Origin of the sequence: Amycolatopsis sp. ATCC 39116 (assembly GCF_000231075.2) — a bacterium.
Taxonomy (GTDB): domain Bacteria; phylum Actinomycetota; class Actinomycetes; order Mycobacteriales; family Pseudonocardiaceae; genus Amycolatopsis_E; species Amycolatopsis_E tucumanensis.
Genome location: NZ_AFWY03000012.1, coordinates 1 through 56,548, shown reverse-complemented (window position 1 = coordinate 56,548; position 56,548 = coordinate 1). Strand labels below are relative to the sequence as shown.

The following is a 56,548-nucleotide window of genomic DNA, read 5'->3' as shown; positions in this document are numbered from 1 at the left end:
CCCCGCCGCCCAGCACAAGGCGGGCACCACCAGGTACACCTCGTCCGCGGTGATGCCGTAGTCCACGACCTGGTGGAAGGAGTTCCACAGCACCGTGGCGTGGGTGTGCATCGCGCCTTTCGGCGCACCGGTGGTCCCGGAGGTGTACTGCAGCAGGAACAGGTCTCCCGAGCCGACCTCGACCTCCGGCGGCGGGCCGGCCCGCGAGATCAGCTCCTCATACGCGAAATCCCCGTCCACGGTGCCCACGCCGACGTACCGGGCGGCCGACCCGCCGGCGCGCAGCTCCTTCACCACCGGTTCCAGCGCCTGCTCGTACACCACCCAGGACGCCGCGCAGTCGTCCAGGATGTAGCGCAGCTCACCGGCCTTGAGCAGGTAGTTGAGCGGCACCACCACCCCGCCGAGCTTGGCGACGGCGAAGAAGAGCTCCACCCATTCGACCCGGTTGTGCAGCAGCACGCCGACCCGGTCGCCCTTGGCGAAACCCTGGGCGTGCAGGGCGGCCGCGAGCCGGTCCGACCGCTCGTCGAGCTCGTCGAAGGTGACCTCACGGCTTTCGAAGACGACCGCCACGCGGCCTTCGTTGACCCGGCCGGCCAGGCGCGGTTTGCGCAGCAGCTCGGCCACCGTGTAACTGTCCATTTTCGCTCCGCTTCAGAAGATCGCGGCGTACATGATCTTTTCCTGGGTGGCCTCTTCCCGGCTGAACTCGGCCACGGTGCGACCGAACCGGGCGACCAGGATCCGGTCCGACACGGCGAGGATCTCCGGCAGGTAGGACGAGATCACGATGACCGCCTTGCCCTCGTCGGCGAGCTGCCGGATCAACTGGTGGATCTCCTCGATCGCGCCGACGTCCACACCGCGGGTCGGCTCGTCGAAGATGATCACCTCCGGGTCCGCCACCAGCGACTTGCCGACGACCACCTTCTGCTGGTTCCCGCCGGAGAGCTCGACGATCTTCGCGTCGGCGTTGATCGCCTTGATCCGCAGCCGGTCGCTCCACTCCTTCGCCACCCGCTTGCGCCGCGCCGAGGACAACCACCACTGCCGCCGCCCCTTGCGCGAGGCGAGCAGGCCGAGGTAGAGGTTCTCGGCGATGGTCATCGTCTCGAAGAACCCGTCCAGTTTGCGGTCCTCGGTGATGTAGACGATCCCGTCGTCGATCGCCTGCTTCGGCACCCGGTAGCGCACGGGTTTGCCGTTGAGCAGCACGCGGCCGCCGTGGATGCGGTTGCGCTTGAGCGCCCCGGCGATGATCTTCGCGGTTTCCGTGCGGCCGCTGCCGATCAGCCCCGCGACGCCGAGCACCTCCCCCGCGTAGGCGGAGAACGACATGTTCTTCACGACGTTGCCCAGGATGAGGTTCTCGACCTCCAGCACGCGGCGCTTGCGAACGTCCGCGGTGCGACGCGGCTCGACCCGCGTGGTGCTGCCCAGTTCACGCCCCACCATGTGCCGGACGATCTCGTCCCGGTCGGTCTTGGCCGCGTCCAGGCACGCCACCCGCTCCCCGTCACGCAGGACGGTGACCCGGTCGGCGATCTTGAGCGACTCCTCCAGGGCGTGCGAGACGTAGATGACGCCCAGGCCCGCCGCGCGGAGATCGTTGATGACGTTGAACAGGTGGAGCGTCTCCTCCGGGGTGAGGCTCGCGGTCGGCTCGTCGAAGATGACGATCCGCGCCCGGGAGCGCAGGGCCCGCGCGATCTCCACCATCTGCTTCTTCGCCGCGCCCAAGGTGGACACGTAGGCCGTCGGATCGACGTGGAAGTTCATCGACTGCAGCAGCTGCTGGGCCCCGATGTTGAGCGAGCGGAAACGGGTCAGCACCTTTTCGTGCCCCAGCTCGATGTTCTGCGCCGCGGTCATCGTCGGCACCAGGCTCGTCTCCTGGTACACCATCGCGATCCCGTGCTCGAGCGCGTCGTGCGGGCGGCGGAAGTTCACCAGCTCGCCACCGATCCGCAGCTCCCCGCTCGAGTGCTGCACCGCGCCGGCGAGGATCTTGCACAGCGTCGACTTGCCCGCGCCGTTCTCGCCGACCAGCGCGTGCACCTCACCGGCGCGCAGGTCGAAGTCGATGTCGTGGATCGCGTGCACGCCGCGGTAGGTCTTGGTCACCTTCGACATCTCGACGAGCAGGGTCTGCCCGGCCGCCGGGTCGATCTCCAGCTGCTCCACGATGGACTGGTTCATCACGCCTCCCCCGCCCCGGTCACCAGCACCTGGTCCCCGCCGTGCACCGCGATGAACAGCCGGCTTCCGCACTGGCGGGCCGAGGTGACACCGTGCCGCCGGCCACCGCCGCGGCTGTGCATGCTCGAGACCACGTAGCCCTCCTCGTCCAGCCGGGCCACCAGGCCGTAGGACCGCGGGGGCGCCCACGGCTTGATCACGCCGAGCTTGCGGATCTGCCCGCCCTGCAACGGTTCCAGGCCGGAGTCGAGGCCGCGCAGCGCGGGCCGGATCCAGTAGTCCGGCTCGATCGTGCGCATCATCTCCTCGACGTAGTCGCGCTGGGTCAGCACGAACTCCACCAGCTGGGTGCGCAGCGCGAACATCGCCAGCCAGTAGCCGCCGGGGGCCGGGTTGATCCGGCCCGGGTAACCGGGCAGGTTCTCCCGCAAGGTGCGACCGGCTCCGCCGGCCAGCGGGTAGCGGCGGAGCCGGTGCGCCCACGCCTCGCAGACGACGAGCGCGTCCTGCCCGGGTGTCAGCGAAACTCCGCTGGCGTAGGCCAGTCCGCCTGCCAGCACGGTGGTGCGACCGGACCGGGGGTCGTGGCGCAGCAGCCGTCCGCGGGCGTTCTGCTCCATCAGGTCCCGGACCCAGTCCCGGCCGTGGTGCCGCGTCGACCCGTCGGTGAGGTAGATCGTGCCGTCGCCGGCGAGCGCGACGTCGGTCGGGCAGTGGATCGGCACACCGGACTCGTCGGCCGCGGTCACCAGCTCCGCCGCCCCGTCACGGCCCACCCGCATCAGGCCGGTCCCCGCCACACCCACCAGCAGGCCGTCGGGACCGGGCTCCAGCGCGCCGGCCGGCCCCGGCAGGGTGGCGAGCACCTCGGAGTGCCGGAAGTCCGGACCGGACACCCGCACCACCCGGTCGGCGGTGCTCACGTACAGGTCGCCGCGCTCGTCCAGGCACACGTCCTCGGGCTCGGTCAGACCGCCGATCGCGGTCGCGACGGCGTCGAGCTCGTCGTTCGGCGTGAGCCCGCCGTCCAGCGGCGGGATGGCCCGGTGCTCGGACCTGCCGGGAAAGAGGAACTCCTTGACCAGTTCCCAGGCTTCGACTCGGGGCATCGGTCCTCCTCCTCAGCCGACGGTGGCGGGACGGCCCGCCCGCTCGGTGGTGGCCATTTCGGGTCGACCGGCGCGGAGCTCGACGCGGCCGATCCGGTTGTTCTCGAGCCCCCCGATGTAGAGGTAGCCGTTGTGCTCGCGCATCGACGTGATGGTGGAGTGCTTCTCCCCGCCCGGATCCCAGTAGGCTTCCAGCACCTCTCCGGCGTCGGACACCTTGACCACGCAGCCGTGGTTCATGCTCGGGTAGAGCCATTCGTCGCGCGGAATGCGCTTCATCATGCGGCGCCGGAAGGTGGGCATGCGCATCGCGAGGTCGTAGGTGGGTGAACGCATCCCGTTGAGCGCCACCCAGTAGGTGCCGTCGGAGGCCCGGTTGATGTTGTCCAGGTAGCCGGGGAAGTTGTCCATGAAGATCTCCAGCCTGCCCTTCTTCGGCCCGCTGTGCCAGTACCGCAGGATGCGGCACAGCCAGGTCTGCGCGATGAGCAGCGACTCGCCGTCGTGGCAGCTGCAGATCCCGTTGGGGAACACCAGATCCCGGATCACCGTCCGGGTCTTCCCGGTGGCGGGGTCGTAGCAGAGCAGCCGCCCGTTGGGCCTGCCCTCGACGCCGTCGAGGATCCAGTCGGCCATGTCGAAGCGGGTGGTGGCCTCGCTGAACCAGACCTTGCCGTCCGGTGTGATGTCGAGGTCGTCGGCCATGCGCAACCGCGAGTCGTCCCGCAGCTGGACCCACGTCCGGTTGGTCTCGTCGGAGAGCTTGCGGTGCTTTCCGTCCGGGGACACGGAATACAGACCCATGCCGCCGACGCACACGATCAGGTTCTCCTCGGCGTCGAACGCCATGCCCAGCGGGTGCCCGCCGATGCGGGCGAAGACCTCGCGCTCGCTGAAATCGGGTCCGGAGAAGCGGAGGATCCAGCCTTGCCGGGTACCGCAGTAGACGCGTCCCCGCGAGTCCACGATCACGTCCTCGGGACCCTCGACCTCGCCGAGCCCGATCGCTTCCGCGTCGCGCAGCCGGTCGTTGATCTCGAACGGGCTGCCCGAGCCCGGCCGGACGTCCGGCAGCGGGCCGTACTCGACCAGGGTCGGGTTGACGTAGGTCTTCTGGATGGCCTTGCCGCGGTTCTTGCCCCACTTGGTGTCCAGACCCACGGCGACGATCAGCACCACCGCGAGCACGGTCTGCAGGACCTCGCCGCCCACGTCCATCAGCAGCAAACCCTTGCCCAGCAGGCTGATCGTCGCCGCGCCGATGAAGGCACGCCAGACGGTGCCCTTGCCGCCGGTGAGGCTGATGCCGCCCAGGATGACCGCGGTCAGCACGTTCAGCTCGAGACCCTCGCCGACGCGCGCGCTGGCGCTGCTCAGCCGCGCCGCGTAGAAGACCCCCGCCAGCGCGCACAGCGCCCCGGCGACCACGTAGCTGATCAGCAGGACCCGCTCCACGCGGATGCCGGCGTGGCGGGCGGCCCGCCGGCTCGCGCCGACCGCGGTGATGTGCCACCCGAGCCGCGACCTGCTGAGCACGATGTGCCCGGCGACGAGCACGACCAGCAAGGTGACGAAGCTGAACGGCAGGCCGGCGACCTTGCCCGTGCCGAACCAGTCCCACACCGGGTCCATGACGAACACCGAAGCGGTCTTGGCCGAGTAGTGCAGGTCGAGCAGGTTCAGCACGCCACGGAAGATGATCAGTGTGACCAACGTGGTCAGGAACGGCCGCGCCTTGAGGTAGGCGACGATCGTGCCGTTGGTGGCGCCCAGCAGGGCACCGGCCACCAGCGTCAGCAGGATCGCCGGCACGACCGGCACCCCGGCGACGGTGATCAGCAGGATCGCGACCATGTTGCACAGCCCGAACATCGAGCCGACGGACAGATCGATGCCCCCGGAGATCATCACCACGGCCATGCCGAGGCAGATCAACGAGATCTCCGCGAGCTCCGCCGCCGTCGACAGCAGGTTCGCGGAGGTGGCGAAACCCGGCGCCGCGACGGAGAAGAACACGATCACCGCGATCAGGATGGCCAGCGGGATGGCCGGCTCCATCCACCTCTTCTCGAACAGCTCGGCGAAGAACTGTTGCGGCGAGGCGCGGTAACGCAGGTGGCGAAGCCGGTCGCGAACGGTTTCGTGCTCTCGGACGTTGCGCTCAGGTGGGCGGCGCCGCGGTGTCGCGGGCCGCACGTCCGCAGTTGCCGTCATGGTTCTCCCTCTCCGGAGCTGGGGCGCCGGGACGCCGCGGGCGGGAGGCGTCCCGGCGGGGATGGGATCAGCGAACGGTCAGCCCGTCGTTCTTGCCGTCGTAGCACATGTTCGGCTGGTTCCAGTTGGACTTGTCGATCTTCACCAGCGGCGTGTAGTCGGCGATCCGGGCCGTGCCGGGGGCCTGTCCGGACTGGACCAGGTACTTCGCGATCGCCACGATGTCCGTGCCCTGCGTGGGCACCGAGTAGCCGTAGGACTGGAAGAACATGCCGTCGCGCACGCCCTCGCAGGCGATGTTGCTGTGGTCGGAGGTGAACACCTTGACCTGGCCGAGCTTGCCCGCCTCCTTGATCGCGGCGGCCGCTCCGTACTGCATCTGGTCCCAGAAACCCCAGCTGGCGCACAGGTTCGGGTGCTGCTGGATCACCGTCGCCGTGATGTCGTGTGCCTTGGTGCGGTCCCAGTTCGCCGCCTGCGTGGAGACGATCTTGATCTCCGGGTGCTGGTCGAAGACCTGCTTCGCACCGGCCATCACGTCGAGCGTGAAGCCGGAGGTCGCGTCGCCCTGCACGATCTGCACCTCGTGCGAGGTGGGGGTGTTCGCACCGCACTGCGCGACGATGTCGGTGGCGATCCGGCGGCCGAGGTCGATGGTGTCGGCGCCGACGAAGGCGTCCGACTTGTAGTTGCTCACCATGTTGATCTGGATGACGTAGATCCCGGCCTGCTGCGCCTGCTGGATGAGCTTGGCGAGGATCTGCACGTCGAAGTTGTGCACCACCAGGACCGCGGGCTTCTCGTTGATGAGCGACTGCACGGCTTCGGCCTGCTTCGCGGTGTCCCAGTTGGGATCGCGCAGGACGTAGTTCATGCCGGCGGCCTTGAAGCCGCGTTCCAGCTGCCGGTTCCACTCCTCCATCAGCGGGGTGCCCATGCCGACCGGCACGAACGCGGCCGTCTTGCCCTGCAAGCTGTTCAGCGCGTGGTCGCGCAACTCGCCCGCGGAAGCCGTCGGCGGCACTTGGTTGTTCCCCGCGGCCGTGGTCTGGGCGCTGCCCCCGGTCGAGCAGCCGGTGACAGCCAGCACGGCGGCCGCGGCGAGCCCGCTGATCCGCAGCATCCGCGATTTGCCGATTCGCATGGCAGGACCTCCTTGTCCTTGTGTCGAAATCCGTTGTCCGGGGTTCAGTCGCCCTGGCGGACGGTCTCCTCGTCACGCGGGTGCAGCCGGTTGTCCAGCACGAGCGCCGCGAGCAGGATCAAGCCCTTGATGATGTCCTGCTCGTGCGTGTTCATGTTGAGGATCGTCATCCCGTTGAGCATCACACCGATCAGCGCGGTGCCCACGACCACGCTCAGCACGCTGCCCCGCCCACCGACCAGGCTGATGCCACCGACCACGACGACGAGCAGCACGTCGTAGATCAGCGAGCTGTCGATCACCTGCGTGTTGAGCCCGCCGACGGAACCGGCGACGATGAGGCCGCCGACGAACCCGATCGCGGCGCTGGCCATGTACTCGAAGATGGTGAGTGGCCGGACGGAAACACCCGACAGGGCCGCCGCGTCCGCGTTGTCGCCGTGTGCGTAGATGAACCGGCCGGTCTTGGTCCGCGACAGCATGACCTGCGCCAGCACCGCGGTCACCACGAACACGATGATGGGGACCGGGATGCCGAACAAGGTGCCCTGACCGAGGGCGACGACGAAGTGCCGGTCGCCGGGAAGTTCAGCGATCAGTCCATCGAGGACGGTCGTGCGCGCCAGGCCGTAGACGAGCAGGCCGGAGGCCAGCGTCGCGAACAGGGCCGGGATCTCGGCGAACGCGATCAGGAATCCGTTGAACAGTCCCATCACGAGCACGATCCCGATGCCCACGATCAGCGCGACGGGCGTGCTGACTTCGGTGCGCATCAACTGGATCGCCACCGCGGTCGCGACGCCCATCGAAGCGATGAGCGAGAGGTCCATACCGCGTGCGATCACCACGACCGCCATCGCCACGCCGAAGATTCCGAGCGACGACACGCTGCGCACCAGGTTGACGAGGTTGTTCAGCTCGAGGAAGCCGTTGAGGGTCAGGCCGAAAACCACGAAGAGCGCCACGACCACCACGAGGACGATTTGCTCCTGGGAGATGTTGGCCGGCAGGCCGGATCGCCGCCGCAAAAGAGTTCCGCTCATCGCCACTCCGTTGTCCGATGGCTCTGTATCGATCGGTCAGTATCAACGTCGGACCGAACGGTACAGGTGATCTGCGGCGAGTCAATCCCTGATCGAGCAGCCATGTCCGGACTTCACCCAGATGAGTGACGGCGCTCACAAAACGCTGGCTACATCGCCTGGCAGACCCGCTGCCGCATTGCTACGCGCGGGTACGTGGACCGTCCCGCCGTCGGCGTCGCGGCCAACCGCTGCCCGTTGCGATCCCTATACTGATCGGTACGCTGACATCGATCGGCGAATCGGGGAGGAACGATGGCACACCGGCGGGACACGTCGGGCGAGTCGACCCACGAGCGCATTCTGCGCGTCGCGGCCGAGATCTTCGCACGCAAGGGGTATCACGCCACCGGCGTCGCCGAGCTCGGCGAGGCGGCCGGTCTGCAGCGCGGCGCTCTCTACTACCACATCCGGTCCAAAGAGGACCTGTTGTACGACCTGTCGAAGCGCCACGTCGAGGAGGCGCTCGAACGGGGCAGGGCCGTGGTGGCGCAAGACATCCCCGCGACGGAGAAGCTGCGCGCGCTCGCCAGGGAACACTTGCGCATCATGGCCGCGCGCTGCGACGAGGTGACTGTGGTGATCCGGGAAATGCACGCGCTGAGCGGCAAGCGCGCAACGCAGCTGACCGCGTTGCGCGACGAGTACGAGAACCTCTTCGCCGAGGTGCTGCGCGCGGGGGTACGCGAGGGAGTCTTCGCCAGCGCGGACCGGGTGGTCGTGCTCGGCGTGCTGGGCATGTTCAACTGGACCCACGTCTGGCTCGACACCGAGCGCGGTCCGCTGTCCCCGGAGGACATCGCCGACCGGCTCACCGACCTCGTGATCCACGGCCAGCTCCGGCCCACCGGGCACGTCGCCCAGCCGACGGCGGCACCCGCCGCGGAACCGGCTCCGGCCACCATCCCCTGACCACCACCGCGGCCGCCGGCCCGGTCACCGGCGCAACCGGCGAGTCCGTCGCGGCCACGATCTCCTGGCCGGCCGCGCTACGCCTTCTCCCGGCCGCGGCTCCCACCGCACCGAACGTCCACCGCACGTCCGCGAGCCACCGGCCGCCGCCGGCGGATCGCGTCATCACCGAACCCGCCCGCAGCCTTCGCGGCCCGGCCGACCGGACCGCCTACTTCTTCTGGCGGCGGCTCCCGCCGTGCCAGTCCTCCTGCCGCCCCACTTCACCCTCCCGCACGCCGAACGACAGCAGCTGGGGACGTTCCCGGAGGCTGCGCTTCAGCTCCGTGAACCCGGGGAACCGCGCCAGCGCCACCACGTGGTCCCAGAGCTCGAGCGCCTCCTCCTCGGTGGGAAGACGGCTGATCACCGGCCCGAAGAGCGCGGTGCCCTCGGGCGGCTCGAAATGCAGGATGGGCGTGCCGACGTCCTTGCCGGTGAGCGCCAGGGCGGTGTCGGTTTCCGCCTGGATCTCCGCGTCCCAGCCGGAGTCCTCCAGCGCGTCCGCGTAGTCCTCAGGCAGCCCGCACTGCCGCAACGCCTCGATCGCGAGCGCCCTGGTGCCCCGGTGCACCGCGGCGGCACTGCCGCCCGGCACCGGTTCACGCTCGAAGGTCTCCGCACCGAGCACCTCGTAGAACGGCCCGATCGGGTCAGGCCCGTGCGCCTGACGGATCCGCGCGGCGACGCGCAGCAGCTTCAGCCCGGCGGTGTGCGACGCCTCGTACTCGGGCGGGAAGTGCGCGGCGTAGTCGATGTGGCTGTTGAGCAGCCGCAACGAAATGAACCGCCACTCGACGTCGTAGCGCTTTTGCCGGGCGACGATCCGGACCCATTTGCTCGCCATCCAGGCGAAGGGGCAGACCGGGTCGAAGTAGAAGTGCAGATCAGCGTCGGCCATGGCCCCACCCTACTCTTCTGGACCACTCGGTCTGCCCGGTCACCGGGTTATGTCAAAGCTCACAGCACGTCCTCGGATCACACCCTTACCCTCCTTTGTACCGATCGATACAGACAGGAGTCGCCCATGCCCGAGCACGTCCAGCTGACGGTGGAGGACGGCGTCGGCGTCGTCCGCCTCGACCGGCCGCCGGTGAACGCGCTGAACCGGACCGTGCGGGAGGAACTGGCCGAGGTCGCCGTGACCCTGACCGTCCGCGAGGACGTCCGGGCCGTCCTGATCCACGGGGGACCCAAGACCTTCGCCGCCGGCGCCGACGTGCGTGAGCTCGCGTCGGCGTCCCACGCCGAGATGGTCGCGCGGTCGCGGCGGATCTCGGCGGGCATCGGTGCGCTGGCGTCCGTGCCGAAGCCGACGGTCAGCGCGATCACCGGGTACGCGCTCGGTGGCGGGCTCGAGATCGCCTTGAGCACCGACCGCCGCATCGCCGCGGACGACGCGAAGCTCGGGTTGCCCGAGATCCTGCTCGGCGTGATCCCGGGAGGCGGCGGAACCCAGCGGCTCGCGCGGCTGGTGGGCGAGGCCGCGGCGAAAGACCTCGTTTACACCGGCCGCTTCGTCGGCGCCCCCGAGGCCCTGGAGATGGGTCTGGTCGATGAGGTCGTGCCCGCCGAGGAGGTCTACGACCGGGCCCACGCCTACGCGGCCCAGTTCGCCGAGGGGCCGGCACTGGCCTACGCGGCGGCGAAGAAGGCGATCGAGGGCGGGCTCGACCGTGACCTGACCGCGGGCCTGGACCTCGAGTCGGAGGTGTTCGCCGAACTGTTCGCCACCGAGGACCGCACGATCGGCATGGAGTCCTTCCTCGAGCACGGCCCGGGCAAGGCCCGGTTCACCGGACGGTGAACGCACGACCGGCGGTACTTGTTTATACCGATCGGTACACGCATAATCAGCATTTGACAGGCAATTCCAGACCGATCAGTACACCAGCTGTTCCGGGCGAGGAGGTTGGGCGACGATGCTCAGCGGAACGACCCAGGTGGGTCAGGGCACGTCCGGGGGCTCCGGCGTGATCGGCCCCGACGGACTGGATCATCGGCAGCGTGCCACCCAGGTCACGGTCGCGGACCTCTACGAGCGGGGGTACCGGCAGTACGGCTCCCGGACCGCCGTACGGCACGGGGACAGTGCGATCACCTACCGCGAGCTGGGCGAGCGCGTCCACCGCATCGTCGGCGGGCTCACCGGCCTGGGCGTCCGGCGGGGCGACCGGGGCGTCCTGCTGCTGGGGAACTGCCCCGAGTTCTTCGAAATCGAGCACGCGTTGTTCCTCGGCGGCTTCGTCCGGACCGCCCTGAGCATCCGGCTGCACCTGCGCGAGGTGGTGCACATCCTCACCGACTGCGCCGCCACGGTGGTGTTCGCCGCGCCGGAGTGGGCCGAGCGGCTGGCCGGGGTGCGTGACCAGCTGCCCGCGCTGCGGCACGTGGTCACCGTGGACGGCGGCCCGGGTGACACGACGCTGGAGGAGTTGCGCGAAGCGGCACCCGCGCCCTACACGCGGCCACTCCCCCACGAGCCGGCCGCGATCCTGTACACGAGCGGGACGACCGGGATGCCCAAGGGCGCGACGCTCAGCCACGCCAACTGGGCGGCGATGGTGCGCAACGAGCTCCTGGAGCTGCCACCGGCCCGCGACGACGACCTCGTGCTGCACGTCGCGCCGTTGAGCCATCTCAGCGGGTACGTCGCTCCGTCGTACTTCGTCCGGGGAGCGACCCACCTGACCTGCGCGAAGTTCGACGCCACCGAAACGCTGGAGCTGGTCGAGCGGCACGGGGTGACGATCCTGCCCATGGTGCCGACGATGCTGAACCTCCTGGTGCTCGCAGCCGAGCAGCGCACCGGGGACTACGGGTCGCTGCACACCGTCGTGTACGCCGGATCGCCGATCGCGCCCGACCGGCTGGCCCGGGCACGCCAGGTGTTCGGGGACGTGTTCATCCAGTTCTACGGCCTGAGCGAACTGCCCATCCCCATCGCCTGCCTGTCCCGGCAGGACCACTCCTTCGACCCGGCGAGCGGGATTCCCGCACGCCTGGCGAGCGCCGGCAGGATCAGCCCGTTCGTCGAGGTCAAGCTGGTCGACGACGCCGGCGCCGAGGTTCCCCACGGCGAGGTCGGCGAGATCACCGTGCGCGGCGACCAGACGATGATGGGTTACTGGCACCTGCCCGGGGCGACGGCGGACATGGTCGACGCCGAGGGCTGGGCGAGCACCGGCGACCTCGGGCGGTTCGACGAGGACGGCTACCTCTACATCGTCGACCGCAAGAAGGACATGGTGGTCACCGGCGGGTTCAACGTGTACCCCACGGAGATCGAGAACGTCGTGTCGACGTTGCCCGCGGTGTCCGAGGTCGCCGTCATCGGCGTCCCGGACCCGGTCTGGGGCGAGGCGCTCAAGGCCGTCGTCGTGGTCCGCGACGGGTACTCGCTGACCCCGGAGGAGGTGGTGGCGGTCTGCTCGGCGAACCTCGCGAGCTACAAGAAACCCCGGTCCGTGGAGTTCGTGACCGAGCTGCCCAAGACGGGGTCGGGCAAGATCATGCGGCGGCAGCTGCGGGACCGGTACTGGACCGCCGGTGACCGCAAGGTCGGCGGTTGAGCGAGCTCCCGGCGGAGCCCGGGCCCGTCGAGGACCTGTTCGAGGTCGTCGACACGGCCGCGCGGCTGCTCGGCGGCCCCGTGGTGGTCGAGGACGCGGACTTCCGCGTCCTGGCCTACTCGGCGGTCGCCGGGCAGCCCAACGACGAGGCGCGGCGGTCGGCGATCCTCAACCGCCGCACCCCCGACCGTTGGTTGCGGTGGATGGAGGAGTCCGGGATCCGCCACCGCCTGCAGCGCGACGACCGGCTCATCCGGCTCGACGCACCCTGGCCGTCGCCGCTGCGGCGCTACATCCGGCCGGTCCGATCGGACGGGCACGTGGTGGGCTACCTCTGGCTCATGAGTGGCGACGCGGAGCCGGCCCCGGACGTCGAACACCTCGCCCGCGACTTCGCCGACATCGTGGCCCCCGAACTCGCCCGCCGACGCCGCGCGCGAGTCGAGCACCCAGGGGCACGGCTGCTCCGCCGGTTCCTGGGCGGGTACCTGCCCGCCGCCCAGCTGGCCCAAGAGCTCGGGGTCGACGGGGACGACGCCGGCGCCGTGATCCTGGTGTTCGGGACCGGGACGCAGCCCCTCGGCGCGGTGGCGCTGCGCGCGCTGTCCCGGTACGCGCGGATGAAGCCGCACACCTGGCTCGCGGGCGCCCTCGGCGCGCGGACCTACCTGCTGCACGTGGCACCGGAACTGTCCGAGGCCACGGTGGGCCAGCTGGTGCGGGAGACCTCGGCGGAGCTCGAGCGGGCGGCGCGGGCACCGGTGTGCGCTGCCGCCGGTTCGGCCGTGCACGGGCTCGCGTCCGCGCTCCGGTCCCGCGAGGAGGCCGACCTGACGTTGCGCGTCCTCCAGGCGCGCGAGCGCCGCACCGGCTGCTTCAGCGCCCTGCGGCACGAGGTCCTCCTCGACGAGGTCGTGTCCTTCCTGCGGGCGCGCCCCGTCCTGACGCGCGGTCTGCTGGACGGGCTGAGCACCCACGATCAGCTGCACGGCACCGACTACCAGCGGACCCTGCGGGTGTACCTCGACTCGTTCGGCGACGTCCGGCGCGCGGCGGAGGTTCTGCACATCCACGCGAACTCGCTGCGGTACCGGCTCAAACGGCTGGCCGACCTGGCCCCGCTCGATCTGGACGATCCGGACGCCAGGCTGGCCGTGCAACTCGTTCTCGCCGCGATCCGGTCGCCCTGACTACCCGGCGTCCGCGAGCCGCGGCGGCTGATCCCGCAGCGATGCGCGCCGGACCTTGCCCGTCACCGTCTTGGGCAGATCGGGGACGTAGTCGACGATGCGCGGGTAGGCGTGCCGTCCGATCTCCCGGCGCACCAGGTCCTGGAGCTCGGCGGTGAGGGCCGCGGACGGGGTGGCCCCGGCGTCGAGGACCACCACGGCGCGCACCACCGATCCGCGCCGCGGATCCGGGGCCGCGACCGCCGCCGCCTCGAGGACCGACGGGTGCGAGGTGAGCACCGACTCGATCTCACCGGGGCCGACGTTGTACCCGGCGGTGACGATGACGTCGTCGCCCCGTCCCACGAACCACCACCGGCCGTCCTCGTCGAGCCGGACGACATCCATGGTCCGGAACCACTCCCCGCCGACCAGGCGGGACTCCCACAGGTCGCGGGCGTTGGCGTAGCTGCTCGTCAGCTGGTAGGGCGGGCGCCGGAAGACGATCTCTCCCTGGCCGGGGCCCTCGACGAACTCCCCGTCCTCGCCGAGCAGGCGCGCCTCCCAGCCGGGGACGACCCCGGAGAGCGAGCCGGGCACCGTCTCCCCGCCGTCGTCGGCGAGGTCGGCGAGCACCATGCCCAGTTCCGTCTGGCCGTATCCGTCGCGCAGCGGTGCCTCCGACAACCGCCGCCACCGCGCGGCCGTGTCCGCGTCCAGGGGCTCTCCCGCGCTCACCGCACAGCGCACCGAGGACGGGATGCCCCGCTCGGCCGCGGCGACGACCAGCCGGCGGTAGGCCGTGGGCACGGAGGTCAGGCAGGTGACCCCCTCGCGTTCCACGACGTCGAGCCAGGCATCCGGATCGAAGTCGCCGGTGTACATGACCCGGGCGACCCCGCGCACCATCGGGGCCGCACCGGTGGACAGCAGGCCGAACGACCACCCCGGGTCCGTGGTGGTGAACAGGAGGTCCCGCTCACCGGCCGTCACGCTGTGGTCGAACCAGGGCAGCAGCGAGATCACGCCCGCGTGCGGGATGACGCACCCCTTGGGTTCGCTGGTCGTCCCACTGGTGAACATGACGACCGCCGTCTCGTCCGCCGCAGTACCGGCCATCGGCGTGACCGGGTGACCGGCGTCGAGCTCGGCGGCGAAGTCCCGGTCCCCCTCGAGCAGACCCGCCCCGTCGGCGCCGGCGACGGTGAACACCTGGATGTCGCGCCGCAGCAGCGGCCGGGCGGCCTCCAGGACCTGCCGCCAGCGCTGGTCGACGACGACGGCCTCGACTCCGGCGGCGTTGAGCCGCTGCGCGATGGCGTCGTGCCCGAACCCGCAGAAGAGCGGGACGTAGACCATCCCGGCGTGCCACGCGCCCAGCGCGGCGATCCAGGCCTCGACCTGGCGGGTGAGGATCGCGCCCACCTTCGCCCCGCGGCGCAGCCCCGCGGCGACGAAGGCATCGGCGGCCCGGCTCGCCTGGCCGAAGAGGTCGCGGTAGGTGTGGCGCTGTGCGCTGCCGTCCGGGTGGCACACGACCAGTGCGAGCCGGTCGGCGTCGGCGGCCCAGCGTCCACAGCACTCGTGGGCGAGGTTGAAGCCCCGTTCCGGGTCCTGGTCGAGCGTGCCCAGGACGCGCTTCCACTCGTCCGCGGCAGAGCTGCCGGACTGTCCCATGTGTACTCCTCCTCAGGACCGGGTGACCGCTTCGCCACCACGGATCAGCGGACGGCCGTTCTGGTCGGCGGCCAAATCGGCCACGATCCCCGCGCCGTCCGCCGCACGGACCGAGCCGCGGACGACGATTTCCTCTTCCGGCACGCCGAAACCGCGGAACTGCACCGCGATCCGGCGCAGGGCACGGGGATCACCACCGGCCGCCGTCATCACCGCGCGAGCAGCGATGCCCATCGTGTACAGACCGTGCAGGATGTTGCCGGGCAGGCCCACTCCGCGCGCGTACTCCTCGTCGACGTGGATGGGGTTGAAGTCCTCCGACGCCCCCGCGTACCGGTGCGGCAGGTACCGGTCCGGGGTCACGGTGAGCTCGAAGGTTTCGCCTCGCTTCACGTGCCCGCTCCCCCTCATGCCGAAGTGACCCGGGGACGGTCGACCGCGACGCCCGCTTCGATCAGCTCCGCGATCTCCCGCTCGGCGAAGCCCCAGTCGGCCAGCGCGGCCCTGGTGTGCTCACCGGGGGAACAGGGCGGTGACTGGATCGAGCCCGGTGTGCGGTCGAAGCGCGGGACGGGAGCGGGCTGCCGCATGCCGAACTCGGTCACGTAGGTGCCCCGCGCCTTGAGGTGCGGGTGCGCCATGGCCTCGTCCACGGTGAGCACCGGCGCGAAGCAGACGTCGGTGCCCTCGAACACCTCCACCCAGTGATCGCGGGGCGCGGAGGCGAAGATCTCGGTGAGCCGGACCCGCAGGGCGGGCCAGCGGGACCGGTCGTCCTGCGGCCACTCGCCGGGGTCCAGGCCCAGCCGGTCCAGGAGGAGGGCGTAGAACTGCGGTTCGATCGAGCCGATCGTGATGTACCGGCCGTCGGCGGTGGCGTAGGAGTCGTAGTACGGCGCGCCCCCGTCGAGGAAGTTGTCCTCCCGGTTGCCGTTCCACACGCCCATGTTCATGAACCCGACGATGCTGGCGAACAGCGCCGCGGTGCCGTCGACCATCGCGGCGTCGATCACCTGGCCCCGGTTGGACCGGGCGCGCTCGAGCAGGGCCGCCAGCACACCGACGACCATGACCATGCCGCCGCCGCCGAAGTCGCCGACGAGGTTCAGCACGGGCGGGGGCGGTGCGTCCCGGCGCCCGATCGCCGCCAGCGGACCGGCCAGCGCGACGTAGTTGATGTCGTGCCCGGCGGCGGTGGCCAGCGGCCCGGTCTGGCCCCAGCCCGTCATCCGCCCGTAGATCAGCCGTGGGTTGCGTTCCAGCACCGGCCCCGGCCCGATCCCGAGCCGTTCGGCCACGCCCGGGCGGAACGGGTCGAGCAGGACGTCGGCACGGTCGAGCAGGCGCAGGACGGTCTCCTGGCCGCGACGCGCCTTGAGGTCCAGGGCGATCGACCGGCGCCCGCGCAGCAGCAGGTCCAGCTCGTGCCGCTGGTGCTCGCCGAGGTCGCCGCCGAGGGGCCGGTCGATCCGCACGACCTCGGCACCGAGGTCGGACATCATCATCGCGGCGAACGGGGCGGGCCCGATGCCGCCGAGCTCGACGACCCGCACACCACTCAGGGGTCCGGACATGTCACCTCCGCATGACTGGGACTGTTTCGGATTCGGGCGTGCGGCTCGGCCGCTTCCGGGATCACGCCTGGCCGTCGGTGCCGCGGACGATCATCGTCCACCGCCCGTCGGCGACGGTCTCACCGAACTGGTTCGCCGAATGGGACGAGAACACGAAGAACTCGAGGTCCCCCTTCGCGTGGACGTCCGCGACCGCGGCGCTGGTCGTGATGACGTCGCCGTGGCAGACGGGCGCTCCGAACTCGAACTCCTGCCCGCCGTGGAGCATGCGCGCGTAGTCGATGCCCACGTCGGGGTGCCGGACCGCCGGCCCCATCCACTTGCAGAACACCACCGCGAACATCGGGGGCGCCACGACGTCGCGGAAACCCATCGACCGGGCCACCTCGCGGTCGAAGTAGCAGGCTTCGCCGTGTCCGAGCGCGGTGGCGAACTCCCGGATCTTTTCGATCCCGACCTCGTAGGTCCACGGTCGGAAGGTGCGCCCGGTCAGGTTCCGCTCGGTCATGTCAGCGCAGCCTCAGCACGCTCTTGCCGACGGTCTTGCGCGCCTCGAGGTCCTTCAGCGCCTGCGCGCCGTCTTCCAGCGCGTAGGTCGCGCCGACGAGCGGACGGACGTGGCCCGCCTGGGCGAGCTCGTTCAGCTTCCCGCCGACGCGGCGGATCAACGCGGGGTCGTGCGGCACGTAGTGTCCCCACGCGACGCCGACGGCGTCGATGTTGCGGAGCAGCAACCGGTTCGCCGCGATCTGCGGGATCCGCCCCTCGGCGAACCCGATGACGAGGATGCGGCCCTGTGGCCGGATCAGGCGCAGGCTGGCGTCGAAGCGGTCGCCGCCGACCGGGTCGTACACGAGATCGACGCCGTCGCCGGCGGTGCGCTCGCCGACCTCGTCGATCCAGTCGCCGACGAGGACGACCTCCTCCGCCCCGGCTTCCCGAGCGATGCCGGCCTTGCCCTCGTCGCTGACGACCGCCAGGACGCGAGCGCCGAGCCCACGGGCGATCTGCACCGCCGCGGTGCCCACACCCCCGGCCGCTCCGTGCACCAGCACCGTCTCGCCGGCACGGAGCCGGCCGCGCTCGGCGAGTCCGAAGTAGGCGGTCTGGTAGTTGACCATCAAGCCGACGGCCTCGTCGAAGCCCATGGTGCCCGGGACCGGCACGACGTGCTGCGCGGGCACCGCCACCGTCTCGGCGTAGCCGCCGCCGTGGCCGGTGAACGCGATGACCCGGTCACCGGGCGCGACACCGGCTCCGGCGGGGGCCGACCGCACGATCCCGGCGACCTCCAGCCCGGGCGCGAAGGGCGGCTCGGGCTTGACCTGGTACCGCCCGTGGGTCAGGAGCAGGTCGGGGAACGTCACGCCCGCCGTGTGGACGTCGATGACGACGTCGTCCGGTGCCGGCGAGAGGCTGAGCGATCCGATCCTGAGCGCATCGGGCCCCGTCGGCTCGCTGACGATCAGCGAACGGACATCCTCGCCTCTCATCGGTGTTCTCCTCACTGGGATTTCCGGGCGTTCCTGCAGATCCTGCCCGGGCGCGCGGCACCGTGTCTTCGTCCGAACACCAAAGAGACCGGCGGGTGGTCTTGGTGGATCGTCAAAACCGGGCGGCCCAGGTGTGCGCGGATCCGCCGGACCAGCTCGGCGGCTGTTCTTCGGGCACCCAGTGACCCGCGCAGTGACTCGGCTCCAGCCGGCCGCCCCGCCCAGGGCCAGAACGGGGATCGTGACGCGGTACTCGCGTGGACGGTGCGCGTCGCGCGGTGACCGGCTGTCGCTGTCACAGAGTGAACGTGGCGCGGAACGCCGTGACCGCCTCGCCGGTGATCGAAACCGTCAGGTCGCCCTCCGGGGACCTCATGACGCACACCCGCACCCGCCCGGGCCGCCCCATGGCCTCTCCCTGCCGGCCGGTGAAGGTGAACCGTCCATCGTGGACCGGCGCGATCCCGTGCCGCACCAGGTAGGCGCCCAGTGGGCCGTGCCCGTTGCCGGTCACCGGGTCCTCGTCGATCCCGATCGCCGGCGCGAACATCCGCGACCAGGTCAGGGCATCGGGCGACGCGCCGTCCAGCGTGAAGACGAAGTACCCGTTGCACCCCGTCTCGCGGCTCAGCGACACCAGCGCCTCCCGGTCCGGACGCAGTCCGTCGACCGTGGCGCGATCGCGCAGCCCGACGAGCACCTTGCCGTGCCCGGTCGAGACGATCTGCACCGGCCCGTCCCCGGCCAGGTCGCCGCGGGCCACGCCCAGCGCACGCAGCAACCGGTCCAGCCGCGGGCCCTCCAGTTCCGGCCCGAACCCGGCGGCGCCCTGGTGCATCCGAATCGCGATCCGGTCGCCGTCCCGCACCACGTCGACCGGCTGCCGCAGGCCGCCGCCTGTCTTCTGCACCAGCGAGCCGGCGGGCAACCCGTACTCGACCGCTCGGGCGAAGTGCGCGGCGATCGTCGCGTGCCCGCACGTGGGCACTTCCGCGGCCGGGGTGAAGAACCGCACCCGGACGTCGTGATCCGCCGAGTCCGCGGGCAGCACGAACGCGGTCTCGGAGTTGTTCAGCTCCCGCGCCACCGCGAGCATCTGCGCGTCCGTCATCCCCTCGGCGTCGAGCACCACCCCCGCCGGATTGCCGGTGAACGCGGTGGTGGTGAAGGAGTCGACCTGGTACAGCACCCTCACGGCGCCACCACCAGCGCCACCGCGTCCGCCGCGACGCGGTAGCCGTGGTGCAGGCCGGCCACCTGCACCACGGCGCGAGCGGGGCGGTGCGCGCCGAGCACCCGCGCGTACGCGGCGTCGGCTTCGTCCCAGTCTGCGATGTCCGCCACGAACAGGGTCATCCGGGCGATGCTCGCGGCACTCCCGCCGGCCTCCCGCACGATCGCCACGACGTTGCCCACCGCCCGCGCCACCTGCTCGGCCACCGGCGCGCCGGGCGGGATCCCGGCCGGAAGCTGCGCGGACACCCAGATGGTCCCGCTGTCGGTGATGACGGCCTGCGCGTAGTGGCCGAACGGCCGCGGCGCCGCGGCCGTGACCACCGGGCGCAGGGACGTCACGACCCGGCCTCCCCCAGCTCGCGCACCAGCTGCACGAGCGTCCGCACCCCCGCGCCGGTGCCGCCCCGCGGCGTGTAGCCGTAGGGCTCGCCCTCGTGGAAGGCGGGGCCGGCGATGTCGAGGTGCGCCCACGGCGTGCCGTCCGGCACGAACTCCTTCAGGAACAACCCCGCCACCAAGCCACCGCCCAAGCGCTCCCCCACGTTCGCGATGTCGGCGACCGGCGAGTTCAGGCTGGGGCGCAGGTCCGTGGGCAGCGGCAGGGGCCACGCCTGCTCACCGGCGCGGCGGGCGGCGGCAGCGACCCGGCCGCCGAATTCCTCGCTGGGCGACATCACGCCGAACATCCGGTTGCCCAGCGCCATGCGCATCGCGAACGTCAGGGTCGCGACGTCGACGATCACGTCCGGCTCGTCCTCCGCGGCGCGAGCGATCGCGTCGGCGAGGACGATCCGCCCCTCGGCGTCGGTGTTGAGCACTTCGACGGTGCGGCCGTCGTACATGCGGAGCACGTCGCCGGGGCGGGTGGCCGATCCGGACGGCATGTTCTCCGCGAGAGCGAGCCAGCCGCTCACCCGCACGGGCACCTCGAGCCGCGCGGCCGCGACCACGGCGGCGAACACGGCGGCGGCACCCGACATGTCGCGTTTCATGATCTCGTTCGACCCGACGGGCTTGAGCGACAGCCCGCCGGAGTCGTAGGTGATGCCCTTCCCGATCAAAGCGATGGTCCTCGCCGCGTCCGGGTGGGCGTAGGAGATCCGCACCAGCCGGGGCGGCCGGACCGATCCCTGCCCGACACCGAGCAGACCACCGAAGCCCGCCGCCGCAAGCGCTTTCTCGTCGAGGACCTCGACCGCCAGCCCGTGTCCGGCGCCCACCGCCTCGACTTCCGCGGCGAAGACCTCGGGGTAGAGGTCGTTCGCAGGCGTGTTGACCAGATCGCGCGCGCGGTTCACCTCCTGCGCGAGGACCACCGCGCGCCGTACCGCGGCATCGGCCGCCGCTTGCTCCACGCTGGTGAGCACGCCCAATTCGGCCGTCGCGGGCTGCCGCGCACTGCGGTAGGCGTCGAACGAGTACTGGCCGAGCACCGCGCCCAGCGTCACGGCCTCCACCGCGTCCGGGGTGCGCGCCGGCAGAGCCAGCACCACGCTCGTGACGCCGGCCAGGGCCCGCGCCGCCACGCCGGCGGCTTGCCGGAGGGCGTCCGGCCCGTACTCGCCGTCGCGGTCCGGCTCGCCGAGGCCGACGAGCAGGACGGACCCGGCGTCGAACCCCGGCGGCGCGGGCAGCCTGAGAGTCTCGCCGGCCGCTCCGGTCATCCCCCACGCGGTCGCGGTCGCGATCAGCGGCGTGGCGTCGGCCGGAGCGGCGAGTCCGGCCGGTCCCCGCCCGGCGCCGATCACCACCACGTCGGAAGGCCGCCCGCCGGTGAGGGCGGTCACCTGTGTTGTCGTTGTGCTCACTCGAACCTCCGCCACCACGGTGCCGGAGGTGTCACGTAAGGACAAGTGAGGGTTTTTACAAGATCATTAAGCGGCACTGAAGTGTTGTGTCCTCGCCAGGGTCGCCAGAGGCTAGGGTGTGCCTGGCAAAGATCTCGTTGTTGGCGGGGATGCTGCCGGCTGTGTCGCGGTTTGCGTTGTCGTGGATGGGCAGTGGGCGTTGATCGAGGACTTGTTGCCGGTGCGGACTGGGCTGGTGGCGGTCGGCCGCTGGTGACGTTGGTCGGCCCTGGGCAGGCCGGGGCGGCTCACGCGGTGGCCGCCCACCGGCATTCGACCCGATCGATCACCGCGACCGCTACGACGAACTCGCCACCGCCCACCGCTCAGCAGTAGTACTCCACGCCGTGATCACCTGGACCAGAGCTTTGTCAGACACGGTCTAACCGTTGCCGAGTTCGCCTTCGAACCAGGGCGGTCGCGAAACCACGAATTCGAGTCCTCGCTTTCCGCGCCGCAGTGTGTGCGACGGTGGCTCCCCGTACCGCTCCTGATACGCGGCCCCGAACCGGCCGAGGTGGCCGAAACCCCAGCGGAGCGCCACCGCGGACACGGTGAGGACATCGGGGTCCCCGTTGATCAGGTCGTCTCGTGCGCGGGCGAGCCTGACCTGCCGAAGGTACGCCATCGGCGGGATGCCGAACTCCCGGACGAACGCCTTCTCGAGCGCTCGCAGGCTGATACAGGCGATCCTCGCGATGTCAGCCGCGCTGCCGACCTGCATCGGGTCGTCTTCGATCACGTCGACGACCCGCTGTATGGCGGAGGGCAGGCGCAAGCCCCGGTCTTCGTCGAGCTTGTCCGAGTAGTTGTGCGGTTGCGACATGAGCAGCGCCGACCGCACCAGTTGTCCCAGGTGCGATGCCATGACCGGATGCTGCTGGGCGAGCTGGCTCGGCTGTCCGACGTCGTCTTGCAGGAGCCGCAGCACACGGGCGAAGTCGGCGCCTCGTCCCTTGGTGAGGTCCAGTTTGTCGCCGAACTCGATCGGCTCGACAACCCTCCTGCCGAGGATGGCAGACAGATCGTCCTCCAGATCGGCGCGGTCGATCCGCATCGCCATCAACGTGCTGTCGTCGGTCCAGCGTTCGAACCGCCACGGCGCGCTGGGCGACAGGACAGCAGCAGTGGTACGGGAAACGGATGCGGACCGGCGGCCCGAAACGACGTCGACGGATCCCGATGGCGCGTAGCAGAACACGTAGAACGACGGTGGCGGAACTTCCAGCCGGACGTCGGAATTGAAGTTGCTGTACCCGATCCTGAGCCGCTCGGCGTTCAGCACCCGCATGCTGAATCCGAATCGGCCTCGGTCGACCGCCGTCATGTGGTGGGGTGCGTACACGCTGGTGAGGAAACCACGGGCCTCATCGAGGTCGTCGGTGCGCAGGAGGCCTCCCGAAGTGGCTCGTTGCCCCTTCGCGATCTGTTTCGCGAGCGCGTAGGCCTCAGACGCGTGCCTCGACGTCATCGTCGAGTACCTCCCACTCGGCTTCGGGTGGCACAGCAAGGATGGTCGGTGATCACCCTCCGGCAACATGGTAGTGCTTCGCACTCCGGTCGACAGTCCGGAAAACGAACCGCATCAGCCGGAGTTCGACCGGGACCCCAAGCCGGCCGTTCAGGTCAGCGGGCTCACAGGTCGATTCCGCACCGCGAGGACGGTGAGGCCGGGCCGGGCAAGCTGCACCGCCGTCCCCGGCCCGGTGAGCAGCCGGACCGACCGGTACCCGAGGTCAGCGACGATCGCGCCGGCAGCGCCGTCGTCGGCGGTCGTCCAGGTGTGCCCGTCGAGCGCGCCGAGCACCCGCGCTCCCGGCCTGCGCAGGTAGACCAGCACACCACCCTCCTGGGCGATGACGGCCGCCGACTCCGCGATACGGCGAGCGCAAACACAGCGCGTAGTCTTGAAAATGTCGCCGGTGACGCACTCGGCGTGCACCGCCACGAGCGGCACACTCGTCCGCGGACGTCCGACCAGCGCGACGTGCTCGGCGCCGGTGACCTCGTCGCGGTATCCGACGGCGTCGAGCTGGCCGTGCACGGTCGGCAACCGAGCGTTGGTGACCCGGGTGACGCGTCCTCGTTCCCCGTCGCCGAAGCGCAACCGGTGCTCGACCACCTCCGGTATGTGAATGACAGGCAGGTCGTGCCGGGCCGCGAGCAGGGCCGCGTCCTCGTCGCCGGCCGTCCCCACGCCGTCGCCGACCAGCCGGGCGGTCAGCGCCACTGGCGGAAGCCCTGCGAGGCGGCACAGGTCCACGCCTGCCTCGGCGTGCCCGGGCCGTCCGACGACACCATTGGCATGGACCCTCAGCGGCAGCAGATGACCGGGCCGTATGAGGTCGGCGGGGCCGCTGGCCGGATCGGCGAGCACCCGCGCGGTGCGCGCGCGGTCGGTCGCGCTGATGCCGGTGGTGATGCCGTGTGCCGCGTCGACCGAGACGGTATACAGAGGACTTCGTGGATCCTGGTTGTCATGGACCATCGGGGGCAGGCCGAGTGCGCCGGCGCGCTCCGCCGGAAGGGGTGCGCAGAGAACCCCCGACGTGTGGCGGACCGTCCATGCGGTCCACCGCGGCTCGGCGAGTGCCGCGGGGAGGACGACGTCGTACTCGGTGCCGCCACCCACGAGAACCGGGCGTCCGGCGCGCAATGCGGCCACGGCGTTGGCTACTCGGTCGTCCGTTAGCAGGGGGGCGGGCTCGGCGGACATCAGGACGCCAACGTGGACAGCGCGTGCAGCCGGCTGCCGTGGAAGACCAGCGGGGCGACCTTGTCGTGCGGCTGCATGCCCTCCACGCGCAGCAGCACCATGTCGTGGTCCCCCGCGCTGATGACCCTGTCGATCGAACAGTCCAGCCAGGCGGCCGCGCCGTGCAGGAGCACCGCACCCTCGCCGGTCGTGGTGTAGCCGATGCCGGCGAACCGGTCCCCCGTCTTCGAGGCGATCTGCCGGCAGGCCCGGTCATGCGTCGTCCCGAGCACCGACAGCCCGAGCCGGGGCCGGTCGGCCAGAAGCGGCCAGGTCGTGGAGGTGTGCTGCACGCACACCGACACCAGCGGCGGGTTCATCGAGACCGCGACGAACGAACTCGCGACGATGCCGACCGGAGCGGCGTCGCGCAGCGCGCACACGGCCACCACCCCGCTGGGAAAGGTGCCGTAGACCTGCCGCAGCGGGCCGGTCTCGTCTGGATCGGGAACGATCAACGCGGGCCTCCTGTCACGGCCGCGGGGTTCAGTCCCAGGACTGACCGTGGCACGGCACTGTGCACCGACGGTCTCGACCGATGGCATTGTTTTCTCCTCGTCAGCGGTTCAGCGGGTTCGGCGTTCCCCGGCCTACGCCGCGGCCAGGAACTCACGGATCAGAGCACCGAGCCGGGCCGGCACCTCGAACTGGAGCAGGTGCCCGCAATCCGCGAACAGGTGCAGGTCCGCGTGCGGAAGGTGCTCGGCCAGGAAGAGCCCCGCGGCGGGCGAGATCGTCCCGTCGTCCTTCCCGTGCACCGCCAGGACCGGGTGCGGTATGCCGGCGAGCACCGACTCGTCGTAGACCGGTGCGGGCTCGCCGGCCGCCATGGCGGCCTCGAACGACCGCCGCACCTCCGGCCTGATCGCGACCGCGAAACGCTCCCTCACGTAGTCGTCGATGCCGCCGCCTCGGGACAGCTGGGCGGTCACGAGCGCGTGCATCGCCTCCTCACTCGGGCTCTCGTAGAACGCGGTGAGGGTCCCCAGCTTGGCCTTGACCGGTGTCCCACCCGCGCCCATCAGGACGATCCGCCCGAGCCGCTCGGGTGCGTGCACGGCCAGTTCGAGCGCCACGCGGGCACCGTAGGAGTGTCCGGCCACGTGAACCCGCTCCAGGCCGAGCTCGTCCAGCAGCCGGAGCACCGCGGCGACGCGCCGCCGGAACCACGGCCCCGGGCCCGAGCGCAGGGTTTCCGGATGACTGCTGCGGCCGAATCCCACCAGATCGGGCATGATGCACCGGTACTTCGCGATGCCGGGCAGGAGCGGCCGGAAGCTCAGCGCTCCCGTCGCACCGGGTCCAGTCCCGTGCAGGAGCAGCAACGGTTCGCCACCGGGGTCTCCCGCCGACGCGACGTGCGTCGTGTCCGCGCCGGTGGCCAGGTCTTCCGTCCGCACGGGAGCAAGCTCCGCAGATCGCATGATCGGCGCTACCTCTTCCCCAGGGTCCGGTGGAACAACTCGAGCGTGCGGTCCCACGAAACGGACGCCGCGTGCTGCTGGTAGGCGGGCAGCTGCGGGAACATGAAGCCGTGATCGGCACCGTCGAAGATCTCGACAGTCGCTTTCACCGGGGGCCTGCCCAGCTCGTCCCTGAGCGGCTTGTTCAGCTCGAGCGGGGAGAGCCTGTCGGCCGCGCCGAGTCCGACGAACAGCTCGGCGGAGATCTTCCCGACGCTCCGATGGGGCGAGTCCGGGGCATCCGTGACGCAGTTCGACGGGTGCAGCGCCGAGCCTGCCGCGTATCCCGCGGGGTCGGAGGCGAGCAACCGCAGGGTGAAGCGCGCGCCCATGCAGAACCCCATGGCGGCTTTGGCGTTCATGTCGGCTGCGGGGTCCTTCGCGGTGACCTCCAGCATCGCGGCCGTGTCGGCGAGCACCATGTCGTCACTGAGCGAGGTGACCGCCGCCATCAGGCGATCGAATTCCGGTGATCCCGGCCCTTGACCGATACCGGCCAGGTCGAAGGAAATCCGATGACCGAGCCGGTGGTAGAGATCCGGCAGAACGGCGTAATATCCGGATTCCGCCAATTTGCGGCTGACGTCGTGGATGTCCGCACGCAGTCCCGGTCCGTCGTGGTAAACGATGACCACGGGGAACGGGCCACTGCCGTCGGGATGGCGGACCGTGACCGTCATCGGCCCGTCATCGGTCGGCACGACTTCTTCTTTCTCAACCAATTCTCTCACCTGGTCGTTTCTCGTGGTCGCGCGGTGGTCACCGCGAAGCCGATGATCCACTCGGGGACCGGTTGGTAGAACGAAGACTCGGTCCGGTAAGGCCCTGCGGTTTGCAGCGCGGCATGGGCCGCGATCCACGAACGCACCTCGTGGATCGAACTGCCGCCCTGCTTGCCGAGCCACTCGACGCTCATCGCGTCGAACCAGGACAGGTCGCCCTTCTCGAACTGCCGGAGGATCTGCTCGTCGAGATCAGGGTTCAGTGGCAGCAGCGGGGACTCACCGCGCGCGAAGGCCTGGCCGGCCTGGAACACCGCCTCCTCGCGCGCCTCCTGCTCGGCCGGCGTTCGGCGTTTGTCCACGATGTACGCGACGTCTTCCGGTGGAGACTGGCGCAGCCGCGGGACCGGCACATCGTGTGACAAGCCGCCCGAGCCGACGAGCAGGACCTTCCGATCCAAGTCCCGGACGAACTCGCCCACCGCCGCGCCGAGGCGCCTGATCCGGCGCAGAGGTCCCAACGGCTCGGCGACCGAGTTGATGAAGACAGGGATCACGGGTTTGGCCGCGCTCGAGCCGAACAAATTTTCCAGCGGCTGGGCGATGCCGTGATCGACGACCATCTTCTCCGACATGGCGACGTCGAGATCCGCCGCCAGCAGGTGGACGACCAGATCGTCGGCGAGTGCCTGTGGCACGTCGAGCTCACCGGGACTGGTGTTGTAGTCACCGATGGCCGTAGCCGACAGCCCGACGCAGAACGGTGGCATGAGTTCATACCGGAAGCCCTGGTAGTGGTCAGGGCCGAAGATGACGACGAGGTCCGGGTCGAAGGCTTCCACGAACTGCCTGGCGTCGCGGAGAGCGCCGTCGACCCGCTGCACGACCGACTCGCCCGGGTCGCCCGACCCCAGCAACGGCGTGTGCGACATGCAGCACAAGGCCAGCTCGGACGTCACGACTACACCTTCAGGGAGCGCAGAGCCGGCACCACGTGCTCGCCGAACAACTGGTAGGAGCGCATCGTCTGCTCCTTGGTGAGGGTGCCGAACGACCCCCAGTTGAGGAAGTTCCCGCAGCCGATGTGCTCCATCTGGCTCACGATCTGGTCGCGGACCGTCTCCGGCCTCCCCACGCAGATCGCCCCGATGTCGATGAGAGCGTCGAACGACACGTCCTCCCCGGCGAAGGGGCGGAAGAAGGACTGGTAGTGCTCGTAGCCGGCGGGCACGTTGTCGAGATCGTGGAACACAGCCGCTTCCTTGAACGCCGCGAACAGCGCGTCGAAGGCGGGCTCGGCGACATCGCGTGCCTCCTGTTCGGAATCCGCGATGAACACGTTGCGGCACACGCCCATGTCGGTGGGTTCGGCTTCGCGGCCGGCTTCCGCAGCCGCTTTCTTGTACTGCTCGAAAATCGTCCGCATGTTCTCGGTCGGCGAGAAGACCGAAGTGAACCGGAAGCCCTGCCGGGCCGCCCAGCTCACTGTCTGCGGGCTCAGCGCCGTGACCCAGATCGGCAGCTCGGACCGCAAGGGCCGAGGCCAGAGACTCACGTTGTCGTAGTTGTAGAACTCGCCCTTGAAGGTGAAGGTGTGTTCCTTCCAAGCGGACTGGATGAGCGCGACGGACTCCTCGAACCGGGCGCGCGTCTCCTCCATCTTGACGCCTTCGCGGATGAACTCGGGCTCGTCCACGCCACGTCCCAGGCCGACCTCGAGCCGGCCGCCGGTGAGGTAGTCGAGCATCGCGCCCTCTTCGGCAAGCCGGCGCGGGTTGTGGAACGCGGTGATGTTCGCCATCACCCCGATGTTCATCCGGCTGGTCCGCTGGGCCAGGGTCGCCACGAGCAGGTTGGGCGAGGGGCTGATGCTGTACGGCGTGAAGTGGTGCTCGGAGAAGAAGACCCCATCGAACCCCAGGTCCTCGGCGGCGACCCACGATTCCAGCTTCCAGTCGTAGAGATCCTTGCACAACCGCGGGTCGAACTTCGCCGGGTCGGGATCGTACGGGTAGCTGAAAATCTCAAAGAGCCAGGACTTGACCACTTGATTCTCCGTCCACTCTGACATTCGGCCGGTGTCCGCGTCACGGTTCACGACCGGATCCGGTGCCGATGACGTTAGGGCGGAGTGCCACGGTCCGACGAGCCGTTCTTCGCTCGAGTCTGTCCACTTTTCGCACCGGTCGCGGCCGGAGACACGGTAGCGATCATCCCCGATCGGGTATCGGCGGAGGCCCAAGGCGACCCGGGCATCGCCCTCGGCACCGGGGCGCGGGAATTACAATTCATCCAAGTCGATGTCGAAGCCCGAGCCATCGTCGTAAGGGACTGCGTTCCAGAGTGACTTGGCGGCTTTCCAAGTGGCTCTGACCACTGACCAGTCCACGTCGGAGCCGGTCAGAGTGAGAGTCACCACCGCGTTCGCCGACCTGATTCGGCCGGATGGTTCTGCGTCAGCGACCTCGGCGATCATCACCGAGGTCAAGGGTGACTGCGCGTGGATCTCGATGTGACAGCCGCCGGCACCGGCGGGTTCGCCAGCCCGGTCGAGTATCGCCGACACCCAGGAGCCGCCAGACTCACGAGCACCCGGCCGAAGGTCAGCCCCCTGCTCGCGAGCCGCTGCCACCAAGGCGTCAAGCCCTCCGGCAGCGTCACTTTCACCAAATGCACAGTAGAGCCTTACCGCATGAGCCATGCCCACCCTCCGCCTCCCGGCGACTGGCAACAATTCGTACACCGAACGCCAGTGGTCCACTCTTTCCACGTCACTGTGGTCGGGCAGCCGCGGTTGCACCATGGCGGCCAGGGCGAGGAGATGCTTCAGCCGCTTCGCCTTGGCGATACGTTCGTCCGTGATCTCCGCCGAAAGCAGCGGAAACAGCCGGTCCGCGTCGAAACGGCTACACCGTCCAGATTGCGGAGGTACCAGTCCAACTCGACCCCCGCCAGGGACCGCCGATCAGCGGACAGAGACCGGTTCAGCTCCGCCCTGAACTCCGCCAGCACCGTCTGCACCAGACCGGACCAATGGTTCACCCCCTTGTCCGCACCGGGCCGGCCACCCGATTCCCACCAGTCAAGCGCTGGCCGGATGCGACCGTGCTCGATCCCGTCCATCGGCGGATACCTCCACAGCACCAAGGGCGTGCTCACCGCCGCTCGTCTGGCGGAGAAGTGCGAGAGCCTCTTCGGAGGGAGAGCCGGCGGGCGTCGTGCACACGATGAGCACCTGGTCCGGCGAACGGGCGATCGACAGCGTCTGCTGGGTCACCGTCACCGCGCCGACGACGGGGTGGTGCAGGTCGTAGGACGCGGCGTCGCACGGTGCCACGCGGTGGTCCCGCCAGAGCTCCACGAACTCCGGGCTCCGCATGGTCAGTTCGCCGATCAGCTCCGCGAGCAGCGGATCCTGCGGGTGCTTGCCGGCGGTGATCCGCAGGTTGCCGACCACCGCGCTGGCCTTGCGCCTCCAGTCGGTGTACAGCTCCCGGCAGTGCGGGTCGAGGAACAGCATCCGGGTCATGTTCGGCCGCCGCGCCGGGTCGTCCGGGCTGTCGAAGTCCAGGTGGCCGGCCAGCAGGCTGTGCCCGAGAGCGTTCCACGCCAGCACGTCCGTGCGCCTGCCGAGCACCAGCGCCGGGACGCCGTCCACGGCGCGCAGCAGGTCCCGCGTCTCATCAGCGAGCTTCTCGGGCCGGGGGCGGCGTGCTCGCGGGGCGCGGCGGGCGGCCTCGGCGAGCCGGACGAGGTGCTCGCGCTCGTGGTCGTCGAGCCGCAGGGCGGAAGCGATCGCCTCGAGCACTTCGGCCGAGGCCCCGCGGGACAGGCCCTGCTCCAACCTGGTGTAGTACGACACGCTGACCCCCGCCAGCCGGGCCAGTTCCTCACGCCGCAGCCCGGCCACCCGCCTGCGGGGTCCGACGTCGCGCAGACCGACGTCCTCCGGTCGCAGCAGCGCCCGCCGGGCCTGCAGGAAATCGCCGAGTGGGCCGGGTCCGTCCATGCACCCAGTATCCAGTGCACGGCCGGTCCCAGCCACGCCCTGCGAGGGGTAGGACAACGCGGGAGTGGTCCGCACCCGCCCGCGTTCCCAGACTCGGCGTCATGGAGCACAACCCCGAACAGATCGCACTGGGCGAGGTCACCGTCACCCGCATCAAGGAGTTCTACGGTCCGGTCGAGATGAGCCCGGACCAATTCTTCCCGGACAGTCCGGACGGCGCGTGGGACGAGCACCGCGACTGGCTGGTGCCCGACTTCTGGGACCCCGAAACCGGCCAGTGCCGGTCGGCGATCCAGTCCTGGCTGCTGCGCAGCGAGGGGCGCACGATCCTCGTCGACACCGGCGTGGGCAACCACAAGGACCGGCCGTACGCCCCGGTCTGGAGCCGCCTGGACACGAGCTACCTCGACAACCTCGCCGCCGCCGGAGTGCGGCCCGAGGACGTCGACCTGGTCGTCAACACTCATCTGCACATCGACCACGTGGGCTGGAACACCCGGCTCGACGGCCGCTTCTGGGTGCCGACCTTCCCCAACGCCACATACCTGATGCCGAAGCGGGACTTCGACTTCTGGAATCCCGCCAACGACAACGAAACCGTGTTCGGCCGGGGGAACCAGAACGTCTTCGAGGACAGCGTCACGCCGGTCCACGAAGCCGGCCTGACCCGGCTGTGGGACGGCTCCTACCGGATCGACAAGAACCTCAGGCTCGACCTCGCTCCCGGGCACACCCCCGGCTCGTCCGTGCTCGTTCTGGAGTCCGGCGGCGACCGGGCCCTGTTCGTCGGCGATCTCGTGCACACCCCGCTGCAGATTCCGGAGCCGGACACCAACTCCTGCTTCTGCGAGGACCCGGCCGAATCCCGGGCCACCCGGCACAAGCTGCTCGGCCACGCCGCCGAGACCAACGCGCTCGTGTTCCCCGCGCACTTCGCCGGCGCGGGCGCCGCCGAGGTCGAGCGCGACGGATCGAAGTTCGCGATCAAGGAGTGGGCGTCCTTCTCCCGCATCCGCTGACTGCGCCAGGAAAGGAAGCGTTTTCCATGACCCACCACGCGCATCCCGTGGTCGAAACCCCGGCGGGCGCCGTGCGCGGCGTCCGCGACGACTCCGGTGAGTTCTACCGTGCCATCCCCTACGCGGCAGCACCGATCGGCGCCCGCCGGTTCGCCGCGCCCGAGCCACACCCGGGCCGGCCGGGCGTCCGCGACGGCACGCGGCCTTCGCCCACGGCGCCCCAGCCCGCCCGCGACTTCGGCGAGCTCGACATGACCCCGTACTTCGGGCCGGGCTGGATCCGGGGCGAGGAGTACCTGACCGTCGACGTCCGCACACCCGCCGCGGACGGCGGCAAGCGCCCCGTCCTGGTCTTCGTGCACGGCGGCGGATTCGTCACCGGCTCGACCCGCGCCGCGCTCTACGACGGCCGCGCGTTCGCCCGCGACGGCATCGTCCTCGTGACGGTGAACTACCGCCTCGGCATCCCCGGGTTCCTCGACCTGGACGGCGCGCCGGCCAACCGCGGCCTGCTCGACGTGCTCGCCGCGCTCGGCTGGGTGCACGCCACCATCGCGGCATTCGGTGGTGACCCGGACAACGTCACGATCTGCGGCCAGTCCGCGGGCGCCACGCTCGTCGGGGCGCTGCTCGCGACACCGGAGGCGGGCGGCCTCTTCCGGCGGGCGATCATGCAGAGCGGCAGCGGAACCGGCGCCTTCACCCCGGAACAGGCGCGACGCGTCACCGCCGCGGCCGCTGCCGCGCTGGGTGCCGAACCGACCGCCGAAGCGTTCGCCGCGATCCCCGACGAGCGTTTCGTGGAGATCCTGCCCGCGTTGGCCGGACTCGACCTGCGCACCAGCACCGCCACGGACCCGCTGTCCGGCCTCAGCCAGTTCAGCGTCGTCCGCGCGGTGCAGCCCGCCGACGCCCTCGCCGACGGTCCGGCCCGCGACGTCGACCTGCTGATCGGCACCAACACCGAAGAAGGCCGCCTCTACCTCGTGCCGCAAGGCAGACTGGAGACCACCACGGAGGCGGACGTGCGCGCCCTCGCCGCGCAGGTGCACCCGGACCCGGAGACGGCGCTCGCCGCACTACCGGACGCGTCCCCGGGCGAACTCCGCTCGGCACTGCTCGGGGAGGCCCTGTTCGGGGCCGGGACGCAACGCATGGCGCAAGCCCATGCGCGGCTTTCGGGCGGCCGCACCCACGTCTACTCGTTCGGGTACCGCTCGACCGCCCTCAATGGACGGCTCGGCGCCGCCCACACCGTCGAATTGCCGTTCGTCTTCGACATCGCCGACGAGCCGTGGCTGCACGGTGACACCGGCCTGCTCGGCCCGGACCCCGTCCCGGACGGCCTCGCCAACCGGATGCACGCCGCCTGGGTCTCCTTCGCCCGGACCGGGGACCCGGGCTGGGCGGCCTACGACCCGCGACGACCGGCGGTGGAGACGCTCGGCACCGCGCGCTGACGGTCAGGCGGGGCTGTCGACGGGGAAGGTGACCCGGACCGTGGTGCCCTGCCCAGGCGCCGAGGTGACGTCGACCGTGCCGCCGTGTGCGGTCACGATTCCCTCGACGATGGCCAGGCCCAGCCCGGACGAGCCGCCACCGTCGCGGCTTCGGCTGGGGTCGGCGCGGTAGAAGCGCTCGAACACGTGCTGCAGGTGCTCCGGCGCGATCCCGTCGCCCTCGTCCCGCACCGCGATCAGCACGTCACGCTCACGGGAGCTGACCGTGACGGTGACCGGTGTGCCGGGCCGGGTGTGCTGCACCGCGTTGCCGACGAGGTTGCGCAGGACCTGCTGGATGCGGGGACCGTCACCGTCGACGACCGCTTCCGCCGCCCCCTCCAGGGTGATTTTCCGGTCGGTGCTGACGATCCGGGCGTCGTCCACCACCTCGGCGGCCAGCTCGACCACGTCCACCGGCGCGCGGTTCAGCGGCTGGGCCGCGTCGAGCCGGGCCAGCAGTGCCAGCTCGTCGACGAGCAGCCGCATCCGGCCCACCTCGGCCTGCATCCGCGCCATGGCGTGGTCGAGCTCGTCGCGATCGCGCAGGCCGCCCTGGACGTACAGGTCGATCCAGCCGTGCATGGTCGTCAGCGGCGTGCGCAGCTCGTGGCTGGCGTCCGCGACGAAGCTCCGCAGCCGGTCCTGGGCCCGCTGCTGGCCGTCGTACGCCTTCTGCAGCCTGGCGCTGAGCACGGCGGCGCGCGGGCCGGCGAGCAGCGCGACGAGGGCGGGCCGCCACCGGGAGCGCCAGTTCACCGCTGCTCCGCACGCAGGCTGTACCCGAAGCCCCGCACGGTGCGGATCAGCGACGGGCCACCGAAGTCGATCTTGCGGCGCAGGTTGGAGACGAACCGCTCGACCACACCCGCGTCGCCGCCGAAGTCGTACTGCCAGACGTGGTCCAGGATCTGCGCCTTGGACACCACCCGCCCGGAGTTGATCATCAGGTAACGCAGCAGCCGGAATTCGGTGGGCGACAGCTCGACGGGGCGCCCGCCCCTGGTCACCAGGTGCCTCGATTCGTCCACCTCCAGGTCGCCGCACGACAACACGCCCTCCGGCGCCGCGGACGGCACGCGGCGGGCACGCCGCAGCAGCGCCTCCAGCCGCGCGGCTACCTCCACCACGTCGAACGGCTTGGTGAGGTAGTCGTCGCCGCCCATGCGCAGCCCGCGCACCCGGTCGTCCAGCTCGTCGCGTGCGGTCAGGAACATCACCGGCACGTCGACGCCCCGCGAGCGCAGCAGCTGCAGCAGGTCGAACCCGTCCGTGCCGGGCAGCATCACGTCCAGCACGATCACGTCCGGTGGGCTCGCCTCGATCGCGGCCAGTGCGGCCGGCACGTCGGCGGCGGCCTCGACCTCGAAGCCGGCGAACCGCAGCGCGGACAACAGCAGCTCCCGCAAGCCCGGGTCGTCGTCCACCACGAGAACCTTGTCCACGTTGCCCATCACACCACGTCCCGCGTGGCTGCCGCGAACCTGACGGTTCGCTGAGGGTTGCCTGACGGTTGGTCCGCACCACTGGTGCCACCGGCGCGGCTGGTCCTAACGTTCCTGCCTGCACACCGGAAAACAGTGGGGAGAAATGGAAATGCCGACACGTCGTGGATTTCTTGCCGGCACAGCAGCGCTGGGCGGCGCGGCACTGGTCGCTCCGGCGAAGGCGGAGGGGATTCCGCTCGGTCAGGCGCCGGATCCGGTCACGATCCGGCCGGGTGATCCCCGCTACGAAGACCTCGTGCTGCGCCGGACGAGCGAGCGGTTCTTCCCGCGTCCCGGCTCCTTCCGCCTGCCCACCACCACCGAGCAGGTCGTGCGGGCGGTCGCGGACGCGACGCGCGAGGGCAAACGAGTGACCGTGCGAAGCGGTGGGCACTGCTACGAGAACTTCGTCGGCGACGGCGCGGAGGTGATCATCGACATGTCCGCGATGCGGCAGGTCACGTTCGACCGGCGGCGCAACGCCTTCATGATCGAGCCGGGCGCGACCCTGTGGGAGGTGTTCGAGCGGCTCTACCTCGGCTGGGGTGTCACGATCCCCGGCGGCCAGTGCGGCGGTGTGGCCGCGGGCGGGCACATCCAGGGTGGCGGTTACGGGCCGCTGTCCCGGAGTCTCGGGTCGGTCGTGGATTACCTGTACGCGGTGGAAGTCGTGGTGGTGGACCGGTTCGGACGGGCACGCGCGGTGGTCGCGACCCGCGAGCAGGACGACGAGAACCGGGACCTGTGGTGGGCGCACACCGGTGGTGGCGGCGGGAACTTCGGCGTGGTCACCCGGTACTGGGTGCGCTCGCCCGGCGCGACCGGTGACGATCCGGCCCGCCTCCTGCCGAAACCACCCGCGGTGACACTCGGCGCGACGATCGGGTGGCGCTGGCAGGACACCACCGAGGAGTCGTTCCACCGGCTGCTGCGCAACTACGGCGAATGGCACGAGCGCCACAGCACACCCGGCTCCCCCTACGCCAGCCTCTTCAGCCCGATGCTGATCACCCGGCGCAACACCGGCGCCGACCCCGGCGCGTTCGTCATGGTGGCCACAATGGACGGGACGCTGCCCGACGCGAACCGGCTGCTGAGTGAATACGTGCAGGAGATCACCGCCGGAGTCCAGGGCACGATCACGGTGGAGCCGCCGCACCGGCTGCCGTGGCTGGCGGCGGTGAAGGCCGGATCGCTCAGCCAGGAAGACGAATCCGGGATGTTCAAGGCGAAAGCCGCCTACCTGCGCAAGCGGTTCACGGACGCGCAGATCGGCACCGCCTACCGCTACCTGACGAGCACGGACCACCACAACGAGCGGGCGGTGCTGCTGCTGGTGCCCTACGGCGGCAAGGTCAACACCGTCGCGCCGGACGCGACCGCGCTGGCCCAGCGGGACAGCATCATGAAGGCGATCTACACCGTCACCTGGACCGACCCCGAGGGCGAGCAGGCGAACCTGGACTGGATCCGGCGCTGGTACCGCGCGATGTACCAGGACACCGGAGGGGTGCCGGTGCCGGGCAGCGTGACCGACGGCTCGTACATCAACTACCCGGACGTCGACACCACCGATCCGGAGTGGAACAGGTCCGGAGTCCCCTGGCACACCCTGTACTACAAGGACAACTACGGGAGGCTCCAGCAGGTCAAGGCACGCTGGGACCCGCGGGACGTGTTCCACCACGCCATGTCGGTCAGGCTGCCGGACCAGGCTGTGTCCGGCTGAGGCCCCGCCAATTACGGCCCACGAGGTTCGAACTTCCCGGGAGCGGGATCCGCCCACATCTTCCGCCGCTCGTCCAGAAAGCCCCGCACCAGGCCGAAGAACAGGTTCAGGCTCTCCTCGTCCACGTCGCCTAGTCCGGATTCGCCTCGATGTCGGCCGATCATCCTGGTCACCAGCGAGGCCGGCTGGCGTTGTCCATCACTCAGCCTCCCGATGTGAACCTACCGGGATTCAGCCTCACTGCCCGCGATCGTTCGCGGAGCAGCGAGGCGCTCCCGGCATTACCGAAGTCTGACGTGTGCGCCGCGGCGGCTGGGTGGCTGCCGAGACGCCCCTAGGGTGGCCGCCATGCGGGTTCTTCTCACCGGGGGCGCCGGGTTCATCGGTTCGTGCGTTGCCGATCTCCTGGCCGCCGAGGGGCATGACGTTCTGGTGCTCGACGACCTCCTTCCCCAGGCGCACGACAGCGACACGGTGCCGGCCTACCTCGCGGGGCACCGGTTCGTCCGGGGCACCCTCGCCGACGCCGAAATCGTGCGTGATCTCCTGGACGGGGTGGACGCCGTGTGTCATCAAGCCGCTGTCGTGGGGCATGGGCTCGATCCGGCGGACGCTCCGCTCTACGCGTGGCACAACGACTACGGCACCGCGGTACTGCTGGCCCAGATGCACACCGCCGGGGTCGGGCGGCTGGTGCTGGCCTCCTCGATGGTCGTCTACGGCGAGGGGCGCTACCGGTGCCCGGCTCACGGCCTGGTCGATCCCGCCGCTCGCACACCGGCAGCGCTCGACGCCGGCCGGTTCGAGCCGCCCTGTCCGCGCTGCGGGGCCGACCTCGAACCGCTCCTCGTGCCGGAGGACGCGCCCCTGCGGCCGCGCAGCACGTACGCCGCCACGAAGCTCGCGCAGGAACACCTGGCCGCTGCCTGGGCGCGGCAGACCGGCGGCAGCGTGTGGGCCCTGCGCTACCACAACGTGTGCGGGCCCCGGATGCCGCGCGACACCCCGTACGCCGGCGTCGCGGCGTTGTTCCGCTCCGCGCTGGAACGCGGTGAAGCGCCGACCGTCCTCGAAGACGGGCGGCAGCGGCGGGACTTCGTGCACGTCGAGGACGTCGCCGACGCGAACCTGCGCGCGCTGACCACTCCGGGCGCGCCGGGCGAGCTGACTCCGGTCAACGTCTGCTCCGGCACCCCGCACACCGTCGGCGAGCTGGCCACCGAGCTGGCCCGGGCCTTCGGCGGTCCGCCCCCGGTGGTGGCCGGGGGCGCGCGGCCCGCCGACGTCCGGCACGTCGTGGCCGATCCGGCCCGCGCCCGCGACCTGCTGGGGTTCACCGCGAAGATCCCGTTCGCCGAGGGGATCGCGTCCTTCGCCGCCGCGCCGCTGCGTGCCTGAAGTCAGTGCGCGGCGAGCGGGAGGCGGACCTCGAACCGGCAGCCCGCGCCGTGGTTGCGCACCCCGATCCGGCCGTGGTGCGCCTCCACCAGCCCCTTCGTGATCGCCAGCCCGAGCCCGGCGCCGGTCGCGCCGGACGGGTCCGGGGTGCGGGCCGCCGTGCCGCGGAAGGCGACGTCGAACACCCGGGCCAGCTCGTCGTCCGGGATGCCGCCGCACCCGTCGTCCACGGCGAGCAGCGCGTCGCCGCCCTCGACGGCCACCCGCACGGACACCGTGCCGTCCGGGGGCGTGTGCCGGATCGCGTTGGAGACCAGGTTCTGCACGATCCGCGCCAGTTCCGGGTCGCTGCCGAACACGACCGGCCACGACTCGGACTCGGCGCGCACGCAAACCTGCTTCCGTCGCGCGATCGGCGCCTGCGTCGCGACCGCGTCGCTCACGACGTCGCGCAGCGGCACCGCGGACATCGACAGCCGCAGCGCGCCGGCCGTGATGCGGGACAGCTCGAACAGGTCGGTCACCATGCCGGAGAGCCGTTCGCTCTCGCCGCTGATCCGCTGCGCGTAACCGGCGACCTCGCGCTGGTCGGAGACGATGCCGTCGGCCAACGCCTCGGCCATCGCCCGGATCCCGGCCAGCGGGCTGCGCAGGTCGTGGCTGATCCACGCCACCAGGTCGCGCCGCGCGGCCTCGGCCATCCGCTCACGCTCGCGCGCCTCGCGCTCCCACACCGTGCGCCGCGCGATGGTGCGGCCCAGCACGATCGCCGCGGGCACGGTGACCAGCCCGACGAGCAGGCACACCAGCATCATCGTGGTCATCGCCGGGGTGAACATGAAACCGCTGACGCCGAGCACGCCGGTCAGCGTCGCCAGCACCGGGATCAGCACGAGCACCGTCAGCGTGGTGGCGAGCGAACGGCGCCGCAGGACGTACAGGACCAGCCCGCCGGCGAGCGCGACCGGCAAGGCGAACAGCAGCGCCACCGGCAGGATGTGCCAGGCGTGCAGGAGCATGTCCCGCCACGGTTCGGTGGGTTCGATCATGGCCGCACCGGGTCGTAGCGGTAGCCGACACCCCACACGGTGGCGATCCGGGTGGGCTTGGCCGGGTCGTCCTCGATCTTCTCGCGCAACCGGCGCACGTGGACGGTCACGGTGGACTGGTCGCCGAAGTTCCAGCCCCACACCTTCTCCAGCAGTTCCTCGCGGGAGAACGCGGTGCCGGGCTGGGCGAGGAAGAACGCGAGCAGGTCGAACTCGCGGGTGGTCAGCGACAGCGGCCGCCCGTCGAGGGTCGCCTGGTGGGCGCTCAGCCGCAGCCGCAGCCCGCCGTCGGTGAGCACGTCGGGCGCGGGTTCGCGCGCCGGCAGCCGCGCCCGCCGCAGCACCGACATCACCCGCAGCGCGAGTTCGCGCGGGCTGAACGGTTTCGTCACGTAGTCGTCGGCGCCCAGGCGCAGGCCGGCGATGCGGTCCTCCTCCTCGCCGAGCGCGGTCAGCAGGACCACCGGCACCGCGGTGCGTTCCCGCATCCGGCGGCACACTTCCAGGCCGTTCATGCCGGGCATCATCACGTCGAGCACGACCAGGTCGGGTTCGCGCCCGGCGAAGCGGCGCAGCGCCTCGTCGCCGTTCCCGGCGAGTTCGACGGTGAAGCCGCCCGCTTCGAGGTAGCGCCGCACGACGTCGCGCACCGTCTCGTCGTCGTCCACGACGAGGATGTGGCCTGTTCCAGTCACGTCCGCCCTACCAGTACGTCAGCACGAGGTGGTTCACCGCGAGCGCCGTGACGGCCTGGCCGGCCAGCCAGACCCGGCGCCGGCCCGGCAGCAGCGACACCGCGGGCACCAGCCACACCAGGAATGGTAGCCAGATCCGCTCGGTCTCGGCCTTGGACAACCCGGACAGATCCGCCAGCACGACGGCCAGCGCCGCGGCGGCGACCAGCAGCAGCACCGGGTCGCGCCACCGCCGGACCAGCACCACGCGCCGCACCCCGGCGACCACCGCGGGCCCGGACGCGATCACCAGGCACGCCAGGTTCGCCCACACCCAGTAGGAGTACGGCCGCTCGGCGGCGATGCCCTGGTAATACCGCTCGACGACGAGATGGTAGCCGTCGAGCCACCAGAACCCGGCGAGCGCGAACACACCGGTGACGGCGAGCGCGCCGGCCAGCGCCAGCGGCAACGCTCGGGTGACGCTCCGCCCGGCGACCGCCACCGCCAGCGCGACCACCCCGAGCAGGACGAGCCCGTAGGACAGGAAGATCCCGAACCCCAGCACCACGCCACCGGACAACGCGGCCGGGACCGCCGAACGCCGCCCGGTCCGGAAGGCCGGCGTCGCGTGCGCGAGCAGGGCGATGCCCACCGCGGTGACCCCGGCGAACAGCCCGTCCGCGGAGGCGCCGATCCACACCGCGCCCGGGAAGAGCACCAGGAACGGCAGGGTCGCGCGCGCCGCGTCGGCCCGGCCCAGCGCGGACAGCGTCACCGCGACCGCGGGCACGACGAGGCACCCGGCGAGCACGCACACCACGGCGGCCCATCCCCCGCCGGACAGGCCGAGGCGGTCGAGCCACACGAACACCAGGGTCGCGCCCGGCGGGTGCCCGGACACGTGGGTGGTCCACGAGTCCGGCTTCAAGTCGAGGATCCGCGCGGTGAACCCGCGCAGCATGGCCGGAATGTCCTGGATGCCCGGAACCTCGTGCAGGTACTCGTTCGGGTTGGTCAGGCGCCCGGCGAGGCCGCGTTGCCAGCCGTCGACGAGCGCGAGCGCGAACGTCCAGGCCAGCGCCGCGAGGTAGGACCCGGCCAGCAGTGGGCGCCACGCCGTCGTCCGCGCGAGCGACGGCCCCCAGCCGACCACCGCGAACGCCACCATGACGGCGAGAACCGTGCCCGGTCCGGCGTGCGGCGACCAGACCCCGAACAGCGGCGCGGCCGGTGCGAGGAGGGTGACCCCGGAACCGGGCCGGTTGAGGTAGGCGCCGACCGCGACAGCCACCGCGACCAGCGCGCACGCGCACACCACGGTCACCAGGTCCGCCCGGCGGCCGCTGCGCTCCGGCGCCCGCACCGCGTCCACCCGCACCTTTGTCCCCTTCCGCGCCGGCTTCGCGCACCGTAGCCCGTCGCGCGCGCCGACGGCGGCGGTCGCGCCGATCCGTCAGGAGTCGGTAAGAATTGTCAAGGCGTCATGATTCGGTAAGGGCGGCAACGGTTCTCAACTCTCCACCGTGGACATACCGTCCGGTGTCGTGGATGTGATCCTGCCCTGTCTCGACGAAGCCGGTTCCCTGCCCGGCGTGCTGTCGGCGCTGCCGCCCGGGTGCCGGGCGATCGTGGTCGACAACGGCTCGACCGACGGCTCGGCCGAGGTCGCCGCCGCCGCGGGCGCCAAGGTGGTCAGCGAACCGCGCCGCGGCTACGGCGCGGCCGTGCACACCGGTCTGGAGCACGCGACCAGCGACCTCGTCGCCGTCCTGGACGCCGACGGCTCGCTCGACCCCGCCGCGCTGACCGTGCTCGCCGGGGTGGTCGAGCGCGGTGAGGCGGACCTGGCGGCCGGGCGGCGCCGTCCGGTTCCCGGCGCCTGGCCGTGGCACGCCCGCGTGGCCAACGCCGTGTTGTCGGCGCTGCTGCGGCTGCAGGGCGTGCCGGTGCACGACATCGCGCCGGTCCGCGTGGCCCGCCGGGAAGCGCTGCTCGGGCTCGGCGTGACCGACCGAGCGTCCGGCTATCCGCTGGAACTGCTGATCCGGGCGGGACGCGCCGGGTGGGTGGTGCGCGAGTGCGACGTGGTCTACCGGCCGCGGTCCGCGGGCCGGTCGAAGGTGTCGGGTTCGGTGCGCGGAACCGTGGGCGCGGTCCGCGACATGGCGCGGGTGCTGCTCGGATGACCGCCCGGTTCTGCCTGCTGGTGGTCGCCAAGGCGCCGGTGCCCGGGTTCGCGAAGACCCGGCTGTGCCCGCCCGCGTCGCCGGAGCAGGCCGCCGAGATCGCCGCCGCCGCGTTGCTGGACACGCTCGACGCGGTCGCCGCGACCCCCGGGGCGGTGCCCGTGGTGGCCGTGACCGGGGACTTCGCCGCGGCCGCACGGTCGGCCGAGATCCGGCACGCGCTGGCGCGGACGACGGTCCTGGATCAGCGCGGCGGGCCCTTCGGGGAGCGGCTGGCGAACGCGCACGCCGACACCGCCGCCCGGCACCCTGGGCTGCCCGTGCTGCAGATCGGCATGGACACCCCGCAGGTCCGTCCGGAGCTGCTCGCGGCGGCGGCCGCGGACCTCACCGCGCACGAGGCGGTGCTGGGCCGCGCGCCCGACGGCGGCTGGTGGGCCCTGGGCCTGCGGGACCCGGCGGCCGCCCGCGTGCTCGAAGACGTGCCCATGTCGCGATCGGACACCGGCGAGCGCACGCACGCGGCCCTGTCCCAGCGTGGCGTGGTGCCGCGCGAGCTCACCGAATTGTCCGATGTGGACACGATGGCGGACGCTCGTGCGGTGGCTTCGGCGTGCCACGGGCGGTTTCCCGTCGCGGTGGCGGCGGTGACGCGGTGAGCGGGCACTTCGACAGCGCGCTCCTGGGCGGGCACTGCCGCCTGGAACTGGCCGACGGCAGCCGGATCGAGCTGCCCGCTGGGCGCTGGCTGCGCGATCCCGGCGCCGCCGACGAGCTGCTGCTCGGCCGCTGCTGGGGTCCGACCCTGGACATCGGGTGCGGTCCCGGTCGTCTCACGGCCGCGCTCGCGCGGCGGGGTGTCCCGTCGCTGGGCATCGACGTGTCCGGCACCGCGGTCCGCCTGACCCGCCGCCGGGGCGGGGTGGCGCTGCGGCGCGACGTGTTCGACCGCGTTCCCGGGGCCGGCCGGTGGCGGCACGTTCTCCTGGCGGACGGCAACATCGGCATCGGCGGTGATCCGGTGGTGTTGCTGCGGCGGGTGTTCGAACTGCTCGGTCCCGGCGGCCGGGCGCTCGTCGAACTGGACCCGCCCGGCGCGGCGGTGCGGCGGGAGCGGGTGCGGGTCGACGGGAGCCCGTGGTTCCCGTGGGCCTGGCTGGGCGCCGACGCACTCGCCGGCGTCGCCGCGGCCGCCGCACTGGCGGTGTCCTGGACCGCGGCGCACGGCGGGCGGCACTTCGCCGAGCTCAAGCGCGCCGGCTGAGGAGCAGGCGCACCCCGTAGGCGAGCCCGGAAACCACGAACATGCCCAGGACCAGCCACAGCCAGCGGCCGAGGTAGGGCTGCTGGTCCAGCCCGGTGGCGGCGAGGTGGGTGGCCTCGCCCTGGCGGACGATGCCGGGCAGGAACAGCAGGAAGGTCAGCCCGGCGCCGAGCAGGGGCAGGCGGACGTGGTTGACGATCCGGACGGGCAGCCGCGCCAGTGCCCGTCCGGCCACCGCGCACAGCGGGAACACCACGAGGTCGTGCACGACAGCGGCGCCGGCGAACCAGACCAGCATCGTCGGCAGATCCGGCTCGCCCAGCAGGAAGGATCCGGCGTAGGCGGCGAGCGCGAGGCCCGCGAGCAGGGCGATGAGCCGTTTCACGGTGCGCTCCGGAAGGCGATCGAGCGCACCCATTTCGTGCAGTGCACGCCGGGCAGCGCGGGGACGATGATCCGGGCCGGGAAGCCGTGGTCGGGGCTGAGGTCTTCGCCGTTGACCCGCAGCGCGAGCAGCGAGTCGGGATCGGTCGCCTGGCCGGAGTTGAGGGTCGCCTGGGCGAACGGTCCCCGTTCCAGCGAGGTCACCGACGCCGAGGCGGGGTGCGGGATCCCGGCGAGCGCGGCCAGGTCGCGCAGCCGCACCCCGGTCCAGGTCTGCACGGTCGACCACCCCTCGACGCAGGCGATGGGCAGGCGCGCGGTGTGCTGGGGCAGGGCGAGCAGGTCGTCGCGGGTGAGGACGCGCTCGTGCCCGCCGGTGAGGGTGAGCCGCCAGCCCGCGCCAGTGCTCTCGGCGGTGATCCCGGCCGCGACGGCGGTTCTGTTGACGGGGAACCCCTCCCCCGATTGCCTGCCGCGCGGCAGGAGCAGTGCCAGGTCCCGCAACGGGCCTCCGGTCGACTGTCCCGCGGTGAGGAGGCCGACGAGCAGGGCTCCGCCGCCGACGGTGCCGAGCAGCCCGCGGCGGCTCAGGGTCGGGGGTGCGGGGTCGGCGGCGACGAGCCCGGTGTCGTCGGGTGGCTCGGGCACCGTGTCCTCGCGCGAGGTGGCCAGTTCGCGGCGCAGGGAGCGGGATCGCAGCGCGCGCACGGTGGTGGGGAGTTTGAGCGCGACGTGCGTGACGAAGGAGGCGAGGAAGACCCACGCGCCGATGTAGTGCCCGGTGTAGAAGCTGAACCCGAAGACGTAGTCGTACTGGATGTTGAGGATCCCGGTGGCGAACTCGAACAACGTGCTGCCGACCAGGAGCAGCAGGGAGATCCGTTCCAGCGCGTGGGTGAGCGAGCGGACCGGTGGCCAGGCGAACAGCTTCGGGATGACCGACCACAGCTTGGCCAGCACGACCGGTGCGAGCACCAGCCCGAGCCCGACGTGCAGGCCCTGCGTCAGCTGGAACAGCCACGCCGGACGCGTCGGCCAGTCGAACGCCGGCAGGCGCAGCCAGCCGACGTCCGCGGGAATCCCCTGTCCCGGCCCGTAGGCGGCGTGGTCCAGCAGGCCGGTGACGATGACGAGCGGCAGGCAGGCCAGCAGCACCACGCCGAGGACGGAGGTGAGCCAGGGGCCGCGCAGCGGGCTGCGGAACCGGATGTGCCGCAACACGCGCGGCGGTGGCGTTGTCACGCAGGCGATGCTAGGTCCGCGCCCGCGTCGTCCGGCCGTTCCCGGGCGTTGCGTTGAGACTCTCGTAAGATCCGCGGCCGCCCGTACCGGACCCGCACCGGAACCGCACACCGCGCGGGGAAGGGGCGCGGACAGTGTCAGCGGAACGTCGCCGCCACGCACGCCACGAATGCGAAGATCCTTTCGATTCGGGCCGCCTCGCCGAGCGCGGCCGTCGTTGCCAGCGAATACGAAGGTGCGATGAAACACTCACGCAAACTCGCCGGGCTGACCACTGCCGGCGCCCTCGCCGTGTCCACGCTGCTGTTCGCCCCGGAAGCCGCCGCCATCGACCACGAGGTCTTCACCGCCGACGGCGACCCGGGCGGCGTCGCCTGGTTCACCGAGCACGGTGACTACGTCTACGCCTGCGACAGGGAAGCGGACGGCTGGGCCGTCGGCCTCGACGTGTACTGGAACGGCGGCTCCTACACGCTCAGCGCGGGCGGCAGCGGGAACTGCGACCTCGCGGACGCCAGCGAACCCGGGCACAACCTGCCGGAGAACGCCTACATCAACTTCCGCGTCTACCTGCACAAGTCCGGCACGCCCTACGCCTACCAGCGCACCGCGCAGTGGTACAACGACAACTGACGCGCTCGCCGGCTCTCCGGGGCCGCGAGCGGTAGCGCCGCTCGCGGCCCACTCCGTCACTCCTCGTATCCGCTGTGCCGCCGGTCGTCCGGTGGGACAATGCAGGGATCCGGAGGGTCGCATGGGCGAGGAAGTCGGGCAGCACACCTTCACGAGGGCCGACCGCACGAGGTACCGGGCCCGGTTGCGGCGCTGCCTGGAGGCGTTCGCGCGGATGCTGCGGGAGTCGCACTTCGAGTTCGAGCGGCCGATGACTGGGCTGGAGATCGAGCTCAACCTGGTCGACGAGCGCGGCGAGCCGACGATGTGCAACGCCAGGACGCTGGAGGCCATCGCCGACCCGGACTTCCAGACCGAGCTGGGCCAGTGGAACCTCGAGATCAACGTCTCGCCTCGCCGGCTCAACGGCGACGGCGCGAAGACGTTCGAGGACGACGTGCGCGCCAGCCTGAACTCCGCCGAGGCGAACGCCAACCGCATCGGCGCGCACCTGATCATGGTCGGCATCCTGCCCACCCTGCGGCAGGACCACCTGACCGGCGCGTCGCTGTCGCTGAACCCGCGGTACGAGCTGCTCAACGACCAGATCCTGGCCGAGCGGGGCGAGGACCTGCACATCGCCATCGACGGCGTCGAACGCCTGCGGGCCACGTGCGACACGATCGTGCCCGAGGCGGCGTGCACGAGCACCCAGTTCCACCTGCAGGTGAGTCCCGCGCAGTTCCCCGCCTACTGGAACGCCGCGCAGGCGATCGCCGGGGTGCAGGTCGCGGTCGGCGCGAACTCGCCGTTCCTGCTGGGCAAGCACCTGTGGGCCGAGACGCGCATTGCCCTGTTCGAGCAGGCCACCGACACCCGCCGCGAGGAGCTGAAGGCACAGGGCGTGCGGCCGCGCGTGTGGTTCGGCGAGCGGTGGATCACCTCGATCTTCGACCTGTTCGAGGAGAACGCCCGGTACTTCTCCGCGCTGCTGCCGATCTGCTCCGAGGAGGACCCGTTCGAGGTGCTCGACCGGGGCGACACGCCGTCGCTGCAGGAGTTGCGGCTGCACAACGGCACGATCTACCGCTGGAACCGGCCGATCTACGCGGTCACCCGCGACCGGGCGCACCTCCGGGTGGAGAACCGGGTCCTGCCCGCCGGTCCCACGGTCATCGACACGATGGCCAACGGCGCGTTCTACTTCGGACTCGTCCGCACCCTGGCCGAGGACGAGCGTCCGATTTGGACCCGGATGTCGTTCAGCGCGGCGGAGGAGAACTTCCACGCCTGCGCGCGCAACGGCATCGACGCCTCGATCTACTGGCCGGGGCTGGGCACCGTCCCGGTCGCGGAACTGGTCCTGCGACGGCTGCTGCCGATGGCCGACGAGGGGCTGCGCAAGTGGGACGTCGACGCCGCCGAACGCGACCGGCTGCTGGGCGTGATCGAGCAGCGCTGCCTGACCGGCACGACCGGCGCGAGCTGGCAGCAACGACGTTTCCACCGCCTGTTCGACACGACGGGCCTCGACAGGTTCGACACGCTGCGCACCCTGGTCGGCGAGTACCGGGAGCACATGCACACCAACGAGCCGGTACACAGCTGGCCGGATTGAGAGTCTTGGCGCCACTGACCTGCGCCGAGGGTGGATCGAACACCGCGCCGCGGCGTCCAACGCTCAGTCACCGCCCTCGAACGCGACATCCGCGACTGGATCCAGCAATGGAACACCACCCCAGGCCCTGCGTCTGGACCCGCACCGCCGACCAGATCCTCACTCCCTCGCCGCCTACTGCCGACGAACTAACCACTCAGGACACTAGCCACGATCAGGTGCCTCCAACAGCCGGAGTCGTTGCACGACTGCTTGCACTCCGTGGAGGAGGTCTTCGTCCGTCAGGTCGCCAGGGTCGCGCAGCGCGGGATCGATCACGTAGTCCTCGAGCAGGAAGAACACCTCCGCGAGCAGGCGTTCGAACGGCTCGTCGAGCAGCTGCTCCTGGCGCGGTCTCCGACGGCGCGCGGTCAGCCAGGCTCGCGCGAAATCGGGCGCCGCGATCGAGCCTTCCGCGAACGATTCCATCAGCCGCACTTGCTCGGCGAGCGCGGAGCCAGGCTCCACCTCACTCGGCGACGCCAGCACCGGCCGGGCGGGCGGTAGTCGCGTCGCCACTTCGAGCAGCTCCGGATACACCTCCGCCAGCCGCCGGGCGTCTCGGCGGAAACGCGCACGTGAGCGGTCGACGCCCCACGGCACTGCGGCGGCGAGGAACTCCGCGGTACCCGCCAGGAGGGAGTACCGCGCGTCCGTGATGAGCAAGGCCCCGTCCCGGTTGGGCACAGCGAGCAGGACCTCACCACGCACACCGAGAGGATCTACGTCGCCGAGCACCCGCGGGCGCTCATCGCCGAGGGGAAAGACGAACACCGATGCCGCACCGACCGCACGCGCGCCGTCCCGGAACCTCTCCAGCACCTGGTCGTCGGCGCCGAACGGAGTCGCGAAGGGCACGATCGCCTTGGAGTGGAGCCACGCCGCGCTGAACCAGCGGCCATCGGCGGTCAGCAGCCGGCCGGCCTCCGGCGATTGGGCCACGGCTCAGGCACCAGACCCCAGCGCGCGGCGGGCCTCCGCCTCGCAGTCGGCGAACGTCGCCGTTGCCAGGGTGGCTCCGACCGGGCGAATGGCGGCCGCGGTCATCGACAGGCTCGTCATCCCGAGGCCGGTCAGCACGCGGGCCAGGCGCGGGTCCGCCGCCGCCTCCCCGCACACCCCGGCCGGTTTTCCGGCATCCCGCGCCGCCTCGCCGACCAGGGCCAACAGCCGGAGCAACGCCGGCTGCCACGGGTCGTTCAACGCGGCCACCGCGCCGAGCTGGCGGTCGGCGGCGAACGTGTACTGCGCGAGGTCGTTGGTGCCCACCGACACGAAATCCGCCACCTCCAGGATCTCCCGCGCGGCCAGCGCCGCCGCGGGCACCTCGATCATCACCCCGGCCCGCGCGATCCCGGCGGCCCGCGCCCGCTCCGCGAACCACGCCGCCTCCGCGGCCGTCGCCACCATCGGCGCCATCACCGACACTTCCGCACCCGACTCGGCGGCCGCGGCGGCGATCGCTTCGAGCTGGCGGTCCAGCACCTCCGGCCGGGCGAACGCGACCCGCACGCCCCGCACCCCCAGCGCGGGGTTCGGTTCGGGCTCCGGGGCCAGGAACGCCAGCGGCTTGTCCGCCCCCGCGTCCAGCGTCCGCACCACCACCGGCTTCCCGGCGAACGGCGCGAGCACTGCCGCATACGCCGCACGCTGCTCGGTCACCGAAGGCTCGGACGGCGCGTCCAGGTAGCAGAACTCCGTGCGGAACAAGCCGATCCCCTCGGCGCCCGCTTCCGCGGCAGCGCGCGCGTCCGCCACCGAACCGACGTTGCCGAGGATCCGGACCCGGCGCCCGTCCGCCGTCGCGCCCACGCCGTTCCACTCCACCGCCGCCCGTCGGTCCGCGACCACCACCGGCCCGTGCGGATCGGCCGGCTCGACGACGCCGGTGTCGCCGTCGACGAGGAGCGCCTCGGCCCCGCACTCCAGCAAGCCGCGCACCGCGACGACGGCGGGAATCCCGAGCGCCCGCGCCAGGATCGCGGTGTGGCTGGTCGGCCCGCCCTGCTCGGTCACCAGCGCCAGCACCTTCGCCGGGTCGAGCCCGGCGGTGTCGGCGGGCGCGAGATCGCGGGCGACCAGCACGCTCGGCGACGCCAGCGCCGGCACCCCGGGCGGCTCGACGCCGAGCAGTTCGGCCACGATGCGGTCCCGCACGTCCTGGATGTCCCGCACGCGCTCGGCGAGGTACCCGCCGGCGGCGGCCAGCGAGCGGGCGAACCCGTCCGCGGCCTCGTGCACCGCGCGCGGCGCGGGCACGCCTTCGACGGTGACCAGCCGCTCGGCCTCGGCGACCAGCCCGGGGTCGTTCGCCATCGCCGCCGTGGTGAACAGGATGTCCGCCGCCTCGCCCTCCGCGCTGCCAGCGAGCTCCTCCAGCCGCCGTGCGACGGCCGCCGCGGCGGGCGCGATCCGCGCCGCGTCGGCCGCGGGATCGGCGGGCGCCGGGGTGCGCGGGGGTTCGCCCAGCGGCTCGGCGACCCGCACCACCGGACCACTCGCGCGTCCCGGGCTCACCGCGACCCCGGACAACCTCGTTCCCAGCATGCGCAACACCTTTCAGTCGAGCAGGGCACCGGCCAGCGACTGGTCGCAGATCAGGACGTCGAGGACACCGGTGCGCAGCGCGCCCAGCGTGCCGCGCGCCTTCTCCGCCCCGGCCGCGACACCCGCCACCGTGGGGATGCCGGCCAGGTCGGCGAACGTCGTGCTGATCACCCGGTCGTCGACCGGCCCCGGCACCGGGCGCCCGTCGGCGTCGAAGAACCGCGCGCAGAAGTCCCCCACCGGGTGGTGGCCCTCGAACTCCGCGCGTTCCTCCGGCGTCAGCTCCATCGCCGTGAGCAGGGCCGCCGAGGACCCGACCCCGACGCTGCCGATGCCGACGACCGCCACGTGCACCTTGCGCGCCCGGTCCAGAGCGTCCCGGATGGACGGTTCGGCGAGCAGGATGTCCCGACCTGCCCGGGAAGTCAGCAACGCGGGTGCGTGCAGCAGCTGGAACCGGCCGCCGAGTCGCGCGGCCAGGTCGCGGACCAGCTCCTCGCCGCTGATCGCCGATTCCACCGACGACAGGCCGCCGACGAGCGGCAGCACCTCGACGTCGAGCGCGCTCTCCTCGGGCACGTGCTGCACGACCGCCTGCAGGCTGCGGCCCCACGACACCCCGACCCGCTGTCCGGAGTGGACGTTCTCCAGCAGCCACCGCGCGCCGAGCTCACCGACGCGCGGCAGCGGCCGCTCCCCCGCGGCGTTCTCCGCGACCCGGCAGTCCCGCAACCCGAACCGCGCCGCCAGCTCGCCTTCGGTGTCCAGGTCCCGCCCGGCGGGGTCGTTGATGCGGATCTGCACGATGCCGCGCTCCCGCGCCGCGGTCAGCATCCGGGACACGCTGGAGCGACTCACGCCCAGTGTCTCGGCGATCTGGTGCTGCGACCGGCCTTCCTCGTAGTACAGCCGCGCCGCCTTGACGAGCAGCTGTTGTTCGCGGGGCGGCGGCATCAGGCGTCCGCGGTGGACACCAGCCGGGACAGCTCGGCGAGCGTCGCGTCGGCGTCGTCCCCTTCGGCGCTGATCACGACCTCCTCGCCGTGCCCGATCGCCAGGCTCAGCACCGAAAGCATGCTGCGGGCGTCGACGGGTTCGGCGCCCGGCCGCGCGATGGAGACCGGTCCGCCGTGCCGGGCCGCGGCCTTGACGAACTGGCTCGCGGGCCGGGCGTGCAGGCCGACCGGCGAGGCGATCCGGACTTTGATCTCAGGCATGTCGCTCCTTCGCGTCGGGGGTTGTGACCCGCTGGACCGGCATGTTACACACATCACTGTCAAACGTGAAGAAGCTTTGCACTTATGTGCAGACGCGTTTGGCTCAGGGGGCCGACAAGGAGGAAAATATGGAGGAGCTTGCTGTAATGGCGCAGCAGGCGGACACCGGGTCCAGTTCCGGTCCCCTCGGTGTCCTCGAGTGGCTCGGCAGCCACTTCATCGGGCTGTTCAACGCCTCCGGCGAGCAGTTCGTGAGCCTGGTGACCGGCATTCTGCCCACCCTGATCGTCCTGCTGACCGCGATGTACGCGATCACCACGTTCATCGGCGAGCAGCGGGTCACCAGAGCCGTCCGGTGGTCGGCGCGGTGGTGGATCACCCGCTACACGATCATGCCGGTGCTGGCCGTGCTCATGCTGACCAACCCGATGGCCTACTCGTTCGGCCGGTTCCTGCCGGAGCGGCACAAGCCGGCGTTCTACGACTCCGCGGTGTCGTTCGTGCACCCGGTGACGACGTTCTTCCCCTACGCCAACGCCGGCGAGCTGTTCGTCTGGCTGGGCGTGGCCAACGGCGTGGCCCAGCTCGGGCAGTCGACGGTGCCGCTGGCGCTGCGGTACTTCCTGGTCGGCATCGTGGTGATCTTCATCCGCGGCGTGGTCACCGAGCGGATCACCGCGTTCATGATCAAGCGGACCGGGCGGACCGAGGTGTTCGCGGACTTCGACCGGCAGTTCGAGGCGGCCAAGGCGGGTGCGAAATGACCGAGACCCACACCACCCGCGCGGTGTTCGTCCGCCCCGGCGAAGGCGGCTGGGGCAAGGGCCTGCTGCTGCGGGTCGACGGCAAGCGCGACAAGGTCCTGTCCGTGACCGGCGGCGGCGTCCACCCGGTGGCGGCGCGGATCGCGGAGCTCACCGGCGCCGAGGCGGTGGACGGGTTCCACACGTCCGTGCCGGACGACGAGGTGGTCGCCGCGGTGATCAACTGCGGTGGCACCGCCCGCATCGGCGTGTACCCGCGCAAGGGACTGCCCACTGTGGACGTCTACCCCGGCGCGCCGGGCGGTCCGCTGGCGAAGTTCATCACCGAGGAGCTGTTCGTCTCCGCCGTCGGCGTCAAGGAGGTGACCGAGGCGGACGGCGAGACGGGCACCGCGCCGCCGAAGGTGCCGCCGCGGGAAGAACGCCCGTCGGCCCGGGACGTCGCGGCGACGGTCACCGGCGGGCAGTCGACGGGGTTCGGGCGCGCTTTCGACTCGGTGTCCGGGGTGTTCGTGAAGTTCGGCTCGGGCGTCGGCTCGTTCGTGAACACGATGCTGGCGTCGGGCAGGCAGACGGTCGAGCTGACGCTCACCACGATCCTGCCGTTCATGGCCTACGTCAGCCTGCTGCTGGGCATCGTGAACTACACCGGGATCGCCCGCGGGATCGCGAACGTGCTGTCCCCGATCGCGAGCAACCCGCTCGGGCTGGTCGTGATCTCGCTCGTGGTGTCGCTGCCGTTCCTGTCCCCCATCCTCGGGCCCGGCGCGGCGATCGCGCAGGTGGTCGGCACGCTGATGGGCAGCCAGATCGCGATCGGCGCGCTGCCCGTGCAGTACGCCCTGCCGACGTTGTTCGCCATCAACGGGCAGGTGGGCTGCGACTTCATCCCGGTCGGCCTCGCGCTCGGCGAGGCGAAACCCGAGACCGTCGCGGTCGGCACCCCTGCGGTGCTGATCAGCCGGTTGATCACGGCGCCGCTGGCGGTCATCATCGCCTGGGGCGCGAGCTTCGGACTGTGAGGTGTCGACGATGACGGTGTACTACGAGAGCACGATCCTGCGGGCCGGCGAGGAGGCGCAGGACATGGTGGACGGCGGCGTGGTGATCCTCTACGCCGATCCGATCCCGGACGCGCTGGAAAGCGTCAGCGTCGTGCATTCCCCCGCCGCGAAGCCGGAACGGGAGGTGCGCGTCGGCGACATCTTCCGGCTCGGCGACGCGGAGGTCGAACTGACCGCGGTCGGCGAGCGCGCCCACGAGAACCTGCAGACGCTGGGGCACATCGTGGTCTACCTCAACCCGGACGAGGGCACCACGCTGCTGCCCGGCGCGGTGCACGGCAAGGGGACGGTGTCGCTGCCCGCCGCCGGGGCGACGCTGACGCTCAGCGGCGGGAGCACGACGTGACCTGGCAGGCCGCCGCGATCCTGGTCGCCGGGTTCGCGGTGGCGGGTTTCTTCAGCTACCAACAGCACATGCGGTACGCCCGGGTGGTCAACCAGGTCGCGGCGGAGGAGAACCGCGGCGGCGTGCTGCTGGTGACCGGGCGGGCCAAGGGCAAGCTGCGCGGCGCGGTGGTGCTGCTGGTGGTCGACCGGCGGCGGAACGCGGTGACCAGGGCACTGGCCATGGAGGGCGCGTCGGTGTTCGCCCGGTTCCGGGAACGCCCGGAGCTGGCCGGGCCACTCGGCACGCTCACCGAACGGGCGCCGTCGAAGGCCGTGGCCAAGGCCGCCGCCGACGCGCTGACGATGGTGTCCCGGCTGACCGCGGGACAACGCGCGGCCGCCTGAATTCCGGCGCGGAAAGGGCCGGCTCCCATTGTGGGAGCCGGCCCTTTTTCATTCTCCCTCGTGCACAAATGTGCAAACAACGCGAAGGGTTGTGCTGGTTATTGCCAGCGTGGTACCAAGAAATCACTGAAGTGCACATGAAGTGCACATTTGTGCAGACGGGGAAGGTGTCGAGATGAGCTACGCCGATCGGCTGCGAGCCCGCGAACGCGAACTGGGCCGCCCGGTCCGCATCGGACTGGTGGGCGCCGGCCAGATGGGGCTGGGTTTCGTCGTGCAGGCCGCCCGGATCGACGGCATGGAGGTCGCCGCGATCGCCGACATCGCCCCGGAGCGCGGGGTGCGGGCCTTCGAGCGGGCCGGGCGCGCGGACGTCCGCACCGGCGGGGACCTGGCGGCCGCGGTGGAACTGGGACAGGCGGTCGTGGTGGACGACGCGCTGGCGCTGACCCGCCTGCCGGTCGACGTGATCGTGGACGCCAGCGGTGTACCCGAGGTCGGCGCCCGGGTCGCGTTCGCCGGGCTGCTGGCGGGCAAGGACATCGCGCTGCTCAACGTGGAATGCGACGTCACGGTCGGCTTGCTGCTGTCGAAGATGGCCGCCGGACTCGGCCGCGTCTACACCGTGTGCCGCGGCGACGAACCCGTGGAGTGCAAGGCGCTCGTCGACTACGCCCGCGACATCGGCTTCACCGTCGTGTGCGCCGGGAAGGGCAAGAACAACCCGCTCGACCCGGCCGCCACGCCGGATGCGGTCGCGGCGGAGGCCGCCGCGAAGGGCATGAACCCGCACATGCTCGCCAGCTTCGTGGACGGCTCCAAGACCATGATCGAGATGGCCGCCCTCGCCAACGGCGTGGACCTGAAGGTGAGCCGCCGCGGCATGACCGGCCCGTACTCCACTGTGGACGATCTGAACCGGATCTTCCGCCCCGAGTCCGACGGCGGGCAGCTGCCGGAAGCCGGCGTGGTCGACTACTGCACCGGGCCGGTCGCGCCGGGCGTGTTCGTCGTCGGCCACAGCGACGACCCGGTGGTGGTGGAGGAAATGGCTTACCTGGGCATGGGGCCCGGCCCGTACTACACCTTCTACCGGCCCTACCACCTGGCGAGCGTGGAAGCGCCGCTGTCCGTCGCGCAGGCGGTGCTCGACCGCACCCCGAGCCTCGCGCCCGTCGCGTGGAACGCGGAGGTGCTGGCGGTGGCGAAGCGGGACCTGGCGAAGGGCGAACTGGTCGACGGCATCGGCGGCGAGACCGTCTACGGCGTCACCGACTCCGCCCAGGCCGCCCGCGCGGGCGGTCACGTGCCGCTCGGCCTGGTCAGCGGCGCCCGCGTGCTGCGCGACGTGCCCGCCGGCACGGTGCTGACCGCCGCGGACGTCGCCGTCGACGAGACCACCACGATCGCGTCCCTGCGGCGCCTGCAGGACCGGCTCCTGCAGGGCGAGCCGGTGCGGGACCTGGTTCCGGCGTGAGGGGGACGACCATGGATCTGATCGGCGACGCCGGGCCGGCCCGCGAGGCGCTGGTCACCATGTGGACGATCCGGCGCTTCGAAGAAGCGGTGGACGACCTGTTCGCGCGCGGGCTCATGCACGGCACCATGCACCTGTCGATCGGGCAGGAGGCGGTGCCGGTCGGCGCCTGCCTGGCACTGTCCGAAGGGGACTACATCACCTCCACCCACCGCGGCCACGGGCACTGCATCGCCAAGGGCGCGCGGCTGGACGAGATGATGGCCGAGCTGCTGGCGAAGGAGACCGGGTACTGCCGCGGCCGGGGCGGGTCGATGCACATCGCCGACGTGGCGACCGGCAACCTCGGCGCGAACGGCATCGTCGCCGGCGGGGTGCCGATCGCGGCGGGCGCCGGGCTGGCGGTGCGGATGCGTGGCGGGCAGGAGGTCGTGGTCAGCTTCTTCGGCGACGGCGCGGTCAACGAGGGCGCCTGGCACGAGGGCGTCAACCTGGCCGCGATCTGGGACCTGCCGGTGGTGTTCGTGTGCGAGAACAACCACTACGGGATGTCGATGTCGGTGAGCCGCGCGTTCCGGGTCAAGCAGCTGTCCGAACGGGCCGCCGCCTACGGCATCCCCGGGGTGACCGTGGACGGCAACGACCCGCAGGCCGTGCACGACGCGGTCGCCGACGCGGTGGCGCGGGCCCGCGCGGGCGAGGGCCCGACGCTGGTCGAGGCGATCACCTACCGCTGGAAGGGCCACTCCAAGAGCGACAAGAACCTCTACCGCACCCGCGAAGAGATCGAGCAGTGGCGCGATCGCGACCCGATCGCCCGGTTCGAGCAACGGGTCGCGAACACGCTGGGAGACCAGGAAATCCAGGCCTGCCGGGACGAAGCCCGCGAGCGGGTGCGGGCGGCGATCCGCGCCGCCAACGCCGCGCCGGACGCCTCGGCGGACTCGCTGACCGAGGCGGTGTACGCGAAATGACCGCGGTGGCGGAACAGACCCGCACCCTGACCTACGCCGAGGCCGTGCGGGAGGCGCTGGCCCAGGCGATGACGGCCGACGAACGGGTGTTCCTGCTCGGGGAGGACGTCGGCACCTACGGCGGCGCCTTCGGCGTCACCGGCGATCTCGTGCACCGCTTCGGCGAGGAGCGGATCCGGGACACCCCGATCAGCGAGCTCGGCATCGTGGGTGCGGCGGTGGGAGCCGCGCTCGCCGGGATGCGGCCGGTGGTGGAGATCCAGTTCTCCGACTTCACCGCGCAGGCCATGGACCAGATCGTCAACCAGGCCGCGAAGATCCACTTCATGCTCGGCGGCGCGGCGACCGTGCCGATGGTGCTGCGCGCGCCCACCGGGTCCGGCACCGGCGCCGCCGCGCAGCACTCGCAGAGCCTGGAGGCGTGGTTCGCGCACGTGCCCGGGCTGAAGGTGGTCATGCCGGCCACCCCGGCGGACGCGAAAACCCTGCTGCTGGCGGCGATCGACGATCCGAACCCGGTGATCGTGCTGGAGCACAAGCTGCTCTACAAGCAGAGCGGTCCCGTGCCGGAGGCGGCCACGCCCGCCCGGCTCGGCGAGGCAGCCGTGCGCCGGACCGGGGCGGACCTGACGATCGTGGCCACCGGGGTGATGGTGTCGCGTGCGCTGGAGGCGGCGGAGCAGCTGGCCGCGGACGGGGTCGAAGTGTCGGTGATCGACCCGCGCACGCTCAAACCGCTCGACGCGCAGCCGATCGTGGACGACGTGATCCGCACCGGGCGCGCGCTGCTGGTGCAGGAGGCGCCGAAGACCGCCGGGTTCATGGCCGAGATCGCCGCGACCATCGGCGAGTCCCCCGCGTTCGGGCACCTGCGCGCGCCGATCGCCCGGCTCTGCGGGCTCGACGTGCCGATCCCGTACGCGCCGCAACTGGAGCGCGCGGCGGTGCCGCAGGTCGAGGACATCGTGCGGGCGGCCGCGGACCTGGTGCGGAGGTGGTGATGCCGGAAGCGCCGCTGGTCATGCCGAAGATGTCCATGACCATGACCGAGGGCACGCTGGTGGCCTGGCACAAGTCCGAGGGGGACGAGGTCCGCGCGGGCGAGGTCGTGTGCGAGGTGGCCACCGACAAGGTCGACATGGAGGTCGAGGCGCCCGCCGACGGCACCCTCGCCCGGATCGTCGCGCAGCCGGACGACGTGGTGGCCGTCGGCGAGCCGATCGCCTACCTGGCCACCGCGGCCGAGGACCTGCTGGCGGGCCTGTTCGACGGTCCCGCACGGGAGCCTGCGTCGCAGCCGGAACCCGAGCCCGTGCCCGCGGCGCCGGGGCGGATCGCGGCCGAATCCGAA

The 56,548-nt window shown here is 71.2% G+C and carries 55 protein-coding genes (1 of these 55 cut by a window edge); 21 read left to right on the top strand and 34 right to left on the bottom strand.

Translation table 11 applies throughout. The features are described 5' to 3' along the window. The 6 genes from AMY39116_RS0315975 to AMY39116_RS0315950 all read right to left on the bottom strand — a co-directional run. A protein-coding gene (locus tag AMY39116_RS0315975; protein WP_020418642.1) for a class I adenylate-forming enzyme family protein crosses the window boundary here: on the bottom strand, positions 1–645 show its beginning. 894 nt of this gene lie to the left of the window's left edge; the window shows 645 of its 1,539 coding nt (coding positions 1–645); the start codon lies at positions 643–645; the stop codon falls past the left edge of the window. Between the two features lie 12 nt (positions 646–657). Next, entirely contained in the window at positions 658–2,202 is a 1,545-nt protein-coding gene (locus tag AMY39116_RS0315970) for a sugar ABC transporter ATP-binding protein (RefSeq protein ID WP_020418641.1), read from the bottom strand. Continuing rightward, positions 2,202–3,311, bottom strand: coding sequence for an SMP-30/gluconolactonase/LRE family protein (locus AMY39116_RS42945; RefSeq protein ID WP_020418640.1), 1,110 nt, complete (start codon positions 3,309–3,311; stop codon positions 2,202–2,204). The genes AMY39116_RS0315970 and AMY39116_RS42945 overlap by 1 nt, the downstream gene beginning before the upstream one ends. A gap of 12 nt (positions 3,312–3,323) precedes the next feature. Further along, on the bottom strand, positions 3,324–5,525 hold the full coding sequence (locus AMY39116_RS0315960; protein WP_157358567.1) for an SMP-30/gluconolactonase/LRE family protein: 2,202 nt from the start codon (positions 5,523–5,525) through the stop codon (positions 3,324–3,326). 67 nt (positions 5,526–5,592) lie between these two features. Continuing rightward, positions 5,593–6,669 (bottom strand): sugar ABC transporter substrate-binding protein, encoded by a 1,077-nt coding sequence (locus AMY39116_RS42940; protein WP_020418638.1) that lies wholly within the window; start codon positions 6,667–6,669, stop codon positions 5,593–5,595. Positions 6,670–6,713: 44 nt separating this feature from the next. Beyond that, on the bottom strand, positions 6,714–7,712 hold the full coding sequence (locus tag AMY39116_RS0315950) for an ABC transporter permease (RefSeq protein WP_039791548.1): 999 nt from the start codon (positions 7,710–7,712) through the stop codon (positions 6,714–6,716). Between the two features lie 294 nt (positions 7,713–8,006). Here AMY39116_RS0315950 and AMY39116_RS42935 point away from each other — a divergent pair, with 294 nt between their 5' ends. Then, entirely contained in the window at positions 8,007–8,663 is a 657-nt protein-coding gene (locus AMY39116_RS42935; RefSeq protein WP_020418636.1) for a TetR/AcrR family transcriptional regulator, read from the top strand. A gap of 211 nt (positions 8,664–8,874) precedes the next feature. Here AMY39116_RS42935 and AMY39116_RS0315940 read toward each other — a convergent pair whose 3' ends face one another. Further along, complete coding sequence (locus AMY39116_RS0315940) at positions 8,875–9,603, bottom strand: hypothetical protein (RefSeq protein WP_020418635.1); 729 nt, start codon at positions 9,601–9,603, stop codon at positions 8,875–8,877. Positions 9,604–9,729: 126 nt separating this feature from the next. On the opposite strand from AMY39116_RS0315940, the gene AMY39116_RS0315935 reads away from it, so the two are divergent. The 3 genes from AMY39116_RS0315935 to AMY39116_RS0315925 all read left to right on the top strand — a co-directional run bounded on the left by AMY39116_RS0315935 (position 9,730) and on the right by AMY39116_RS0315925 (position 13,464). Beyond that, positions 9,730–10,509, top strand: a complete 780-nt coding sequence (locus tag AMY39116_RS0315935; protein WP_020418634.1) for an enoyl-CoA hydratase/isomerase family protein — start codon at positions 9,730–9,732, stop codon at positions 10,507–10,509. A gap of 115 nt (positions 10,510–10,624) precedes the next feature. Further along, the gene (locus AMY39116_RS42930) at positions 10,625–12,274 is read left to right on the top strand and encodes a class I adenylate-forming enzyme family protein (RefSeq protein WP_020418633.1); all 1,650 of its coding nucleotides are present in this window, start codon (positions 10,625–10,627) and stop codon (positions 12,272–12,274) included. Continuing rightward, positions 12,271–13,464: a CdaR family transcriptional regulator gene (locus tag AMY39116_RS0315925; protein ID WP_020418632.1), complete on the top strand. Its 1,194-nt coding sequence runs from the start codon at positions 12,271–12,273 to the stop codon at positions 13,462–13,464. The genes AMY39116_RS42930 and AMY39116_RS0315925 overlap by 4 nt, the downstream gene beginning before the upstream one ends. Here AMY39116_RS0315925 and AMY39116_RS0315920 read toward each other — a convergent pair whose 3' ends face one another. The 16 genes from AMY39116_RS0315920 to AMY39116_RS0315840 all read right to left on the bottom strand — a co-directional run bounded on the left by AMY39116_RS0315920 (position 13,465) and on the right by AMY39116_RS0315840 (position 30,219). Continuing rightward, positions 13,465–15,120, bottom strand: coding sequence for an acyl-CoA synthetase (locus AMY39116_RS0315920; RefSeq protein WP_020418631.1), 1,656 nt, complete (start codon positions 15,118–15,120; stop codon positions 13,465–13,467). Positions 15,121–15,132: 12 nt separating this feature from the next. Further along, on the bottom strand, positions 15,133–15,513 hold the full coding sequence (locus tag AMY39116_RS42925) for a MaoC/PaaZ C-terminal domain-containing protein (RefSeq protein WP_020418630.1): 381 nt from the start codon (positions 15,511–15,513) through the stop codon (positions 15,133–15,135). A 14-nt stretch (positions 15,514–15,527) separates the two neighbouring features. After that, entirely contained in the window at positions 15,528–16,694 is a 1,167-nt protein-coding gene (locus AMY39116_RS0315910; RefSeq protein WP_027935960.1) for a CaiB/BaiF CoA-transferase family protein, read from the bottom strand. Between the two features lie 61 nt (positions 16,695–16,755). Continuing rightward, a complete protein-coding gene (locus AMY39116_RS42920) occupies positions 16,756–17,202 on the bottom strand; it encodes a MaoC family dehydratase N-terminal domain-containing protein (protein WP_020418628.1) in 447 nt (148 codons plus the stop codon). Between the two features lies 1 nt (position 17,203). Further along, positions 17,204–18,187 (bottom strand): NADPH:quinone oxidoreductase family protein, encoded by a 984-nt coding sequence (locus tag AMY39116_RS0315900; protein ID WP_020418627.1) that lies wholly within the window; start codon positions 18,185–18,187, stop codon positions 17,204–17,206. Positions 18,188–18,482: 295 nt separating this feature from the next. After that, the gene (locus AMY39116_RS0315895; protein WP_020418626.1) at positions 18,483–19,382 is read right to left on the bottom strand and encodes a PhzF family phenazine biosynthesis isomerase; all 900 of its coding nucleotides are present in this window, start codon (positions 19,380–19,382) and stop codon (positions 18,483–18,485) included. Then, positions 19,379–19,762, bottom strand: coding sequence for a RidA family protein (locus tag AMY39116_RS0315890; protein WP_020418625.1), 384 nt, complete (start codon positions 19,760–19,762; stop codon positions 19,379–19,381). The genes AMY39116_RS0315895 and AMY39116_RS0315890 overlap by 4 nt, the downstream gene beginning before the upstream one ends. Further along, positions 19,759–21,231, bottom strand: a complete 1,473-nt coding sequence (locus AMY39116_RS0315885; protein ID WP_202961429.1) for a leucyl aminopeptidase — start codon at positions 21,229–21,231, stop codon at positions 19,759–19,761. The genes AMY39116_RS0315890 and AMY39116_RS0315885 overlap by 4 nt, the downstream gene beginning before the upstream one ends. Positions 21,232–21,652: 421 nt before the next feature. Continuing rightward, on the bottom strand, positions 21,653–22,741 hold the full coding sequence (locus tag AMY39116_RS0315880; protein WP_020418623.1) for an AraC family transcriptional regulator: 1,089 nt from the start codon (positions 22,739–22,741) through the stop codon (positions 21,653–21,655). A gap of 150 nt (positions 22,742–22,891) precedes the next feature. Beyond that, positions 22,892–23,935, bottom strand: coding sequence for a 3,4-dihydroxy-2-butanone-4-phosphate synthase (locus AMY39116_RS0315875; RefSeq protein WP_162146042.1), 1,044 nt, complete (start codon positions 23,933–23,935; stop codon positions 22,892–22,894). Positions 23,936–23,985: 50 nt separating this feature from the next. Then, on the bottom strand, positions 23,986–24,483 hold the full coding sequence (locus tag AMY39116_RS0315870) for a flavin reductase family protein (protein WP_020418620.1): 498 nt from the start codon (positions 24,481–24,483) through the stop codon (positions 23,986–23,988). 132 nt (positions 24,484–24,615) lie between these two features. After that, the gene (locus AMY39116_RS0315865; RefSeq protein ID WP_020418619.1) at positions 24,616–25,425 is read right to left on the bottom strand and encodes an alpha/beta fold hydrolase; all 810 of its coding nucleotides are present in this window, start codon (positions 25,423–25,425) and stop codon (positions 24,616–24,618) included. Positions 25,426–25,457: 32 nt separating this feature from the next. After that, the gene (locus AMY39116_RS0315860) at positions 25,458–26,189 is read right to left on the bottom strand and encodes a dienelactone hydrolase family protein (RefSeq protein WP_235716143.1); all 732 of its coding nucleotides are present in this window, start codon (positions 26,187–26,189) and stop codon (positions 25,458–25,460) included. Positions 26,190–26,215: 26 nt separating this feature from the next. Then, positions 26,216–27,169: a 3-carboxyethylcatechol 2,3-dioxygenase gene (locus AMY39116_RS0315855; protein ID WP_020418617.1), complete on the bottom strand. Its 954-nt coding sequence runs from the start codon at positions 27,167–27,169 to the stop codon at positions 26,216–26,218. Positions 27,170–27,171: 2 nt separating this feature from the next. After that, entirely contained in the window at positions 27,172–28,257 is a 1,086-nt protein-coding gene (locus AMY39116_RS0315850) for an LLM class flavin-dependent oxidoreductase (protein WP_020418616.1), read from the bottom strand. A 1,035-nt stretch (positions 28,258–29,292) separates the two neighbouring features. Then, positions 29,293–30,219, bottom strand: a complete 927-nt coding sequence (locus AMY39116_RS0315840; RefSeq protein WP_020418614.1) for a helix-turn-helix transcriptional regulator — start codon at positions 30,217–30,219, stop codon at positions 29,293–29,295. Between the two features lie 101 nt (positions 30,220–30,320). On the opposite strand from AMY39116_RS0315840, the gene AMY39116_RS0315835 reads away from it, so the two are divergent. Then, on the top strand, positions 30,321–31,238 hold the full coding sequence (locus AMY39116_RS0315835) for an MBL fold metallo-hydrolase (protein WP_020418613.1): 918 nt from the start codon (positions 30,321–30,323) through the stop codon (positions 31,236–31,238). Positions 31,239–31,264: 26 nt separating this feature from the next. After that, positions 31,265–32,698 carry a carboxylesterase/lipase family protein gene (locus AMY39116_RS0315830; protein WP_020418612.1) on the top strand — a complete coding sequence of 478 codons (1,434 nt, stop codon included), beginning with the start codon at positions 31,265–31,267 and terminating at the stop codon, positions 32,696–32,698. A 3-nt stretch (positions 32,699–32,701) separates the two neighbouring features. On the opposite strand, the gene AMY39116_RS42915 is transcribed toward AMY39116_RS0315830, so the two are convergent. Then, the gene (locus AMY39116_RS42915) at positions 32,702–33,496 is read right to left on the bottom strand and encodes a cell wall metabolism sensor histidine kinase WalK (protein ID WP_020418611.1); all 795 of its coding nucleotides are present in this window, start codon (positions 33,494–33,496) and stop codon (positions 32,702–32,704) included. After that, on the bottom strand, positions 33,493–34,191 hold the full coding sequence (locus AMY39116_RS42910; protein WP_020418610.1) for a response regulator transcription factor: 699 nt from the start codon (positions 34,189–34,191) through the stop codon (positions 33,493–33,495). The genes AMY39116_RS42915 and AMY39116_RS42910 overlap by 4 nt, the downstream gene beginning before the upstream one ends. Before the next feature lie 136 nt (positions 34,192–34,327). On the opposite strand from AMY39116_RS42910, the gene AMY39116_RS0315815 reads away from it, so the two are divergent. Further along, the gene (locus tag AMY39116_RS0315815) at positions 34,328–35,953 is read left to right on the top strand and encodes a BBE domain-containing protein (RefSeq protein ID WP_039791546.1); all 1,626 of its coding nucleotides are present in this window, start codon (positions 34,328–34,330) and stop codon (positions 35,951–35,953) included. A 348-nt stretch (positions 35,954–36,301) separates the two neighbouring features. After that, a complete protein-coding gene (locus AMY39116_RS0315805; RefSeq protein ID WP_039791553.1) occupies positions 36,302–37,351 on the top strand; it encodes an NAD(P)-dependent oxidoreductase in 1,050 nt (349 codons plus the stop codon). Positions 37,352–37,353: 2 nt separating this feature from the next. Here the strand turns inward: AMY39116_RS0315805 and AMY39116_RS0315800 are convergent, their stop codons facing one another. From AMY39116_RS0315800 to AMY39116_RS0315790, 3 genes are read right to left on the bottom strand one after another with little or no spacing between them, the layout of a single operon-like run. After that, positions 37,354–38,400: a sensor histidine kinase KdpD gene (locus AMY39116_RS0315800; protein ID WP_020418606.1), complete on the bottom strand. Its 1,047-nt coding sequence runs from the start codon at positions 38,398–38,400 to the stop codon at positions 37,354–37,356. Then, entirely contained in the window at positions 38,397–39,068 is a 672-nt protein-coding gene (locus tag AMY39116_RS0315795; protein WP_020418605.1) for a response regulator, read from the bottom strand. Before AMY39116_RS0315795 ends, AMY39116_RS0315800 begins: the two co-directional genes overlap by 4 nt. 34 nt (positions 39,069–39,102) lie before the next feature. Continuing rightward, entirely contained in the window at positions 39,103–40,455 is a 1,353-nt protein-coding gene (locus AMY39116_RS0315790; RefSeq protein WP_020418604.1) for a hypothetical protein, read from the bottom strand. A 166-nt stretch (positions 40,456–40,621) separates the two neighbouring features. Here AMY39116_RS0315790 and AMY39116_RS0315785 point away from each other — a divergent pair, with 166 nt between their 5' ends. Genes AMY39116_RS0315785 through AMY39116_RS0315775 form a run of 3 tightly spaced genes read left to right on the top strand, consistent with a single transcriptional unit; the run spans position 40,622 to position 42,527 of the window. Further along, positions 40,622–41,263, top strand: coding sequence for a glycosyltransferase family 2 protein (locus AMY39116_RS0315785; protein ID WP_202961431.1), 642 nt, complete (start codon positions 40,622–40,624; stop codon positions 41,261–41,263). Then, positions 41,260–41,922 carry a DUF2064 domain-containing protein gene (locus AMY39116_RS0315780; RefSeq protein WP_020418602.1) on the top strand — a complete coding sequence of 221 codons (663 nt, stop codon included), beginning with the start codon at positions 41,260–41,262 and terminating at the stop codon, positions 41,920–41,922. Before AMY39116_RS0315785 ends, AMY39116_RS0315780 begins: the two co-directional genes overlap by 4 nt. Next, entirely contained in the window at positions 41,919–42,527 is a 609-nt protein-coding gene (locus tag AMY39116_RS0315775; RefSeq protein ID WP_020418601.1) for a bifunctional 2-polyprenyl-6-hydroxyphenol methylase/3-demethylubiquinol 3-O-methyltransferase UbiG, read from the top strand. Before AMY39116_RS0315780 ends, AMY39116_RS0315775 begins: the two co-directional genes overlap by 4 nt. On the opposite strand, the gene AMY39116_RS0315770 is transcribed toward AMY39116_RS0315775, so the two are convergent. Then, the gene (locus AMY39116_RS0315770; protein WP_157358565.1) at positions 42,511–42,912 is read right to left on the bottom strand and encodes a hypothetical protein; all 402 of its coding nucleotides are present in this window, start codon (positions 42,910–42,912) and stop codon (positions 42,511–42,513) included. The genes AMY39116_RS0315775 and AMY39116_RS0315770 overlap by 17 nt on opposite strands. Further along, a complete protein-coding gene (locus tag AMY39116_RS0315765) occupies positions 42,909–44,153 on the bottom strand; it encodes a molybdopterin-dependent oxidoreductase (protein ID WP_193354358.1) in 1,245 nt (414 codons plus the stop codon). The genes AMY39116_RS0315770 and AMY39116_RS0315765 overlap by 4 nt, the downstream gene beginning before the upstream one ends. Before the next feature lie 240 nt (positions 44,154–44,393). On the opposite strand from AMY39116_RS0315765, the gene AMY39116_RS0315760 reads away from it, so the two are divergent. After that, positions 44,394–44,786 (top strand): hypothetical protein, encoded by a 393-nt coding sequence (locus AMY39116_RS0315760; protein ID WP_020418598.1) that lies wholly within the window; start codon positions 44,394–44,396, stop codon positions 44,784–44,786. 121 nt (positions 44,787–44,907) lie between these two features. Continuing rightward, the gene (locus AMY39116_RS0315755) at positions 44,908–46,383 is read left to right on the top strand and encodes a glutamate--cysteine ligase (RefSeq protein WP_020418597.1); all 1,476 of its coding nucleotides are present in this window, start codon (positions 44,908–44,910) and stop codon (positions 46,381–46,383) included. 204 nt (positions 46,384–46,587) lie between these two features. On the opposite strand, the gene AMY39116_RS42905 is transcribed toward AMY39116_RS0315755, so the two are convergent. From AMY39116_RS42905 to AMY39116_RS0315735, 4 genes are read right to left on the bottom strand one after another with little or no spacing between them, the layout of a single operon-like run. Next, positions 46,588–47,364, bottom strand: a complete 777-nt coding sequence (locus AMY39116_RS42905) for a colicin immunity domain-containing protein (protein ID WP_020418596.1) — start codon at positions 47,362–47,364, stop codon at positions 46,588–46,590. 3 nt (positions 47,365–47,367) lie between these two features. After that, complete coding sequence (locus AMY39116_RS0315745; protein ID WP_027935954.1) at positions 47,368–48,969, bottom strand: putative PEP-binding protein; 1,602 nt, start codon at positions 48,967–48,969, stop codon at positions 47,368–47,370. A gap of 12 nt (positions 48,970–48,981) precedes the next feature. Further along, on the bottom strand, positions 48,982–49,923 hold the full coding sequence (locus tag AMY39116_RS0315740; RefSeq protein ID WP_020418594.1) for a sugar-binding transcriptional regulator: 942 nt from the start codon (positions 49,921–49,923) through the stop codon (positions 48,982–48,984). Next, the gene (locus AMY39116_RS0315735) at positions 49,923–50,186 is read right to left on the bottom strand and encodes an HPr family phosphocarrier protein (protein WP_020418593.1); all 264 of its coding nucleotides are present in this window, start codon (positions 50,184–50,186) and stop codon (positions 49,923–49,925) included. Before AMY39116_RS0315735 ends, AMY39116_RS0315740 begins: the two co-directional genes overlap by 1 nt. A 128-nt stretch (positions 50,187–50,314) precedes the next feature. On the opposite strand from AMY39116_RS0315735, the gene AMY39116_RS0315730 reads away from it, so the two are divergent. From AMY39116_RS0315730 to AMY39116_RS42900, 8 genes are all read left to right on the top strand, one after another. Then, complete coding sequence (locus AMY39116_RS0315730) at positions 50,315–50,950, top strand: PTS glucitol/sorbitol transporter subunit IIC (RefSeq protein ID WP_223843126.1); 636 nt, start codon at positions 50,315–50,317, stop codon at positions 50,948–50,950. Further along, positions 50,947–51,972, top strand: coding sequence for a PTS glucitol/sorbitol transporter subunit IIB (locus AMY39116_RS0315725; RefSeq protein ID WP_020418592.1), 1,026 nt, complete (start codon positions 50,947–50,949; stop codon positions 51,970–51,972). Before AMY39116_RS0315730 ends, AMY39116_RS0315725 begins: the two co-directional genes overlap by 4 nt. A gap of 10 nt (positions 51,973–51,982) precedes the next feature. Continuing rightward, complete coding sequence (locus AMY39116_RS0315720; protein ID WP_020418591.1) at positions 51,983–52,360, top strand: PTS glucitol/sorbitol transporter subunit IIA; 378 nt, start codon at positions 51,983–51,985, stop codon at positions 52,358–52,360. Beyond that, entirely contained in the window at positions 52,357–52,746 is a 390-nt protein-coding gene (locus tag AMY39116_RS0315715) for a transcriptional regulator GutM (protein ID WP_020418590.1), read from the top strand. The genes AMY39116_RS0315720 and AMY39116_RS0315715 overlap by 4 nt, the downstream gene beginning before the upstream one ends. Positions 52,747–52,921: 175 nt before the next feature. After that, positions 52,922–54,223 (top strand): NAD(P)H-dependent oxidoreductase, encoded by a 1,302-nt coding sequence (locus tag AMY39116_RS0315710; RefSeq protein ID WP_020418589.1) that lies wholly within the window; start codon positions 52,922–52,924, stop codon positions 54,221–54,223. An 11-nt stretch (positions 54,224–54,234) separates the two neighbouring features. Continuing rightward, on the top strand, positions 54,235–55,197 hold the full coding sequence (locus tag AMY39116_RS0315705; protein WP_020418588.1) for a thiamine pyrophosphate-dependent dehydrogenase E1 component subunit alpha: 963 nt from the start codon (positions 54,235–54,237) through the stop codon (positions 55,195–55,197). Further along, the gene (locus tag AMY39116_RS0315700; RefSeq protein WP_020418587.1) at positions 55,194–56,198 is read left to right on the top strand and encodes an alpha-ketoacid dehydrogenase subunit beta; all 1,005 of its coding nucleotides are present in this window, start codon (positions 55,194–55,196) and stop codon (positions 56,196–56,198) included. Before AMY39116_RS0315705 ends, AMY39116_RS0315700 begins: the two co-directional genes overlap by 4 nt. Then, positions 56,198–56,548: lipoyl domain-containing protein (locus AMY39116_RS42900; protein WP_039791545.1), on the top strand; the 351-nt coding region annotated here is incomplete at its 3' end. The genes AMY39116_RS0315700 and AMY39116_RS42900, both read left to right, overlap by 1 nt.

Coding starts and splice junctions, on each gene's coding strand:
- AMY39116_RS0315970 (WP_020418641.1), bottom strand. CDS start 2,202: ATGAACCAGTCCATCGTGGAGCAGCTGGAGATCGACCCGGCGGCCGGG.
- AMY39116_RS42945 (WP_020418640.1), bottom strand. CDS start 3,311: ATGCCCCGAGTCGAAGCCTGGGAACTGGTCAAGGAGTTCCTCTTTCCC.
- AMY39116_RS0315960 (WP_157358567.1), bottom strand. CDS start 5,525: ATGACGGCAACTGCGGACGTGCGGCCCGCGACACCGCGGCGCCGCCCA.
- AMY39116_RS42940 (WP_020418638.1), bottom strand. CDS start 6,669: ATGCGAATCGGCAAATCGCGGATGCTGCGGATCAGCGGGCTCGCCGCG.
- AMY39116_RS0315950 (WP_039791548.1), bottom strand. CDS start 7,712: ATGAGCGGAACTCTTTTGCGGCGGCGATCCGGCCTGCCGGCCAACATC.
- AMY39116_RS42935 (WP_020418636.1), top strand. CDS start 8,007: ATGGCACACCGGCGGGACACGTCGGGCGAGTCGACCCACGAGCGCATT.
- AMY39116_RS0315940 (WP_020418635.1), bottom strand. CDS start 9,603: ATGGCCGACGCTGATCTGCACTTCTACTTCGACCCGGTCTGCCCCTTC.
- AMY39116_RS0315935 (WP_020418634.1), top strand. CDS start 9,730: ATGCCCGAGCACGTCCAGCTGACGGTGGAGGACGGCGTCGGCGTCGTC.
- AMY39116_RS42930 (WP_020418633.1), top strand. CDS start 10,625: ATGCTCAGCGGAACGACCCAGGTGGGTCAGGGCACGTCCGGGGGCTCC.
- AMY39116_RS0315920 (WP_020418631.1), bottom strand. CDS start 15,120: ATGGGACAGTCCGGCAGCTCTGCCGCGGACGAGTGGAAGCGCGTCCTG.
- AMY39116_RS0315910 (WP_027935960.1), bottom strand. CDS start 16,694: ATGTCCGGACCCCTGAGTGGTGTGCGGGTCGTCGAGCTCGGCGGCATC.
- AMY39116_RS42920 (WP_020418628.1), bottom strand. CDS start 17,202: ATGACCGAGCGGAACCTGACCGGGCGCACCTTCCGACCGTGGACCTAC.
- AMY39116_RS0315900 (WP_020418627.1), bottom strand. CDS start 18,187: ATGAGAGGCGAGGATGTCCGTTCGCTGATCGTCAGCGAGCCGACGGGG.
- AMY39116_RS0315880 (WP_020418623.1), bottom strand. CDS start 22,741: ATGACGTCGAGGCACGCGTCTGAGGCCTACGCGCTCGCGAAACAGATC.
- AMY39116_RS0315840 (WP_020418614.1), bottom strand. CDS start 30,219: ATGGACGGACCCGGCCCACTCGGCGATTTCCTGCAGGCCCGGCGGGCG.
- AMY39116_RS0315835 (WP_020418613.1), top strand. CDS start 30,321: ATGGAGCACAACCCCGAACAGATCGCACTGGGCGAGGTCACCGTCACC.
- AMY39116_RS0315830 (WP_020418612.1), top strand. CDS start 31,265: ATGACCCACCACGCGCATCCCGTGGTCGAAACCCCGGCGGGCGCCGTG.
- AMY39116_RS42910 (WP_020418610.1), bottom strand. CDS start 34,191: ATGGGCAACGTGGACAAGGTTCTCGTGGTGGACGACGACCCGGGCTTG.
- AMY39116_RS0315815 (WP_039791546.1), top strand. CDS start 34,328: ATGGAAATGCCGACACGTCGTGGATTTCTTGCCGGCACAGCAGCGCTG.
- AMY39116_RS0315805 (WP_039791553.1), top strand. CDS start 36,302: ATGCGGGTTCTTCTCACCGGGGGCGCCGGGTTCATCGGTTCGTGCGTT.
- AMY39116_RS0315800 (WP_020418606.1), bottom strand. CDS start 38,400: ATGATCGAACCCACCGAACCGTGGCGGGACATGCTCCTGCACGCCTGG.
- AMY39116_RS0315780 (WP_020418602.1), top strand. CDS start 41,260: ATGACCGCCCGGTTCTGCCTGCTGGTGGTCGCCAAGGCGCCGGTGCCC.
- AMY39116_RS0315760 (WP_020418598.1), top strand. CDS start 44,394: ATGAAACACTCACGCAAACTCGCCGGGCTGACCACTGCCGGCGCCCTC.
- AMY39116_RS0315755 (WP_020418597.1), top strand. CDS start 44,908: ATGGGCGAGGAAGTCGGGCAGCACACCTTCACGAGGGCCGACCGCACG.
- AMY39116_RS0315745 (WP_027935954.1), bottom strand. CDS start 48,969: ATGCTGGGAACGAGGTTGTCCGGGGTCGCGGTGAGCCCGGGACGCGCG.
- AMY39116_RS0315740 (WP_020418594.1), bottom strand. CDS start 49,923: ATGCCGCCGCCCCGCGAACAACAGCTGCTCGTCAAGGCGGCGCGGCTG.
- AMY39116_RS0315735 (WP_020418593.1), bottom strand. CDS start 50,186: ATGCCTGAGATCAAAGTCCGGATCGCCTCGCCGGTCGGCCTGCACGCC.
- AMY39116_RS0315730 (WP_223843126.1), top strand. CDS start 50,315: ATGGAGGAGCTTGCTGTAATGGCGCAGCAGGCGGACACCGGGTCCAGT.
- AMY39116_RS0315725 (WP_020418592.1), top strand. CDS start 50,947: ATGACCGAGACCCACACCACCCGCGCGGTGTTCGTCCGCCCCGGCGAA.
- AMY39116_RS0315720 (WP_020418591.1), top strand. CDS start 51,983: ATGACGGTGTACTACGAGAGCACGATCCTGCGGGCCGGCGAGGAGGCG.
- AMY39116_RS0315710 (WP_020418589.1), top strand. CDS start 52,922: ATGAGCTACGCCGATCGGCTGCGAGCCCGCGAACGCGAACTGGGCCGC.
- AMY39116_RS0315705 (WP_020418588.1), top strand. CDS start 54,235: ATGGATCTGATCGGCGACGCCGGGCCGGCCCGCGAGGCGCTGGTCACC.
- AMY39116_RS0315700 (WP_020418587.1), top strand. CDS start 55,194: ATGACCGCGGTGGCGGAACAGACCCGCACCCTGACCTACGCCGAGGCC.